Here is a 55,362-nt window from a genome sequence, read left to right on the forward strand (position 1 = left end):
GTACTGGACGCCGCCCGCGCCGGGCAGGCTGCGCTGCGCCTCACGCACCAGGAACCTCAGGGTGTCCGGTTCGAGCACGTTGACGACCTGCTTGCCGGTGGCGGACGTCCGGGTCCCGCCCCGGGGCAGGCGGTCGGTCTGGACGCCTCCGGACAGGCGGGACTTCTCCCCGAGGACGATCCGCCGCTGCGAGACCGCGGGCTCGCCCTCGCCGAGAAGCCGCGTCAGGATCTCGCGTCCCGCCACGGCGCCGGAGGACCCGGGGGAAGCGCTCCGCGTCTTCACCACGTTCGAGCCGCTCTCCGCGGCACCGAGCGAGACACGGTTGGTCTCGGTGATCTGGACGCCGTGTTCGGGGCGCAGCTGCCGTTCGAGCGCGCTCGCCGGGTCGGAGGACGTGGCCCGCGCCGAGGTGGTCTGCGCGGCGGCGGGGGATGCGGTGATCAGGGCGGGCGCGGCCAGTGCCGCCGTCACCAGGGCGATCCATTGCCTCATGGGTTCGCCGTCCTTTACAGGGAGATGCTTGGGATGAGGGGGAGAGGGCATCCTCTCAGATGCCGATCATGGTTGTGACACGGGCCGTGGTGTTCCGTCTCGTCCGGCGCCACGTCGCCGGCGGCACTCGCGTCGCCGGAGGCGCGGACGATGTGCTCCGGATGCCGTCCGGCGCTCCGGTTCCCGCCGCGCGACGGGCACCCGGCCCGCTGGGAGGGCCGGGCACCGGAGGGGGTCAGTCGTTCTTCGCGCGCTCGACGATGATGTTCAGGGGGCTTTCCGGCTCGAAGATGTCGTCGATGTCGTCGAGGTCATTGAAATCGACGACCTGGTCGGCGGGCGGGGCGGTGATGACGACCCGGGAGCCCCAGCCGGTGTAGCGGCTGTCGGTCGCCATCCTCACCGTGGTGTCCCTGGCGATGTCGATGTCGGCCTCGGTGGCCAGGCGGCTGGGCAGTCCCCTGCCGTCGAGCCAGAGCCGCCACGTGATCTTCCGCTGCGCCCACTCGTCCCCCGGCGGGAAGTCCCAGCCCCTGCGGTAGGCGGAGGACGCCCAGTACAGCTCCTTGCGGGTGTTCACGCCGGTGTACTGGACGCCGCTCGCGCCGGGAAGTCTGCGGTCCGCCTCACGCACCAGGAACCTCAGCGTGCCCGGGTCGAACACGTTGACGTACAGCTGGTAGGTGCCGCTTCCGATGGCCTTGAGGACGTTCTCGGTGCGAACCCAGCGCTTTCCCTCGGGAAGCTTGTCCATCCAGACGGGAGGACCGGAGGAGTACGTCTTCCCCCTGAGAGTGATCCTCCGCTCGGTCGAGGAGAGGTCCTCGTCCTTCTTCTTGGGGGGTGGCTGCGTGGTGAAGCGCGTGGTCAGGTCCGTGGCGGCGACTCCGGCGGGGCCGAACTCCAGGCTTCCTCCGACGCGGGCGATCATCTTCGCCGTCGGCTTCCCCTTCTGCTTCAGGGGGACGGTCGTGATCTCGGTGACCCGGACGCCGTGCCCGGGGCGTAGCTGGTGCTTGAGGGCCTTCACCGGGTCGGGGGCGGTCCGCGGCGCGGCCGTGGCGGGGGCGGTGACCAGGGCGGGGGCGAGCAGCGCCGCCACCACCGGGGCGATCCATCGCTTCATGGGTTCGCCGTCCTTCTGTGGAGGGATTGCGGGGGAGTGCCGGAGACGAGGAGAGGGCTCCTCGCGGAGGGTGATCGTGGACGTGCGGTGATCCGCGACGACCGCCGAGACTCCGGCGGGGTTCGTGCGATGCGTCGCCCGGCCCGGGGACGGGGCCGGGCGACGGAGGGGGTCAGTCGTTCTTCGCGCCCTCGACGAGGATGTTCAGGGGAGTCTCGGGCTCGAGTTCGGAGTCGAGGTCCTTGAAGTCGGCGACCTGGTCGGCGGGCGGGGCGGTGATGGCGACCTTGGAGCCCCAGCCGGTGTAGCGGGTGTCGACCGTCAGCTTCATGGCGCCCTGACCGAAGAATTCGGTGCTGCTCTCGGTCACCAGGCGGCTGGGCAGTCCCCTGCCGTCGAGCTGGAGCCGCCACTTGATCTTCGTCCGCTCCTCCCCGTCGGCCCCGCCTCCCGGCTGCCCGCGGAGGATCCGGGAGGCCTTGTACAGCTCGGCCCCGGTGGTCGCGCCGCGGTACTGGAAGCCGCCCGCGCCGGACGCCGTGCGGTTGGCCTCGCGGGTCAGGAGGCGGAGGATGTCCGGGTCGAAGACGTTGACGTACTGCTCGGTGCCGCCGCTGCCGATCGTCGCGAAGTTGCTGCGCACCCAGGTCTTGCCCTCGGGGAGCCGGTCGGCGTAGACGCCGCCCGAGGTGTACCCCTTGCCGTTGACGATGATGTCACGCTGGGAGAAGACGGCGACTCCGTCCTTGGGCGGCGGTTGCGTGGTCACGCGCTCCGTCAGGTCCGCGGCGACGACTCCCGAGCCGCCGAACTGCAGGACCCCCTTGCCGCGGAAGATCGCTCTCTGCTTCCCGAGCGAGGCGTGCCCGGAGTCGGTGATCCGTACTCCGTGCCCGGGACGGAACTGGTGCTTGACGGCCTTCACCGGGTCGGGGGCGGTCCGCGGCGCGGCCGTGGCGGGAGTGGTGACCAGGGCGGGGGCGAGTACCGCCGCCGCCACCAGGGCGATCCATCGCCTCATGGGGTTGGTTGTCCTTTGTGCGGGTTTGGTAGGGGAGGAGAGAACATCCTTCCAGACAATGATCATGGATGTGGTGTGATTCGCGGTGGTCCGTGAAACCCGGCGCAGCATGGCCGGTTACGCTGCGGACAGCTCTTCCGTTGCGCGTGGAGCGCGGACAAGGAGGTCTGCATGGATGCCGTGTCGAGAATTCGCGTCGTCATCGCCAAGCCGGGGCTGGACGGTCACGACCGAGGAGTGAAGATCGTGGCGAGGGCGCTGCGGGACGCCGGGATGGAGGTCGTCTACACAGGACTGCACCAGACTCCCGAGCAGATCGTGCGCACCGCCATCCAGGAGGACGCCGCCGCCGTCGGGCTGTCCGTCCTGTCGGGGGCGCACATGACGCTCTTCGCCAAGGTGATCGAGCTGCTGCGTGAGAACGACGCGAGCGACATCTTGGTGTTCGGCGGCGGGATCATTCCCGACGAGGACATGCCCGAGCTGGAGCGGATGGGCGTGGCCCGGATCTTCACGCCGGGGGCGACCACCCAGGAGATCGTCGAGTGGGCACAGACTGCCATTCCGTCCCGCGTATAAGGACATTCCATCCCGTCTACAAGGACCCGGTGACCTGGCCACGCCGCCTGGGCGGCTAGGCTTCATTGGCGCGAAAACGCCGGGCTCCCCCTGAGATCGTGGAGCCGGCCCGCTCACATCTGTACACCAGCCGCACAAGCAAGGACGGACCCTCGTGGACCTGTTCGAACATCAGGCGAAGGAGCTCTTCGCGGAGTACGGTATCCCGGTGCCGCGCGGTATCGTCGCCCACACCGTGGAGGAGGCACGCGCGGCAGCCGAGGAGCTGACCGGGCGCGTCGTCGTCAAGGCCCAGGTCAAGACCGGTGGTCGCGGCAAGGCGGGCGGCGTGAAGGTCGCCGACGACGCCGCCGACGCCGAGCAGAAGGCCACCCAGATCCTCGGCATGGACATCAAGGGCCACACGGTCCACAAGGTCCTGATCGAGGAGGCCAGCGCGATCGCGGAGGAGTACTACTTCTCCTTCCTGCTCGACCGCGCCAACCGCACGTTCCTCGCCATCTGCTCCGCCGCCGGCGGGATGGACATCGAAGAGGTCGCGCACAGCACCCCGGAGAAGGTCGCCAAGATCCCGGTCTCCCCGCTGGAGGGAGTGGACCGCGCCAAGGGTCGCGAGATCGCCGTCGCCGGTGGCCTGCCCGAGGTGGCCCTCGACGGCGCCGCCGAGCTCATCGAGAAGCTCTGGGCCGCCTTCGTCGACGAGGACGCCTCCCTGGTCGAGGTCAACCCGATGATCCTGTCCGCCGACGGCCAGGTGAAGGCCCTCGACGGCAAGGTCACCCTCGACGACAACGCCTCCTTCCGCCAGCCCGACCACGCGGTCTTCGAGGACAAGGCCGCCGAGGACCCCCTCGAGGCGGCCGCCAAGGCGAAGGACCTCAACTACGTCAAGCTCGACGGCAACGTCGGCATCATCGGCAACGGCGCGGGCCTGGTCATGTCGACCCTCGACGTCGTCGCCTACGCGGGCGAGGCCTTCCCCGGCCAGCCCAAGCCCGCCAACTTCCTCGACATCGGCGGTGGCGCCTCGGCCGAGGTCATGGCCGCCGGTCTGGAGATCATCATCTCCGACCCCGCCGTGAAGTCGATCTTCGTCAACGTCTTCGGCGGCATCACCGCCTGTGACGCGGTCGCCAACGGCATCGTCTCCGCCTTCCAGCTGCTGGAGAGCCGGGGCGAGGCCGTCAGCCGCCCGCTGGTCGTCCGCCTCGACGGCAACAACGCCGAACTCGGGCGGAAGATTCTCGCCGACGCCGGCCTCAAGGGCGTCGAACTGGTCGACACCATGGATGATGCGGCCAAGCGTGCCGCCGAGCTCGCCGCGGTAGGTGCGTAATGGCTATCTGGCTGACCGAGAACAGCAAGATCATTGTCCAGGGCATGACCGGCGGCGAGGGCACCAAGCACACCCGCCGCATGCTCGCCTCCGGCGCCCGCGTCGTCGGCGGTGTCAACGCCCGCAAGGCCGGCACCGTCCACGAGGGCCTGCCCGTCTTCGGCACCGTCGTCGAGGCCATGAAGGAGACCGGCGCCGACGTGTCGGTCGTGTTCGTGCCCCCGGCGTTCACCAAGGACGCCGTCAAGGAGGCCGTCGACGCCGAGATCCCGCTCTGCGTGGTGATCACCGAGGGCGTCCCGGTCCACGACACCACCGAGTTCTGGGCCTACGCGGTCGCCAAGGGCAACAAGACCCGCATCATCGGGCCGAACTGCCCCGGCATCGCCTCCCCCGGCGCCTCCAACGCGGGCATCATCCCCGCCGACATCACCACCGCGGGCCGCATCGGCCTGGTGTCGAAGTCCGGAACGCTGACCTACCAGCTCATGTACGAGCTGCGTGACTTCGGCTTCTCCACCGCCGTCGGCATCGGTGGCGACCCGGTCATCGGCACCACGCACATCGACGCCCTCCAGGCGTTCCAGGACGACCCGAACACCGACGCGATCGTGATGATCGGTGAGATCGGCGGAGACGCCGAGGAGCGCGCCGCCGCCTACATCGAGCAGCACGTGACCAAGCCGGTCGTCGCCTACGTCGCGGGCTTCACCGCCCCCGAGGGCAAGACGATGGGGCACGCGGGCGCGATCGTGTCCGGCTCGGCCGGTACCGCACAGGCGAAGAAGGAGGCTCTGGAGAAGGTCGGCGTCCGCGTCGGCAAGACCCCGAGCGAGACCGCCCGCCTGATGCGCGAGGTCATGCAGTCCCGCTGACACGGGGTCGACGCCTGCCCGCCGCATCTCGCGGCGGGGAGGGCGTCGGCGTTCTCCGCCCACGGGGCTCACAGCGAACAAAGGCGCCCGTCTTCCCACGGGCGCCTTTGTCGTGCCCGGCTTTCGCCCCGCCCGGTTTTCTCACGCCCGGCCTCGTACGGCATGCGACACGCGGGGCGAAGGAGTCACCTCCACCCGCAAGATCCTGAGACCATCGACTATTGTGACGGCCCTTCTCGACCAGCTCCGGACGGCTCCCCGTAACGTCCTCAGCCGTATCCCCCTGCCCGGCGTCACGGGTGACGACGACGACGTCCGCAGGCCGCTTCCCGTCTCCGGGATGCTCGCCGCGGCGTGGACGCTCGGAGTGGGGCTCGCGGTGCTCACCACGTTCACCCTGGTCGGCTGGATCGCCTCCCCCCAGGGCGCGCTCGGCACCGGCCTGCCCGGCGTGTTCCGCACCGCGGCGCAGCTGTGGCTGGTGGCCCACCACGCGGGGTTCGCGATCTCCGGCGGGTCGGTGGGGCTGCTCCCGCTGGGGCTGACGCTCCTTCCGGCCTTCCTGCTGTACCGCGCCGGGATCTGGATGGCCCGGGACGCCGACCTGCGGCTCCGACTGCCCGCCAGGCTGCCGAAGAACAGCCCCAAGGACGAGGCCAACGCCCGTCGCCGGGCTCAGCTGGTGCTGGTCGCCCAGGCGGGGATCTCGCTGGCCGCGCCGTACGCGCTGCTGGCCGGGGGCATCGCGCTGATCACCCGCAACGAGATCACCCAGCCGTTCCTCGGTGACGCGCTGCTCAGCCACCTGCTGCTCGCCTTCGCCGCGGGCTCGCTGGCCACCGCCAGGACGATCGGGCCGTGGCGGTCGATGCTGCGGCTGCTGCCCGAACGGCTGCGCTCGGTCCTGGTGAGCTCGGCCGCGGCACTGGGAATCATGATCGTCGCGGGTGCGATCCTGGTGCTCACCGCGATCGTGGTGAACTTCGAGCAGGTCAGGGCACTGTCGGAGATCCTGTCGCCGGGGTTCGTCGGCGGCCTGCTGCTCCTGCTGATCCAGGTGCTCTACCTGCTGAACGCGGTGATCTGGGGGATGGCCTACATCGCCGGTCCGGGCTTCGCCGTCGGCACCGGCACGCTGGTCGCGCCGACGGGGGTCCAGCTCAGCGGCGTGCCCACCCTGCCGATCCTGGGCGCCCTGCCCGAGCCGGGGCCGACTCCGGCCTGGGTGATGGCGGTGGTCGTGCTGCCGTTCGCGGCGGGGGCGGTGGCCGGTGTCCTGAGCGTCAGGATCGCCCCCTCGCCGTCCTACGAGGGCGCGCCGCTGTGGGGGTTCGTCTGCGGGCTGACGACCGGGGCGGCGGCCGGGGCACTGGCCGCGCTGTCCGGGGGATCGCTCGGCGGGGCACGGCTCGTCGCGGTCGGACCGGCGGCCTGGGAGGTCATGTTCTCGGTGACGCTGGAGGTGGGTGTCGCCGCGGGCATCTCGGCCGGGCTGGCCAACTGGTGGTTCATCTTCCGGGGGCACAACACCGCCGTCACCAAGGCCGCGGAGAAGGTCGGCACGGCCACCGCGCCGGTCCGCAAGGCGAGCGTCAAGATCGCCAAAGCGGCGGGATCGGTGGCCAGCAAGGTCGGTTTCGCCGAGTCGGACGAACTGCGCAGGCTCCCGGGACACTGGATGGACGCCACCGAGTGCGACACCCAGCCGATCCCGGTCATCAGGGACGACTGGCAGGACGAGCACACCCCCGCGGGAGACACCGTCCCGCCGAAGAAGAAGGCCGGGCACGAGCCCCCGCGCCCGCCCCGGCGGGACATCGTCGACGAGTCCGACGACAAGGGCGGTCACGTCATCTATCTCGACCCCTACGCCTGGGACCGCGACTGACCCCTCGCCCTCACCCCGGACGCGGGTTTCAGGCGGACCCGCGTGTCCCGCCCGGCTCCGAAACGATCTCGAACCATACCGGCCGCATGGGCGGTGGCTGGTATGGGACGGTTTTCCGCGCGCCGGGTGAAGATCGCCGCTCCGGGGTACCGATAGTGACGTACGGCCCGGGCCTCTCCGGTCCGGACCGGACGACGATGGCGCGGCGGCATGTGCTGGGGAAGTGAATGCCGCCGCGCCCGCTTCACGGGACCCGTCCGCCCCGGGTACGGCGGGCGTCGCCGGTCGGGAACCGCGCCGCGCTGGCGCCCTCCCGCGGGGGCTACCGTGTCCCTGGCCGATGAGGGGAGTCCGGCACGATCCGCTGAGGACGTCGCCGTTACGGACGGGAGCCCGAGTGTGAGTGATGCGGCCGACCAGGTGATCGAGCGGGTCTCCACGAAGGTCGCCTACGAGACGCGATACATGAGGCTGCGTGAGGACCGGATACGGCGTCCTGACGGGTCACCGGGGATCTACTCCTATGTGGAGAAGCCGGACTTCGCGCTCGTCGTCCCCATGGAGGACGATGGATTCCACCTGGTCGAGCAGTACCGTTACCCGATCGGCCGCCGCTCGTGGGAGTTCCCGCAGGGGACCATGCCCGGGATGGCCACGGCCGATCCCGAGAGCCTCGCCCGGGAGGAGCTCCGCCAGGAGACCGGCCTGTCCGCCGGTTCGATGCGGCACCTGGGGCGTCTCCACTGCGCCGTGGGCATGGCGAGCCAGGGCTTCGACGTGTTCCTGGCCACCGACCTCGTCCACGGCCGGGCGGAGCTGGAGATCGAGGAGCAGGACCTCCGCCATCGGTGGTTTCCCCGCCGGGAGGTGGAGGAGATGATCCGCACCGGTGTGATCACCGACGACTCCAGCCTGGCCGCCTACACCCTTCTGCTGCTCGGCGTGTGAGCGACGGACCCCGGGATCCTGTCAACGCGGGGAAGGCCGGAGTGGGGAGGGACGGGTTGAGTCGAGGGGACAGGGTTGAGGGGACAGGGCTGAGGGGACAGGGAGGGGACGGACGAAGGGGAAAGGTCAGGGCGGGAAGGGGAACTGGAGCTCGCCGGGCCGCATGAAGGGCATCTTCTTCTCCATCGCCCGTTCGAGCTGCTCCAGGCACTCGTTCTGGGCGGTGACGGTGCCGGCCCCTATACGGCAGTCGGCGTAGGCGGTCAGCTCGTCGCTGAAGTAGAACTGCGTCGCGGTCACCCCGGCGGAGACCAGCAGCGCCAGCGAGGCCAGGACGATGCCGACGACGGCGATTCCCACCGGCTTGGTCACCGAGCGCAGCAGGGGGATCGCGCGGACCGAGACGACAATGGCGAAGAGCGACATGACGAGCCCCGCCAGGGGGAGCATGAACGTCATCACCACCGAGGCGAGCGCGAGCCACAGGGCCCGGCGTCCCGCACTCTCCGCCGGCTGTGCCTGGACGGGTGTCGTCAACTGACCTCCTTGCGTCGTACGAGGACACAGGCCGATACCCTTGCAGCGGCGTGAGTCCCCGTCCGAATGGAGTGCGTCGGTGTCATCCCAGGCCGCTCGGCTTGTGGTCCTCGTATCCGGTTCTGGAACCAACCTACAGGCCCTGCTGGACGCTTCGGCAGACGAGGCTTACGGGGCCGCCGTCGTGGCGGTCGGAGCCGACCGCGACGGCATCGAAGGACTGGCACGCGCGGAGCGCGCGGGAGTGCCGACCTTCGTCGAGAAGCTGTCCGCCCACGAGAGCCGCGACGCCTGGGACGAGGCGACCGCCGCCCGGATCGCCGAGCACCGTCCCGACCTGGTCGTCTGCGCGGGGTTCATGAAGATCCTCGGCGCGCCGACGCTGACCGCCTTCACGGTGCTCAACACCCACCCCGCGCTGCTGCCGTCCTTTCCCGGCGCGCACGGCGTCCGCGACGCCCTGGCGTACGGCGTCCGCGTCACCGGCTGCACCGTGATGCTCGCCGACGCGGGAGTCGACACCGGGCCGATCGTCGCCCAGGAGGCGGTGCCCGTGCTCGACGGCGACGACGAGGAGACGCTGCACGAGCGCATCAAGACCGTCGAGCGGAACCTGCTCGTCGAGACCGTCGGCCGGATGGCCCGCGAGGGCTGGACGGTGACCGGACGTACCGTTCGTCTCGGACGACCCAGCGGATGAGCTGGGCGGCCGGAAAACCTGAACCAAACAGGAGGACCACGAAGTGACCCGCATCGCCATCCGGCGCGCGTTGATCGCGGTGTATGACAAGAGCGGGCTGGAGGAGCTGGCCCGCGGGCTCGACGCCGCAGGAGTGGAGATCGTCTCCACGGGCGGCACCGCCGCGAAGATCGCCTCGTTCGGTGTCCCCGTCACTCCGGTCGAGTCGCTGACCGGTTTCCCCGAGTGCCTGGACGGCCGCGTCAAGACCCTGCACCCGCGCGTCCACGCCGGTCTGCTCGCCGACAGCGGCAACCCGGCCCACCTCAAGCAGCTCGAAGAGCTGGAGATCGAGCCGTTCCAGCTCGTCGTGGTCAACCTGTACCCGTTCCAGGAGACCGTGGCCTCCGGCGCCTCCGACGACGAGTGCGTCGAGCAGATCGACATCGGCGGCCCGGCGATGATCCGCGCCGCGGCCAAGAACCACGGCACCGCCTCGGTCGTGGTCGACCCCGGCGCCTACGGTGACGTGCTCGCCGCGGTCGCGCTGGGCGGCTTCACCCTCACCGAGCGCCGCCGTCTGGCCGCCGCGGCCTACGCCCACACCGCCGCCTACGACACGGCGGTCGCCTCGTGGTTCGCCAACGTCTACGCCGCCGGGGAGGGCGCCTGGCCCGCCTACATGGGGGCCGCGTGGACGCTCAGGACTCCGCTGCGTTACGGCGAGAACCCGCACCAGGGCGCCGCCCTCTACTCGGGGCAGCGCGACGGCCTGGCCAACGCCGAGCAGCTGCACGGCAAGGAGATGTCCTACAACAACTATCTCGACGCCGACGCCGCGTGGCGGGCGGCCTGGGACTTCCCCGAGCCCGCGGTGGCGATCATCAAGCACCAGAACCCCTGCGGCGTCGCGATCGGAGCCGACGTCGCGGAGGCGCACCGCAGGGCCCACGCCTGCGACCCGGTCTCCGCCTACGGCGGTGTGATCGCGGTCAACGGCGAGGTCACCGAGCAGCTGGCCGGGCAGATCGCGGAGGTGTTCACCGAGGTCGTGGTGGCCCCGGCGTTCACCGCCGAGGCGCTGGCGCTGCTGACCGCGAAGAAGAACATCCGCCTGCTCGTCTGCCCGAAGGGGCCGGACAACCGGGCCGAGTTCCGCCGGATCGACGGAGGCCTGCTGGTGCAGACCACCGACAGGGTGGACGCCCCCGGCGACGACCCGTCCACCTGGGAGCTCAAGGCGGGTCCCGCGGCCTCCGCCGAGGTCCTCGCCGACCTGGCCTTCGCCTGGAAGGCCTGCCGTTCGGTGAAGTCCAACGCGATCCTGCTGGCCGCCGACGGCGCCAGCGTCGGCGTCGGCATGGGCCAGGTCAACCGGGTCGACTCGGCGCAGCTGGCGGTCAAGCGCGCCGGTGAGCGCGCCCGGGGCTCGGTCGCGGCCTCCGACGCGTTCTTCCCGTTCGCGGACGGCCCGCAGGTGCTCATCGACGCCGGGGTGAAGGCCATCGTGGAGCCGGGCGGTTCCATCCGCGACGGGGACGTGATCGCCGCCGCGGAGGCCGCCGGGATCACGCTCTACTTCACCGGGACCCGTCACTTCTTCCACTGATCTCCGGCCGGTCTCCATCCTGATCTCGCAGGTCGTACGGCTGCCGCACGCGTGGGGCAGCCGTACACGGGAGATGGAAGAGTGGCGAATCGGACATGATTTTCCGGCCGGAAGAGGTTTAAAGCCCGGTTAGGGTAAAGCATTCCTTTTGTCGCGCTCGGGGAGATCTTCCATGCCTTTGCTCGGTCCCGTCCTGAACGTTCTTGTGATCATGAACGGGTTCTGGGAGAGCCCCTGGCTGCTCGTCGTCTTCGCCCTCGGTGCCGCCTACATGGGGGCGAAGATCGTGGAGTACATCCCCTACACCCGCCGGATCATCGAGCGGAGGGAAGCGAGCCGCGGATGATCTCGTGGAAGGATTGACACCATGAGTGCGCAGATTCTGGACGGCAAGGCCACCGCGGCGAAGATCAAGGCAGACCTCACGGCCAGGGTGGCCGCGCTGAGGGAGCACGGTGTCACCCCCGGGCTGGGCACGGTCCTGGTCGGCGACGACCCGGGCAGCCAGATCTACGTGGCGGGAAAGCACCGTGACTGCGCGGAGGTCGGCATCGCCTCCATCCGGAGGGACCTGCCCGCGACCGCGACCCAGGCCGAGGCCGAGGCGGTCGTCGACGAGCTCAACGCCTCGGCGGAGTGCACCGGTTACATCGTCCAGCTTCCGCTGCCCCGGCACCTCGACACCATGGCGCTGATCGAGCGCATGGACCCGGCCAAGGACGCCGACGGCCTGCACCCGGTCAACCTGGGCCGCCTGGTCCACATGGTCGACGCGCCGCTGCCCTGTACCCCGCACGGCATCGTCCTGCTCCTGCAGGAGTACGGCGTGCCGATCAAGGGCGCCGAGGTCGTCGTGGTCGGGCGCGGCATCACCGTGGGCCGCTCGCTCGGCCTGCTGCTGACCCGCCGTTCCGAGAACGCGACCGTCACCCTCTGCCACACCGGCACCCAGGACCTGGCCGCCCACGTCCGGCGCGCGGACATCGTCGTCGCGGCGGCGGGCGTCCCTCACCTGATCACCGCCGACATGGTCAAGCCCGGCGCGGCCGTGCTGGACGTCGGCGTCTCCCGGGTCGACGGCAAGATCGCCGGTGACGTCGCCCCCGACGTCGCGGAGGTCGCGGGCTTCCTCACCCCCAACCCCGGCGGGGTGGGGCCGATGACCCGAGCCCTGCTGCTCACCAACGTCGTCGAGGCGGCCGAGAAGCAGGCCGCCCAGAAGTAGACCGCCGTACCGGCGCCGCCAGAAGTGGACCGCCGTACCGGCGCCGGGAGAGCGCGCACGAGCAGGCGAGGTCACCACGACGGCACGCCGAAGCCGGGCGCGCCCGCCGGACGATGTGCCGAGGCCGGGCGCGCCCGCCGGGCGGCATGCCGAAGGCCGGCACGCCGGAGATGGCGCGTGCCGTGACGCGGCCTGCCGCCCGGTGAGGGCGGGTCGCCCGGAGCCGGGCTTATGACGCCCGGCGGCTCGTCGTCGTCGCCGCAGGCTGGGCCTCAGGGGCGCCCGCGGCGCGTTGTGGCGGCACCACCGGGGTCGGTCGCACCAGACCGAGGGCGACCACCTCGTTGGCCAGCCTGGTGCGGCGGTTGGTGCCCTCCGGTATCCGGAACTTCTGGTACAGACGCAGCAGATGTTGCTTGACCGCCGCCTCCGTCACCACCAGGTCGTCGGCGATCTCCCGCGCGGTCGCGGGAGCGACGAACGCCTCGTCGGACAGTGCCGGACGGCACAGCGACGTCAGCACGTCCACCTCCCGCCGGGTCAGCTCCGGAGCCGCCGCGCGGCGCAGCTCGACCTCGGGGGCGAAGTCCTCACGCGGAACTCCGCCGATCCTGCCCCTCGCGGCACCGAAGGAGACGACGTCGCCGTCGTCGAGCACCCTCCGGGCGATGGGCCGGCCGTTCACCCGTGTGCCGTTGCGGGACAGGCCCAGATCAACGACGTACAGGTAGGGGCCGCGCCGTACGAATTCCGCGTGCAGCCGGGAAACACTTGGATCGTTGAGCCGGATGTCTACTCCCCGGCCACGCCCGATCGTCGTGATCTCGGGGCGCAACGGGACCACCTCGCCTGTGTCCTCGATGCGTATGAACGGCCCCTCCACGGCAGTTCCTCCCCAGGTAGCCCGCCGTAACTATTCCTACAGCTGCGGCTTACCCAAACGAGGGGATGGGGAATCGCCTTTGCCAGAAGGAGAATCCTTCGTGAAATTGGTCTGGACCTCTTGGGAAGGTTTGTCCTGCTCACGGGTAGACTGCGCTGCAAGATAAGCGGAGGAAACAGTCATGGCGGACAAACCCACAAAAGGTCTCGCCGATGTCGTGGCCGCGTCCACGGCGCTCAGCGACATCGACGGTCAGGCCGGTCGTCTCTTCTATCGCGGATATGACATCCACGACCTCGCCGGCCGCACCTCCTTCGAGGAGACCGCGCACCTTCTGCAGCATGGCAGGCTCCCGACGCGGGAACAACTGGCCGACTACGGGGCCGAGCTCGTCCGGGGACGTGAACTGGGCGCCCTCGCCGCGGCGAACATCCCTGAGATCGCCGAGAAGCAGGCTCCCATGGAGGCGCTCCGCACGCTGGTCTCACTGGCCTCCGGCGACGACCCCGACAAGGACTCCAACAGCCCCGAGGCCAACCTGCGCAAGGCCGCCAGGCTGACCGCCCAGCAGCCGATCCTCGTGGCCCGGTACCACGCCGCCCGCACCGGGACCGAGATCCCCGACCCCGACCCCGAGCTGAGCGTCGCGGCGAACTTCCTGCTCCAGATCACCGGCCGCGTGCCGGACCCCCACGCGGTCGAGGTCTTCGACACCTGCCTGGTCCTGCACGCCGACCACACCATGAACGCCTCGACCTTCGCCGCCCGCGTCTGCGCCGCGACCCTGTCCGACATGCACTCGGCCATCGTGGCGGCCATCGGCACCCTCAAGGGCCCGCTGCACGGCGGTGCGAACGAGCAGGTCATGCGTACCCTGGAGGCGCTCGACCCGGGTTCGGTCGCCCAGTCTGTGCGCGACAGGCTCGCCGCCCACGAGAAGATCATGGGCTTCGGGCACCGGGTCTACAAGACCGAGGACCCGCGCGCCACGCACCTGCGCAGGATGTCGCAGGAGCTCGCCGAGGCCTCCGGTGACGACACCTACTACCGGATGTCCAAGGAGATGGAGGAGGTCGTCTTCGAGACGAAGGGCCTCTATCCGAACGTGGACTTCTACGCCGCGACCGTCTACCACTACCTCGGCATCCCCACCGATCTGTTCACGCCCGTTTTCTCCGTCAGCCGTATGTCAGGATGGACCGCGCACGTCATCGAGCAGCACGCCGACAACCGTCTGATCCGCCCGGACAGCGAGTACGTCGGCGAGCGGGACCAGAAGTGGAAGCCGATCGACGAGCGATGAGCCGGGTGCGAGGAGTCAGCCGACGAGTGCCCGGACGGACGCGATCATGGATGCGAACGACGAACGGGATGCGCGTGAGCACGAATACGACGACGATCACCCTGAGGGCCGACGGTCACGGACGCGAGCGGTGAACGCGGCGAGCGCGCGGAGCGCGGCCGACGACCGCTGGGGGCCCTACCCCCTGGTGTTGGTCGGGGCGGTCCTCGCCGTGACCTTCGCCGTCCTGTTCGATCCCGAGTGGGGAGGGTTCTCCCTCGGTGTGGTGATGGCGGCCGGGGCACTGCTCCGGCTCGCCGGGGGCGGGCGGCTCGCCGTACGCCGGAAGACGACCGACACGATCACGCTCGCGCTCTTCGGCGTCGCGCTGATGGTCGGCTCGCTGCTCCTGCAGTACCCGTGGCTCATGCCGCGATGAGTCGGATGACGTCGGATGACAGGGTGCGTCGCAGAGCGGTCAAACCGGTCCGATAGCCTCAACGGCCAGTGAGCCTCAAGGACTGTCTGGCCAGTGTTAGTTCAGAAGGGGAACCACACGCATGCCCAAGATCAAGGTAGAAGGTCCCGTCGTCGAGCTTGACGGCGACGAGATGACCCGGATCATCTGGCAGTTCATTAAGGACCAGCTGATCCTGCCCTACCTCGACGTCGACCTGAAGTACTACGACCTCGGGATCGAGCACCGCGACGCCACCGACGACCAGGTGACGATCGACGCCGCCAACGCGATCAAGCAGTACGGCGTCGGCGTCAAGTGCGCCACGATCACCCCGGACGAGGCGCGGGTCGAGGAGTTCGGCCTGAAGAAGATGTGGAAGTCCCCCAACGGGACCATCCGCAACATCCTCGGCGGCGTCATCTTCCGCGAGCCGATCATCATGTCCAACGTGCCGAGGCTCGTCCCCGGCTGGACCAAGCCGATCGTCGTCGGCCGTCACGCCTTCGGCGACCAGTACCGCGCCACCGACCTGAAGGTCCCCGGCGAGGGCACCCTGACCCTCACCTTCACCCCGAAGGACGGCTCCGAGCCGATCGAGCTCGACGTCTACGACTTCCCGGGATCCGGCGTCGCGCTGGCCATGTACAACCTGGACGAGTCGATCCGCGACTTCGCGCGGGCCTCCATGCGGTACGGCCTGTCCCGCAACTACCCGGTCTACCTCTCCACGAAGAACACGATCCTGAAGGCCTACGACGGCCGCTTCAAGGACATCTTCGCGGAGGTCTACGAGACCGAGTTCAAGGCCGAGTTCGAGGCCGCCGGCATCACCTACGAGCACCGCCTGATCGACGACATGGTCGCCGCGGCGCTCAAGTGGGAGGGCGGCTACGTCTGGGCCTGCAAGAACTACGACGGTGACGTCCAGTCCGACACCGTCGCGCAGGGCTTCGGCTCGCTCGGCCTGATGACCTCGGTCCTGCTCACCCCCGACGGCCGGACCGTCGAGGCCGAGGCCGCCCACGGCACCGTGACCCGTCACTACCGTGAGCACCAGAAGGGCAACCCGACCTCCACCAACCCGATCGCCTCGATCTTCGCGTGGACCCGGGGCCTCGCCCACCGCGGCAAGCTCGACAACACCCCCGCGGTGATCGACTTCGCCGAGAAGCTGGAGCAGGTCTGCGTCGAGACCGTCGAGGGCGGTCAGATGACCAAGGACCTCGCCCTCCTCGTCGGCGGCGACGCCAAGTGGCTGACCACCCAGGACTTCCTGGCGGCCCTGGACGAGAACCTCAAGAAGAAGATGGCCTAGCCGTTCCCGCGGAAGGGGTCGCCTCCGGGCGGCCCCTTCTCGTTGCCGGACCGGGTTCTCGTCATGGCGTGGTCAGGGAGCCGAGCACGATCGAGTCCCCCTCCGGAAGCCCGGCCACCCGGTGCAGCCGCCCGGTGACCGCGTCGATCCTGAAGAAGCCGAGCAGGTCCCCCTCGGTCTTGTCCGTCAGCTTGACGACGACCTCCCGGAGGTTCAGCCAGCCGACGACCTCGGCGGAGGTCGGGTCTCCCAGCGAGGGAAGCGGCAGGTCACGGAAGAGCTCGCGGGTCCTGGCGTCGATGACGTGCAGGCTGTCGCTCTTGCCCTTCACGGGCTTGATCGCGGCCGAGTATCTGCCGCTGGGGGAGTCGCGCCAGACCCCGTAGTTCTGGCGCAGCCAGTCGGCCGCGCGCTCGACGGCCGTCGCGTGCCCGGCGGGCAGCGAGGTCACGGTCCCGGTGGCGAAGTCGGTCCGTAGCCGCCGATCGCTGAGATCCACGGTGAACAGGCGGCCGTCGGGGGAGACGCTCACCCGGGTGCCGGTCTCGGTGTCCGCGGGGACCAGCACGGGCGACAGGTACCGTTTCTCGCCGCTGCGCAGGTCGTGGGCGACGTATCTGCCCTCCGCCGCGCTGAGGTAGGCGACGCGCCGCCCGTCCCCGCTGACGGCGGGTGAGAGCCGCCAGTAGCTCCAGTCGTCGCCGTGCGCCAGGTGCTGCGTCGCGTCGGGGACGTTCACCGTGGACTCGCAGTGGCCGGGCCGGTCACACTCGACCGATTCGAGCGCGGGACGGCCCTCGTCGCCACCGGCGAGCTTCAGCGTCCAGCCCGCGCAGGTGACCTTCCCCGCCCGTGAGGGCGCGGGCTTGCCGTCGGTCGAGGCGCCGTCGTCGGGGCACTTTCCGGGTACGGCGTAGCGGATCGTGAACGAGGTGCGCGGAGTCTGCCACGGGCGGAAGCCGGAACCGGGTCCCGGGCTGGAGACCACCCGCATCGTGTCGGGTTCCGCCGAGCGGGGCTGGTTGCGCTCGCCCAGCGCCGAGTTCCACACCTGCCCCTGCTGGATCAGGGTGAAGGCGGCGATGAGGCCGACCGGGACGAGGGCCGCGACCGCCGTCAGGACGGTTCCCCGGCGCCGGCGGCGGCGCAGCGCGCGCACGGACCGGTCGGCGAGGTCGGGAACGGACGCCTCGGCCGCCGTGGTGGCCAGTCTCGCGGTCAGCCGCTCGGCGTTGCCCTTGCTGAGCGCGGCCACCGCCTCGGTGATCTCCGACTCCACGCTCTCCAGGGGCATGCCGAGGACGGTCGCCATCTCCTCGCGTGTCCTGCCGTCGTGCAGGCAGGCGACCACGAGCACCCGGCGCCGTGCCGGGAGCCGCAGCAGGGCGGTCGCCTCCGTCGAGACGGGCCTGCGCAGGTAGCGGCGGTACATCGTGATCTGGGCGTGGACGGTGGGGTTCTCCCAGAGGGTGGGAGGCCAGCTCAGCCCTACGGAGCGCAGGGACCACAGCACGAGACGGATGGCCTGCTCGTGACCGCCGGTGAGGAGCAGGGCCGTGCCGACGAGAGAACGCTGATCGCGCTGGATGAAATCGCGATAACTGGCATATCGGCGCATGGGGGCTTGGCTCCGGCTTGACTGAGGAAACGCTCAACGGTAGCGATCTAAGCGCGTGGCGCGCCATCTTGGGGTGATTTGTCGGCAATCGAGTGGGTCGGCGTGTCTGATGTTCCCGACGTCCGGGCCGTCGTTCGCGGGCCACCGGCCGTACGGGATGCGGGGGTGTCTGAGAGTAACGCGACGGGGGCGGGGGCAGGGCATCGTAAAGTTTGGCTCGTCGGGGAGTCACCGGATCGTGAGGACGATGATGCCGCAGATCGCGCCGCTGGAGGCGGGAGAGCCGCGACGGCTCGGGCAGTTCGGCATCGCCGGCCGGATCGGCGAGGGCGGTCAGGGGGTCGTCTACCTGGGCGAGAACGCCTCGGGAGAGCGGGCGGCGATCAAGCTGCTGCACGTGAAGTTCTCCGGTGACGCGATCGCCAGGTCCCGGTTCGCCAGGGAGGCGCGGGCGGCGCAGCGGGTCGCCTCCTTCTGCACGGCGGGTGTGATCGAGGTCGACCTCGAAGGCGACACCCCCTACATCGCGAGCGAGTACATCGAGGGGCGGTCGCTGCGGGAGGTCGTGGAGAGCGAGGGGCCGCTCCGCGGCACCGCGCTGCAGCGGCTGGCGATCGGCACGGCGACCGCGCTCACCGCCATCCACCACGCCGCGATCGTGCACCGAGACTTCAAACCGGACAACGTGCTCATCGCCGCCGACGGGCCGCGGGTCGTGGACTTCGGCATCGCCCGCATCATCGACTCGACCGGCACGATCACCAGCCGGGCCATCGGCACCCCCGCCTACATGGCGCCCGAGCAGATCTCCGGCGGTGACGTCGGCCCGCACTCCGACGTCTTCTCCTGGGGCGCGACCGTCGCGTTCGCCGCGACGGGGGAGACGGTGTTCGCGGGCGGCTCGATCGCGGTGGTGCTGAGCCGCATCCTCACCCACGAGGTGGACGTCGAGGCCATGCCGGAGCCGTTGCGCGGCGTGGTCCGCGCGGCGCTGGCCAAGGCGGCCGCCGAGCGTCCCTCGGCCGACCAGCTCCTGCTGCGGCTGCTCGGCCGCCCCGACGACCTGAGCGCCTCGTCCGCCGTGCTCAACGAGGGGGCGCAGATCGCGGGCCCCGACGACCCCACCAGCCCCATACGGATACCGGAGGCCTTCTCCGGCCGGTCCACGCGGAGCGGCCCGCCCGTGCCGTCCACCGGGGTCCGCGCGCCGCACCCGGGGCACGGCGAGCAGCCCCCCGCCCCGGGGTACGGCGAGCAGCCTCCCGCCCCGGAGGGCGCCGGGAGGCCACGGTCCCTCGCGGGCGAGTCGCCGAGCCCCTCCCCGGAGCGCGTGGAGCCGCCCTCCCTGGACCACGTCCAGTACGTCTCGATCCCGGGCCGCGGCGAGCGCCCGTCGTCTCCCGGGCGTACCCCGCACGCCCGGCCCCCGGTCCACGGGGAACGCCCGCCGTCCCCGGGCCGCGGCGACTCCTCGCCGTCCCAGGCCCACCGTGAGCGCCCGTCGTCCCCGGCGTACGGCGAGCGCCCCTCCTCCCCGGCCTACGGGGACCCCTCCCGGCCTCCGGCCTACGGAGAGCCCCCGTCGTCCTCCGCCTACGGTGGGTCCCCTGTGTCCCCGGCCGTGTCTCCGGCTGTGTCTCCTGCTGTGTCCCCGGCGTACGGGGAGTCGCCGCGCCTTCCGGCCTACGGCGAGAGCGCGCCGTCCCCGCACTACGGCGAGCCCGCGGCGGACATCCCGCCGCCGAACTGGCAGGCGACGTTTCCCAGCCGGAACGCGGACCCGGGCACGCCGAAACGCTCGCACCGGGGCCGCTGGATCGCGGTCGTCGTGGCACTCCTGCTGGTCGGCGGCGCGGGCGCGGCCCTGTACTTCACGGGCCGGCTGCCGGGGTTCGGCGCGCAGCCGCAGGTCGGCCCCACCCCCGGTGCCTCGGCCACGGGCGGCTTCTCCTCGGTCGTGGACAAGGCGAGCGGCACCCACAGGCTGACCATCGGCCTGCGCGACACCCTGCCGGGCGTCGCGTTGAACGACGGCGGCACGTGGAAGGGGTTCGAGGTCGCCCTGGCGACCGAGATCGCCAAGAAGCTGGGGGTGCCGGCCGGCGGGGTGACCTTCCGGGCCACGAGGCGGGAGGAGCGGCCGAAGCTGCTGGCGTCGGGCGACGTCGACCTGGTCGTCTCGACCTACTCGATCAACAAGACGGACGACGTCACGTTCGCCGGGCCGTACTACCTGGCCCACGTCGACGTGCTCGTCAAGAGCGGCTCCTCGATCACCTCCCTCGCCGACCTGGAGGGCAAGCGGGTCTGCCAGCCGTCGGCCAGCGCCTCGATCGCCGTCCTGCAGCAGCGGGTGAAGCGGTTCGAGCTGATCCCCGCCGGCAACTACGCCGAGTGCATGGACAAGATCCTGGCCGGTGATGTGGACGCGGTCCCCGGTGACGACCTGCTGCTGGCGGGCTTCGCCGACCGGGCGGCCATCCGCTACAGGGTGGTCGGGCTGAAGCTCACCGACGAGCGCTACGCGGTGGCGATCAGGAAGGGCGACAGCCGCACCTGCAAGGCCGTGCAGGGCGCGATCGTGAGCCTCTACCGCGACGGCACCGTGAACAGGCTGCTCGACACCTACTTCTCCAGGGTCGACTTCCCCACCAGGGAGAACGACGTTCCCGTCATGGCCGGTTGCGGCTAGCCTCCTCGATCCGGTCCGCGGTCTCCAGGGCCCAGTCGCGCATCATCCGCGTCTGGCGCAGGCCCAGATCCAGGGCGTACACCCCGAAGTCGGACTTCTTCTGCGACGACTTGGCCGCGTGGATGGTCTCCAGCTCGGCCAGCCTGGTCTCGTAGGCCGTCACCTCCGCGCGCAGCAGCGCCACCGCCTCGTCCGGCTCCAGCATGGGCAGCAGGAACGCGCGCAGCGCCCCCTCGCTGCGGTAGAGGCGGCTCGGCGCCTTGGTGAGCAGCCACGCGCGCAGCTCCCGTGAGCCCTCCTCGGTGATCGTGTAGGTCTTCCGGCCGCGAGGTCCCTCCTCCTCGACCGTGACCAGGCCGTCGGCGGCCATCTTGTTCAGCTCCGGATAGATCTGGCTGTGCCGCGCCTGCCAGGCGTTGCTGATCGAGCTCTCGAAGAGTTTCGTCAGGTCGTAGCCGCTGGCGGGGCCGGCCGCGGTCAGCAGGCCGAGAAGTGCGATCCGAAGTGACATCTCCCCATCATAGCTACGGATTGACATGTCAAAACTGACACGTCAATATCGACATGTGTCTACTGACGTATCAACCCCTCCCGTGGCGAATCGCCCCAAGAACGGGCTGCTCACGCTCGCCGTACTCGGTGGAATGTTTCTCGCGATGCTCGACCAGACGATCGTCGGCACCGCGCTGCCCCGGATCACCCAGGAGCTCGGCGGCGCCGGGCTGTACACCTGGGTCGTGACGGCGTACCTGCTGACCTCCACGATCACCGTCCCCCTGTACGGCAGGCTGTCGGACACCTACGGCCGCAAGCCGCTGCTGCTCACCGGCATCGTGCTGTTCCTGCTCGGCTCGGTCCTGTGCGGGGCGGCACAGGACATGGGCCAGCTCATCGCCTTCCGCGCGCTGCAGGGACTGGGCGCGGGGGCGCTGCTGCCGCTCTCCCTGGCCCTGGTCGCCGACCTGTTCCCGCCGGGCAAGAGCGGCCAGGTCCAGGGCGCGATGGGCGGGGTGATGGGCCTGAGCTACATCGCCGGCCCCTTCCTCGGCGGCGTCTTCACCGACCAGGCGAGCTGGCGCTGGGCCTTCCTGGTCAACCTCCCCATCGGCGCAGCCCTCATCGCGATCATCGTCGCCCGGCTGCCGCGCGTGGCGGGCCAGGGGCGCGGTGCCCGTCCCGACTACCTCGGCATCGCCGTCTTCAGCGTGGCGATCGGCGCGCTGCTGATCGGCCTGACCGAGAAGGGGCTGGACGGCCACACCTGGACCAGCGGGCCCGTGCTGTGGCCCATCGTGGCCTCGGTCCTGCTCCTGGCGCTGTTCGTCCTCGTCGAGCGCGGGGCGGAGCAGCCGATCATCCCCCTGGAGCTGTTCCGCAACCGGACCTACAGCCTGGCCAACGTGGCCTCGTTCTTCACCGCCTTCTGCCTGTACGCCGGGGTGGTGTTCCTGCCCCGCTACTTCCAGGAGGCCATCGGGCTCAGCGCCACCGAGTCGGGCCTGCGCATCTACCCGCTCATGCTCGCGATGGTCGTCGGCAGCGCGATCACCGGCATGCTCATGTCCAGGACCCAGCGCTACCGGCCGTGGCTGGTCTGCGGGGCGTTCGTCATGGCGGCCGGGGCCCTGCTGTGCGCCGGGATCACGCTCGGGACCTCGGGCCTCGCCCTGGCCGGGTGGATGGCGCTCCTCGGCCTCGGCATGGGGCCGATGCTGTCCGGCCTGACCGTGGCGATCCAGTCCGCCGTGCCGCCCCGCCTCATCGGCACCGCGAGCGCGAACCTGACCTTCTTCCGGCAGATCGGCGGCTCGGTCGCGCTGGCCCTCGCCGGAACCCTCTACGCCTCCGTCATGAGGGACGAGGCGCCCGTCCACGGGCTGCGCGCCGCGCACGCCGCCGCGACCGCCACCGTGGTCCCCTGGCTCGCCGTCAGCGGGGCGCTCGTCGCCCTCGTCGCGCTGATCGCACTGCCCGGAGGCCGGATCAAGGCACTCGCCGCAAGGCCGGTGACGGTGGACGGGTAACATCCGAGCGTCACAATTCATCCTTCGAGTGGGGGAAGGTCATGGCCCAGACTCCCGTAAAGGTCACCGTCACCGGCGCCGCCGGTCAGATCGGCTACGCGCTGCTGTTCCGCATCGCGTCGGGCCAGTTGCTGGGCGCGGACGTCCCGGTCAAGCTGAGCCTGCTGGAGATCCCGCAGGCGGTCAAGGCCGCCGAGGGCACCGCGATGGAGCTCGACGACTGCGCGTTCCCGCTCCTGAGCGGCATCGAGGTCACCGACGACGCCAACAAGGCGTTCGACGGTACCGGCGTCGCGCTGCTGGTCGGCGCCCGCCCGCGTACGGCCGGCATGGAGCGCGGCGACCTGCTGCAGGCCAACGGCGGCATCTTCGGCCCGCAGGGCAAGGCCATCAACGACAACGCGGCGGACGACATCCGCGTCCTGGTCGTCGGCAACCCGGCCAACACCAACGCGCTCATCGCCCAGCAGCACGCCCCGGACGTCCCGGCCGAGCGCTTCACCGCGATGACCCGCCTCGACCACAACCGCGCGCTGTCCCAGCTCGCCGCCAAGCTCCAGGTCCCGGTCACCGAGGTCAAGAAGATGACCATCTGGGGCAACCACTCCGCCACGCAGTACCCCGACCTGTTCCACGCCGAGGTCGGCGGCAAGATCGCCGCCGAGCAGGTGGACGACGCCTGGCTGCGCGACACCTTCATCCCGACCGTGGCCAAGCGCGGCGCCGCGATCATCGAGGCCAGGGGCGCCTCCTCCGCGGCCTCGGCCGCCAACGCCGCGATCGACCACGTCTTCGACTGGGTCAACGGCACCGAGTGGACCTCCGCCGCGATCCCCTCCGACGGCTCGTACGGCGTGCCCGAGGGCCTCATCTCCTCCTTCCCGGTCGCCTCGCGCGACGGTAAGTGGGAGATCATCCAGGGCCTGGAGATCGACGCCTTCTCCCGCGAGCGCATCGACGCCACCGTGCGCGAGCTGGAGGAGGAGCGCGCCGCCGTCCGCGAGCTCGGCCTCATCTGAGCCGGCGGGCGGTCCGCGCGACCGTCCGGCGAAGGGGTCCCGGTCCGCCGGGGCCCCTTTTCCCGTCCGGGAGGGTGAACCGGTTCAAGTCTTGGGAGGGTGAACCGGCGGCGTGTCACCATGCCCCGGGAGGGTGTCTCGGCGTTGAATGACCACTGATGTTCGGGGGATCGGTGTTCACAGCGCATGGTGCGGCGCGGCTCGTCGCGGGAATCGTCAGTCTTGTCCTTGTCTGGGGGCCGGAGGTCCGGGTGCCCGAGACGGCACGGGCGGGGACCGAAGGGGAGAGCAGGCGGGGGGCGGACCTGTCCGTGCGGCTGGAGACCTCGCCGGAGGTCGCGCAGCCGGGACAGCCGCTGACCTACCGGGTCGAGGTGCACAACGGCGGGCCCGAGGACGCCGTGCTTCCGCTGCTCGTCATCCGGCTGCCGGAGGGGGTCGACGTCCTGGGCGTCAACGTCGCCGAGTGCCTGCCCGGCAGGACGACCAGCGAGGTGGTCTGTGCCTCGCAGCAGGACGTCCTGGCGGGGACGGACGGCGGGGTGACCATCAACGGCATCGTCCGGGCGGGGGCGCGCGGCCCGCTCAGCGCGGTCGCGACGCTCTCCTCCGAGGTGGTGGACGGCGACGAGACGAACAACGAGGCCAGGCTCCTGACCCCGGTCGACGAGGGCGCGGACCTGGCGGTCCGGCTGTCGCGCAAGACGCGGGAGGGGCGGCTGGTGACGATGAACGCGGTGGTCCGCAACCGGGGGCCCCGGATCGTCCGGGACGCCTCGGTCTTCCTGCGCACCGTCAAGGCGCGCTTCCTGGCGGCCAGCGGGGCGCGGTGCCATTCCTACTCGGGTTACGTCGGCTGCGCGCTGGGCGCGGTCGGCTCCGGCCGCCGGGTCAGACTCACGCTCGCCTTCCGCGCCCGCTGCGCCCACTGTGCCCGCCGGCCCCACCGGCGGGTGCCGAGGGCCAGGGCGACGGTCTACTCGACCCAGGTGGGAGACCGCCGCCCGGCCAACAACATGGCCCGCATCAGCCTGCGTTGATGCGCAGGGCGGACCAGGCGTCGGCGACGATGTCGCGGAGGGAGGGGTGCTCGGGCTTCCAGCCGAGCTCGCGCTGGATCTTGTCGGAGGAGGCGACCAGCACCGCGGGGTCCCCGGGCCGGCGCTCGCTCAGGACCGCGGGGATCTCGTGCCCGGTGACCTCGCGGCAGACCGACAGGACCTCCCGGACCGAGAATCCGGTGCCGTTGCCCAGGTTGTAGATCTTGTGTTCGCCCGCCGAGCAGGCATCCAGCGCCAGCAGGTGCGCCCTGGCCAGATCGGCGACATGGATGTAGTCGCGCACGCATGTCCCGTCGGCCGTGGGGTAATCCGTACCGAACACGTTGACCGACTCGCGCCCGCCGAGCGCGACGGCGAGGACGTTAGGGATCAGGTGGGTCTCCACGGTGTGCCGCTCGCGGTAGAGCCGCCCGTCCGCGGCGGTGTGGGCGCCGCCCACGTTGAAGTAGCGCAGGCTCACCGCGGCCAGGCCGTACAGCCCGGCGAACGCGGTCAGCGCGGTGTCGACCGCGAGCTTGGAGGCGCCGTAGGGGTTGGTCGGCCGGGTGGGGTCGGTCTCCAGCACCGGGGAGCGCTCCGGCTCGCCGTAGGTGGCGGCGGTGGAGGAGAAGACGATCCTGCCGACCCCGGCGGCCCGCATGGCGTCGAGCAGGGCCAGGGTGCCGCCCAGGTTGTGCCTCCAGTAGAGGCCGGGCCGCTCCACGGACTCGCCGACCAGGGACTTCGCCGCGAAGTGCAGCACGCCGTCCATCTCGGCCAGGCCACCGGCCAGCGCGCCGGAGGCGTCGGTGATCGATCCCTCGACGAAACGCGCGCCCGCGGGAACGGCGTCCGCGTGCCCGGTGGACAGGTCGTCCAGCACGGTGACCTCGTGGCCCGCCTCGACGAGCTGCGCCGCGACGACGCTCCCGATGTATCCGGCACCACCGGTGACCAGCAACTTCACGGAGCCTCCCGTTTGAGGGTGTTTGAATATGTTTATTTTTGTACGGCCGCTGCCAGCATATGCTGGCACATCAAATATCGGCCACAGTCGGAACGGGCGACGGCCATGACGGAGACAATCTCGTGAACAGCGTCCCGGCGAACGCCGCCCTGGTCCTGGTCTTCATCCTGATCGGGGGGTTCTTCGCGGCCGCGGAGATGGCAATGGTCTCTCTCCGGGAGAGCCAGGTGCGCAGGCTCGCCACCCGGGGACGGAGAGGGGCGAGGGCGGCCAGGCTCGCCCACGACCCCAACCGCTTCCTGTCCGCCGTCCAGATCGGCGTGACCGTGGCGACCATGCTCTCGGCGGCGTTCGGCGCCGACACCCTCGCCAGGGAGCTGCTGCCCCTCGTGGTCGGCTGGGGAGTGCCGCGGGGGATCGCCGCCCCGCTCGCCCTGGTGCTGGTGACGCTGGTGATCTCATACTTCTCGCTGGTGCTGGGCGAGCTGGCGCCCAAGCGGATCGCCCGGCAGCGGGCCGAGGGGATCTCGCTGCTGGTCGCGCCGCTGCTCGACCGGCTGGCCTCGCTGTCGCGGCCGGTCATCTGGGCGCTGTCCAAGTCCACCGACGGCGTGGTCAAGCTGCTCGGCGGCGACCCCGAGACCGACCGGGAGGAGATCTCGACCGAGGAACTGCGCGACATGGTGGTCGGCCACCAGGAGCTCACCGCCGACGAGCGCCACCTGATCGCGGAGGTCTTCGCGGCGGGCAAGCGCCAGCTCCGCGAGGTGATGCTGCCGCGCACCGAGGTGGAGTTCATGGCCGCCGACACCCCGCTCGCCGAGGCCGCCGTCCTGGCCGCGGCGATGCCGCACTCCCGGTTCCCCGTCTACCGCGACTCCTACGACGACATCGTGGGGTTCATCCACATCAGGGACCTGCTCGACCCGGTGCTGACCGGGTCGATCGAGCCGATCAGCGAGCTGGTGCCGATCCGCCAGGTCAAGCTCGTCCCCGCCACCAAGAGGGTGCTCGCCACGCTGTCCGAGATGCGGGGAGAGGGGCACCACCTGGCGATCGTGGTCGACGAGTACGGCGGGACCGCCGGCATCGTCACCCTGGAGGACCTGGTCGAGGAGCTCATCGGCGACATCCGCGATGAGCACGACATCAAGGACAAGCAGGTCGTGCTGCCCGCCGGGGAGGTGGAGCTCGACGGGCTGGCCAACCTCGACGTCGTGGCGGCCGAGACCGGGATCAGGCTGGCCGAGGGGCCGTACGAGACCCTCGCCGGGTTCGTCATGGCGACGCTCGGCCACCTGCCGGCGATGGGGGAGCGGGTTGAGATCCCGGGATTCGAGCTGGTCGTCACCGGTATGGACGGCCGAAGGGTGTCAAGAGTCCGGATAAAACGCCGCGTGTCCGCGCCTGAGGCACCGAACACTCCCGACAGCTGACACAATTACGTGCTATGGCCAGTCCCCGTGTCTTCTCCGGAATCCAGCCCACCGCGGACTCCTTCCACCTGGGCAACTATCTCGGTGCCGTGCGGCAGTACGTCGCCATGCAGGAGGGGTTCGACGCCTTCTACTGCGTCGTCGACCTGCACGCGATCACGGTGGACTACCAGCCCGAGGCGCTGCGCAGGCGCTCCAGGATCGCCGCGGCCCAGCTCTTCGCCGCGGGCCTCGACCCCGAGCGGTCCACGGTCTTCGTGCAGAGCCACGTCCGCGAGCACAGCGAGCTGGCCTGGGTGCTGATCTGCCTCACCGGCATGGGCGAGGCCGGCCGGATGACCCAGTTCAAGGACAAGTCCGCCCGATACGGCGAGGGCTCGACCAGCGTCGGCCTGTTCACCTACCCGATCCTGCAGGCGGCCGACATCCTGCTCTACCAGGCCGACCAGGTCCCGGTCGGAGCCGACCAGAAGCAGCACCTGGAGCTCACCCGCGACCTCGCGCAGCGCTTCAACCACCGCTTCGGCGAGACCTTCACGCTGCCGAAGCCGCACATCGTCAAAGACGTCGAGAAGATCACCGACCTGCAGGATCCGACGGCGAAGATGTCCAAGTCGTCCTCCTCGCCCGCCGGCATCCTGGACCTGCTGGAGCAGCCCGGGCCGCTCCGCAAGAAGGTCATGCGCGCCGTCACCGACACCGGTTCCGAGGTCCGCGCCGACGACGACAACAAGCCCGGCGTCACCAACCTGCTGCGCATCCAGTCCGCGCTGACCGGCACGCCGATCCCCGAGCTGGAGGCCCGCTACGCCGGGCAGGGCTACGGCACCTTCAAGAAGGAGGTCGCCGAGGTCGTCGTGGACACCTTCACGCCGATCAGGGAGCGCACCGAGAAGCTGCTGGCCGACGAGGCCGAGCTCGACCGGATGCTCGCCGTCGGCGCGACGCGGGCCCGCGCGGTCGCCGCCGAGACCATGGCCAAGGTCCGCGACCGGGTGGGCTTCCTGCCCACCGTCTGATCCCCGTCCGCCCCCTGTCCGACCTGCCCGCCGCCGGGTCCGTCGCCTCCGCGCCGGCTCCACTTCACGTGTGGTTTCACGTACGGCCCGGCGGTATTTGGGTAGGTGACGCACGTGACAAGCGTGCAAGAGCGGATCGTCACGGTCCGTGAGTGGGGCAGAACGAAGGTCGCCGCGGAACGAGTCCGGTGGCCGTGGCTGGACCATCTGATCAGAACCGTGCAGCGCTACCAGCTCCAGGCCGGTGACCGGCTGGCCGGCGGGGTGACCTACTACGCCTTTCTGTCCTTCTTCCCGATCATCGCGCTGGCCTTCGCGATCTTCGGCTACTTCCTGTCGGTGCGACCCGACGCCATCAAGACACTGCAGAGCGCCATCAACCAGTACCTCCCCGGCCTCGCGGAGCAGCTCCCCATCCAGCAGATCGCCGACTCCCGGGCCAGCGCCGGGATCATCGGTCTGCTCGGCCTGCTCTACGCCGGGCTCGGCGCGATCGACGCCCTGCGCGGCGCGCTCGGCCAGATGTCCATGACCACGGAGCCGCCGCTCAACTTCTTCCTGGCCAAGCTCAGGGACCTGGCCGCCTTCGTCCTGATGGGCATCACGATGATCGCCTCCGTGCTGATCGGCGGCTTCGCCACCCAGGCGGGCGGGTTCGTCGCCGGCAAACTGGGCCTGGGGGGCTCGACCGCGGGAGGCTGGTCCATCTGGCTCCTGGGCCTGGTGGTCAGCCTGCTGGCCGACACCGTCCTGTTCTGGATCGTCCTGCACTGGCTGGGCCGTTCGAGACAGCCGGTCCGGGTGGTGCTGCGCGGTGCGCTGCTGGGCGCGATCGGTTTCGGAATCCTCAAGCAGCTGGCCGCGCTGATCCTGTCGAGGACGCTCAACAACCCCATCTACGGGGTGTTCGCGGTGGTGGTCGGCCTGCTGCTCTGGATGAACCTCTCCGCGAGGGTGATCCTCTACGCGGCGGCCTGGACGGAGACCGCCACGCTCGGGCCGCCGCCGGAGCCGACCCCCGTCCCCAAGGTGGGGCCCCCGCTTGAAGGGGCGTCCTGACGGCCCCGCCTCATTCCGTGTGACGCTCCGGGTCCGGGGCGCGGCAGATCGTCTCCGGACCCGAGAGAGGACACGGCGCGGTCTTCCCGGACGGGGCCGCCATGATGACCTGGACCCCCGGCGGGACGCCCAGCGTGTAGTCGGCCAGGCAGGACGGGGTCTCCGGGCACTCGAGCCTGATCCGCAGTGTCTTGCCGTTCTCCCACGTCTCGTTGATCTCGTGGGACACCCGGGGCACGGCGGCCTTCCTACTCACCGAGAGCCTGTCTGCCGTACCGGGAACGACCCGGACGCCGATCCGGCCGGTGACGTCCACGATGACCCACGGCGCCACGAATGAGCGGACGACGGTGACCTCGTCGTCCGACGTCCGCGTGCCGATGACGGAGGAGTCGTAGGAGCCGGGATAGGCGAAGTCGTAGCGGTGGGGCAGCCGCAGCTCGAACCACGCCGACAGGGCGACGGTGAGCACGGAGACCACACTGAGCACCCCGCCCGCGACGAGCCAGCCGGTCCTGATGCCGTTCCGCATTGCACGTCCTCTTTCAGATCTTCAGAAACCGCAGTACGGCGAGCACCCGGCGATGGTCCTTGTCCGCGCCCGACAGGTCGAGCTTGGCGAAGATGTTGTTGATGTGCTTGCCGACGGCGCTCTCGGAGACGACCAGCGCCTCGGCGATCCCGGTGTTGGAACGGCCCTCGGCGATCAGCGCGAGCACCTCGTACTCCCTGCGGGTCAGCCGGTCGAGCGGGTCGCTGCGCCCGCGCAGCAGGAGCTGGGCCACCACCTCGGGATCCAGGGCGGTGCCGCCGTCGGCGACCCGGCGCAGGGCGTCGACGAACTCGGCGACGTCGGCCACCCGGTCCTTCAGGAGATAGCCGACGCCGCCGGTCGCGGTGGACAGCAGCTGGGTGGCGTAGCGCTCCTCGACGTACTGCGACAGCACGAGGATCGGCAGCCTCGGCCGCTGCCTGCGGAGCACGAGCGCCGCGCGCAGGCCCTCGTCGGTGTGCGAGGGCGGCATGCGCACGTCGGTGACGACGAGGTCGGGATCGTGCTCCTCGACCGCGCGCAGCAGCCCCTCCGCGTCGGCCACCGCGGCGACGACATGCATGTCGGCGGTGGCGAGCAGCCGGACGAGCCCCTCTCTGAGCAGGACCGAGTCCTCGGCAAGGATCACTCGCACGGCAACTCCACGGTGATGGTGGTCGGACCGCCCGCCGGGCTGTCGATGTCCAGGGTTCCGTCGACGGACCCGACCCGCTGGGCCAGCCCGCGCAGCCCGGTGCCGCCGTTCAGGCGGGCACCGCCCCGGCCGTCGTCGTGGACGCTCAGGCGGAGCGACCCGTCACGGTGGCGGACGACGACCTCGGCCCTGGACGCCCGGGCGTGTTTGGCGATGTTGGTGAGCGCCTCGGAGACCACGAAGAAGGCCACGGCCTCGACGGTCGGGGAGGCGCGTTCGGGCACGTCGACGTTGAGCCTCACCGGGAAGGGGGCCCGCGCGGCGACGCCGGACAGCGCCGCGTCCAGGCCCTGGTCGTTGAGCACGGCCGGATGCAGGCCGCGCACGAGGTCGCGCAGCTCCTTGAGCGCCTGTTTGGCCTCCTCGTGCGCGTTGACGAGCACCTCGCGGGCCGGGTCGGGCAGGTCGGTGAGGGTGGCGCGGGCCATGCCCAGGTTCATCGCCAGCGACACCAGCCGCTGCTGGGCGCCGTCGTGCAGGTCCCTTTCGAGGCGGCGGCGCTCGGCGTCCGCCGCGTCGACCACCTCGGCGCGGCTCTCGCGCAGGGACTCGACCCGCTGGGCCAGCAGGTCGCTCGTGTTGGGGCCGAGCAGGGCCTCGGCGGCGATGACGTCCAGCGCCGTGATCCCGCGCGTCACCCACGGCACCGCGACGAGCAGCGCCAGCGCGACTCCCGCCGGCAGCGCGGCGTACCAGGCGCCGCCGACGCGCCACAGGTGCACGGCGGCGCCGATCGCGACCAGGCAGGCCGCCCAGGCGGTGACCACCCCGAGGAAACCGACCAGGCCGATCAGCGGTGCCAGCAGATGGTAGGCGAGCTGCCGCCAGGTGTTGCCGGTCCGCGCCGCGCGTACCAGCCGCCCCAGGGGGTTGCGGGTGCCCTGCGGCCGCGGCAGCCGGGGGATCTCCACGCCGAGGAAGGCCTGGAAGCGGGCCCGTTGCAGCCGGGTGAACAGCGGCACCGCCCAGGTGAGCAGTGACAGCGCCACCACCGGGACCACCAGCGTCCACACCAGCACCACCGAGGCCGCCACCAGGCCCAGGATCACGGCCAGGGCCGCCAGGGCGATCGGCACCCCGGTCACCACGTGGGCGGTGCGCAGCCAGGTCGGCGCCGACCAGTGGGCGCGGATCCGGTGCCAGGGGGTGAGCACCTCGACGTCGTTCATGGACCCCACGTTAGGGACTGCGGGCGTCGGCTGACATGGGCGAGGTATCCCGGAAAACGGTGAGGAGAACCCCACCCCCGTCCCTCCATCCCCCATCCCCCGTCCTCCGCTCCTCGCGGGCCGGGGAGCCGGGGAGCCGGGGAGCCGGGGAGCCGGGGCCGCCTCGCGGGGGCGGCTCGGAGACGGTGGACCGGAGGAGGTGGGCCGGAGACGGCGGCCCGCCTCGCGGGTGCCGGTTCAGGAGTCGGAGGCCGCCTCGCGGGAACGTCGGCGCAGGCCGTACACCAGCCAGGCGACGCCGCCGAGCAGGCCCGCGCCGAGCACGTAGAGGACGACGGGCGGACCCTGCTTCCCGTCCCGGGTGTTCTCGGCGGCGCGTGGGGCGGCGGCCGGGGGCGGCGCGGGCGGCGCGGCCTGGCCGGTCGGGGTGGGGGCGGCCTCGGGAAGCGGGTCGACCAGTTTGCCGACCGGGACGACCCTGCCCCGGGCGGCGAATCCCCAGTCGAGCAGGCCCGCGACCTCCTCCCAGAAGTAGCCCTCGTGCCGCATGATCACCACGATGACGGTGTGGCCGTTCCGCTTGGCCGCGCCGACGAAGCTGCCCAGGGCCTTGGACGTCCAGCCGTTCTTGACGCCGATCATGCCCTTGTAGCGCCAGAGCAGCTTGTTGTGGTTGCCGATCTCGTAGTAGCCCTTGGGTGCGGGGAACCGGCCGGTCCTCGTGCTGGTGTAGCGCTGGAAGTCGCTGTTGGCCAGCCCGGCCCGGGCGATCAGCGCCAGGTCGTAGGCGGAGCTGCTCTGGCCGGGCTTGTCCAGCCCGCTGGGCGTCTTGGCCACGGTGTCGTAGGCCTGCAACCGCTTGGCCTCGGCGTTCATGTCCCGCAGGGTCTTGGCCAGGCCGCCGTTCGCCTCGGCCAGCGCCATCGCGCAGTCGTTGCCCGAGACCAGCATCAGCGCCCTGAAGAGGTCGTCCACGGTGTACAGGGGCTTGGAGACCAGGCCGACGGCGCTGCCCTCCTCGTTCACCGCGCGACTGCTCGGCCTGACCTTCATCTTCTTGTCGAGCTTGGGGATGAGGGTGAGCGCGGTCAGCGTCTTGAGCGTGCTCGCCGGAAGATAGCGCCCGTGCGGGTCCTTGGCGGCGAGCACGTCCCCGGTCTCGGCGTCGGCGATCACATAGGCCTTCGCCGAGGTCTTGGGCGGTGCCTTCATCCCCGAGGGGGCGACGACGCCCCGTCCGCCGAGCGCGGTGCCGCCGATGGGCCCGTTGTCGGCGTGCGCCCCGTTGTCGGCGTGCGCGGTGCCGGCGACGGCCTCGCCACCGGCGTGTGCGGGAACCCCCAGCAGGACGTTCGCCGCCAGCAGCACCCCGACGGGCGCGACATGTCTCATCCCCATAGTGCTCTCAGGGTAGCTTCGTGCACATTCGCAACACGTGCACGACGCCCTGATCAGGGCGGAATGGTGGGACGGAATACTGAAGCCATGCAAATGTCGCGAAAGATCGCCGGACTCCTGGTCGGCGTGGCGGTTTTCATGATCTTCGAATGGATAAACCTCGGCTTCAACCTCGCCGACGGTCATCCGACGGCGTTCTACGTGGTGCACGGCATCCTGATCGGGGTCAACATCATCGTGGCGATCGTGCTCGGCGTGCTCGGCCTACGTGGGCTGGCAAAGCGTCCGCAGCGTCCTCCGGTGTAGCTCGGCGGCCTCCTCCGCCGAGTTCCCGATGCTGGTGAAGCCGAGCTTGCCGTGCTCGCGAAGCGCGCCGAGCAGGTGCAGCACGTTCCCCGTGCGGCTCTCGCGGTCGAAGCCGAGCCCGCCGGCGTCGACCAGCTTGACGATCTCGGCCGGGGTGCGGCCCAGCAGGTGCCCGGCGGCGCAGTTGTCGGTCGCCACGTAGTGCTTGGGGCGGCCGTCGCGCATCAGCGTGCCGGTCGCGGGGTCGTAGGAGGCGCCGGTGGTGAGCAGCGCGGCGCCGAACGGGTGGGTGGTGCCGCCGATGCGCAGGTTGATCTCGCACAGCAGTGCGCGGTACCCGGCGTCGGTCTTGACGGCGAAGAAGTCCACGCCGAACAGCCCGACCACCCCGCGGTCGGCCAGGGCCCCGGCGATCCGCCGGGCGCACTCCTCCACCTCGGCGCGGTACTCGGCCCTGGCGGGGAAGACGCAGCCCTTGTAGACGTCGTTGTTCCGGCCGCCGAGGACCTGTTCGTGCGTGGCGACCACGTGGTAGCCGCCGCCGGGGGTGATCCTGGCCAGGGCGCTCGGGGAGTGCAGCGGCCGCTCCTCGATGAACTCCTCCAGTACGGCGCCCCGTTCGGCGATCTTCTCGGCGAACGTCGCCCAGGTCTCGTCCGGGGCGGAGAAACTCGTCGGGCTCGCGGCGACGGGCTGGTCGCCCCTGGTCACGACGGCGTTGCCCAGACCCGAGTAGCTGTTGTTGAGCTTGACCATCAGCCTGGCCGCGGGGCTCAGGGCGCGGGCGGCGTGTTCGACCTCGGTCAGCGAGCGCAGGTCGGAGAAGCCCCTGGCCACCGGCACCCCGGCCGCCTCGGCGACCATCCGTCCGCCGCTCTTGGATCCCAGGTGGGCCAGCGAGGTGGCGGGGCCGTAGATCGGCAGGTTCAGGATCTCCGCGAGCCGTTCCTCGTCCTCGCTGACGACGAAGGGCACCATCCAGGCGTCGGGGGTTCCGCCGAGCGCCGCGCGGATCCTGGCGACGAGGTCCGGGCTGCGCAGGACCGAGGCGGTGAGGGGCTGCCGGCAGGGATCGTCCAAACTGATCATTTGTAGCCGGGAGCGGGCCTCGCCGGGGTCGTCGAGGAAGCTCAGGTAGTAGTCCACTATCGCGGTGTCCACCGGTGCCGAGGACAGGTACACCACCTTGACGCCCGGTTTCCTGAGGGTGAGCAGGAGGAAGAGCAGCCGTTCCTCGTAGCACAGGGCGCCCGTGATCCTGCGTAATTCGTCCTGGGGGAGTGACAGTGACGGGACGATCACTAAGGTGCCTTCGTCCGGTTCGAAGATGCTTAATTGTGAATGCTTCTTCGTGAACGGGATGTTAGTGATCATAAGCGGAGTTAAACACGCAGTCCTCCTATTTGCATCACTCCGTCTGGTTCGATGACCGGCACCTGAGGTCACGGAAGTTGCCAGGTCTCCGATGTTTCAACGGGGCCGTGCCCCGGCCGTCGCCGGACGGGAGCCCTCCGCCCACGGCTATCGCGCCGGTAGTCAATCCGGGTCATCACCCGTGGTTCAAGTGGGTCAGGAGGCGCCCAGGGAGAGGGTGGGACGGCAAAACATTTGGCGGAGATGACGGCGAGCTATGTCGGAGGAGGGATACAGTCGAAGGCATCGTCAACACGCCGGTGGCCACTGACCGGCCTGCCGCTCCCGTGCTGGCGGTTCATCGGCCCGCGCTGGCACGGCCCTGAGCACCCCCTCAGGCTCACCGGTGCGGCGATCGCTTTTTTCGGGGCTGCTTCATGGATCGCCTGATTCGGGGCAGTGGCACGGAGCGTCGAAGATCAAGGCTGCCGGCGCGGAATAGGACGGTGACCAATGCGGGGGCGTAATCTGCGGGGAGAACTCGACACGTTCCTCGCCGGGGCAGAGCAGGAGCTGATCGGCTTCCGTCGTGACCTGCACATGCATCCCGAGCTCGCTTTCGCCGAATACCGGACGACGCAGCGCATCGCCGACCGCCTGACGGCGGCCGGGCTCGCGCCCTCCGTGCTGCCGCGCGGCACCGGCCTGATCTGCGAGGTGGGCAGCGGCGACGGGCCGACCGTCGCGCTGCGCGCCGACATCGACGCGCTGCCCGTGCCGGACGAGAAGGACGTCGCCTACAGCTCGACGGTCCCCGGCGTGTGCCACGCCTGCGGCCACGACGTGCACACCACGATCCTGCTCGGCACCTCGCTCTTCCTCGCCCGCCAGGCCGAGGCGGGACTGCTGCCCGGCCGGGTCCGGCTGATCTTCCAGCCCGCCGAGGAACTGCCCGGCGGTGCCCTGGAGGTCATGGCCGCGGGCGGCATCAGCGGCGTCGACCGCATCTTCGGCCTGCACTGCGACCCCCGGGTCGACGTCGGCAAGGTCGGGCTCAAGACCGGGCCGATCACCTCGGCCTGCGACAAGGTCTTCGTCCGGGTGAGCGGTCCCGGCGGCCACACCGCCCGGCCGCACCTCACCGCGGACCTGGTCTTCGCCCTCGCCAAGATCCTCACCGAGCTGCCCGCCGCGCTCTCCCGCCGGGTGGACCCGCGCTCGTCGCTGAGCCTGGTCTGGGGCCGGGTCGAGGCCGGTTCGGTCGCGAACGCGATCCCGGACGAGGGTCTCGCCGAAGGCACCGTGCGCTGCCTGGACGAGCAGGCCTGGCACGCGGCCCCCGACATGATCAAGGCCCTGCTGGAGTCCGTCGCGGGCGCCTACGGTGTCGAGGCGAGCATGGACTACGTCCGGGGCGTGCCGCCGGTGGTCAACGACGAGGTCAGCGTGCAGATGCTGGCCGAGGCCGCCGGAGGCGTGCTGGGCGAGGGCTCGGTGGAGCCGACGCAGCAGAGCCTCGGGGGCGAGGACTTCGGCTGGTACCTCGAGTCCATCCCCGGCGCCTTCGCCCGGCTGGGCACCCGTACCCCGGGGTCGGCGCACCTCGGCGACATCCACCAGGGCACCTTCGACGTGGACGAGGCCTGCATCGCCAACGGCGTGCGCTTCATGGCGGCGACCGCGCTGACCGCGCTCTGGGAGGGACAGCGTCCCAGCGTGACCGAGCCGGTCGCGGGGATCGCGATCGTCTGAGCGGGTGCGGACCCTCCGGAAAGTGGAGGGCTATCACCGTACTGTGACGCTATCGTGACGACGGTCGATACTACCGGCGGGTAGGATCGGCCGTCCTCGCAGGTCACAAGGTGGCGTGGGGTGCATAACGGACCTGTTTCGGACCGGTGTGCTGGTTTGGTCAACCCTGTGTAAGCAATTATCTTCCGTGCAGGGTTGCCGTGCGTCTCTTCGCGCGTGCACTTCAGACGTGAAGGGAGTCCGTCTTGCTTCAGAACCGATTCGGCAGGCTGGCCGCCGCCGCACTGGCCGGCAGCATGCTCTTGGGGGCTGCCGCGTGCGGTGGAAGCGAGGAGCCGACCACGTCGGCCAAGCCCGAGGGGAGCGCGAGCGGCGCGGCCCCGGCGGCGAAGGGTCCGAAGGTGGGCCTCGCCTACGACATCGGCGGCCGCGGTGACCAGTCGTTCAACGACGCCGCCGCCGCGGGCCTCGACAAGGCCAAGACCGAGCTGGGCCTGGCCGAGACCAAGGAACTGGAGGCGGGCAACGGCGAGACCGAGGCGGCCAAGGAGGAGCGGCTCAGGCTGCTCGCCCAGGGCGGCTACAACCCGGTCATCGCCATCGGCTTCGCCTACTCGGGGTCGGTGAAGAAGGTCGCCGCCGAGTTCCCCGACGTCAAGTTCGCGATCGTCGACGACGCGGCGGCCACCGGCCCCAACATCTCCAGCCTGCTCTTCGCCGAGCACGAGGGCTCCTTCCTCGTCGGCGCCGCGGCGGCGCTGAAGTCGAAGAAGGACCACGTCGGCTTCGTCGGCGGCGTGCAGGTCCCGCTGATCCAGAAGTTCGAGGCCGGATTCGTCGCCGGAGCCAAGAAGGTCAAGCCCGGCATCAAGGTCGACGTCAAGTACCTCACCCAGCCGCCGGACTTCGCCGGCTTCAACGACCCGGCCAAGGGCAAGACCGCGGCCCAGGGCATGTTCGACGCGGGCGCCGACGTGGTTTACCACGCCGCGGGCGGCTCGGGCGGCGGCGTGTTCGAGGCGGCCAAGGCCGCCAAGGGCCTGGCCATCGGCGTCGACTCCGACCAGGCCAAGACCGCGGCCGCCGACGTGCAGAGCGTCATCATGACCTCCATGATCAAGAAGGTCGACGTCGCCGTCTTCGACTTCCTCAAGAGCTTCACCACCAACTCGGTGAAGGCCGGCACCACGGTGTACGACCTCAAGGCGGGCGGCGTCGACTACTCCACCACCGGTGGCCAGGTCGACGACATCAAGGCCAAGCTCGACGAGTACAAGCAGCAGATCATCTCCGGCGCGATCACCGTTCCGGACAAGAACTCCTGACCCCATGCCCGAAGGGCCCGGCGGACATGTCCCCGGGCCCTTCGGGCAGCTTTCGGTTTCACGTAACGTAGTCATGGCCATCCGCACGGAGGGGGCCGTCATCAGCACCTCGACACCGGCCGTCGAGCTTGAGGGGATCACCAAACGGTTCCCCGGCGTCGTGGCCAACCGCGACATCTCCCTGTCCGTTCAGCAAGGTCACGTGCATGCCATCGTCGGCGAGAACGGCGCGGGCAAGTCCACCCTCATGAAGATCCTGTACGGCATGCAGCGCCCCGACGAGGGCGAGATCCGCGTCAACGGCAAGGCCACCACCTTCCGTTCCCCCGCGGACGCCATCACCGCCGGCATCGGCATGGTCCACCAGCACTTCATGCTCGCCGACAACCTGACCGTGCTGGAGAACGTGATCCTCGGCAGCGAGCCCCGCACCGGCGGGATCGCCATCGACTTCGGCGCCGCGCGCAGGCGGATCAGGCAGATCTCCGACTCCTACGGCCTGGACATCGACCCCGACACCCCGGTCGAGGACCTGGGCGTCGGCGCCCGGCAGCGGGTGGAGATCCTCAAGGTCCTCTACCGCGGCGCCCGGATCCTCATCCTGGACGAGCCGACCGCCGTGCTCGTCCCGCACGAGGTCGACGAGCTCTTCGAGAACCTGCGCGGGCTGGTCCGCGAGGGCCTGACGATCATCTTCATCTCCCACAAGCTGGACGAGGTGCTCTCGGTCGCCGACGCCATCACCGTCGTCCGGCGCGGCACCACGGTCGCCGAGGTGAGCCCGAAGGACGTGACCGCCCGGCAACTGGCCGAGCTGATGGTCGGCAGCGAGCTGCCCAGCCCGGAGACGCGAGAGTCGACCGTCACCGACGTGGTGGCGCTGTCGGTGCGGAGCCTGACGGTCCGCTCGAAGGACGGCAGGCCCCTCGTCGAGGACGTCGGCTTCGACATCCGCAAGGGCGAGGTGCTCGGCATCGCCGGTGTCGAGGGCAACGGCCAGGCCGAGCTCGTCGAGGCCATCATGGGCATGCGCCCCGCCGAGGGCGAGATCCACCTCGGCGCCGAGGACATCTCCGCCTGGCCGACGCTGCGCCGCCGCGAGGCGGGCATCGGCTACATCCCCGAGGACCGGCACCGGCACGGCCTGCTGCTGGAGGCGCCGCTCTGGGAGAACCGGATCCTCGGCCACCAGACACGGCGCCCCAACGTCAAGGGCCCCTGGATCGACCGTTCCGGGGCCCGCAGGGACACCGAGCGCATCGTCGAGGAGTACGACGTCCGCACGCCGGGCATCGACGTGGACGCCGCGGCCCTGTCCGGCGGCAATCAGCAGAAACTGATCGTCGGCAGGGAGATGAGCGGCGATCCGGTCCTGCTGATCGCCTCCCATCCGACGCGGGGCGTGGACGTCGGGGCGCAGGCCGCGATCTGGGACCATCTGCGCGCCGCGCGCGCCGCGGGCCTGGCCGTACTCCTGATCTCGGCCGACCTGGACGAGCTCATCGGCCTGTCCGACACGCTGAAGGTGATCCTGCGCGGGCGCGTCGTCGCCGACGTCGACCCGCTCACCGTGACGCCCGAACAGCTCGGATCGGCCATGACGGGTGCTGGAGAGGCGGCATGAACATCCACACGGCGCGCGTGCGGGGCACCGCGCCCGGGAGGGCGGCATGAGTCCCGCGAACTCGACCTTCGCCGACCGGCTCCTCGGCCGGGCCAGGCTCGGCGGCCTGCTCTCGCTCGCCGCGCCGATCCTCGCCATCGTCTTCGCCGGCCTGATCACCTCGATCGTCCTGCTGATCACCGGTGACCCGCCGCTGGAGACGCTGGGCGTCATGGCCGACTACGGCGTGCAGCCGAGGTCGATCGTGCTGACGCTGAACTATGCGACGACCTACTACCTCTCGGCGCTGGCGGTGGCGGTCGGGTTCCGGATGAACCTGTTCAACATCGGCGTCGACGGGCAGTACCGCCTGGCCGCGCTCGTCGCGGCGGCGGTGGGCGGCGCGATCACGCTGCCCGGCCCGCTGCACGTCGCCGCCATCATCCTCGTCGCCATGCTGGTCGGCGCGGGCTGGGCGTCGATCGCCGGTCTGCTCAAGGTCAGGCGCGGGGTCAGCGAGGTCATCTCCACGATCATGCTGAACGCCATCGCGACCGCCCTCGGCTTCTGGCTGCTCAACAAGGACCGCTTCGCGGTCGAGGTCGCCGGCAGCAACAACATCGGTACCAAACCGCTCGGGCCGTCCGCCCAGGTGCCGGGGCTGGAGATCGTTCCGGGAACCCCGCTCAAGGTGTTCGGCCTGATCATCCTGGCGGTCGTCATGGGCGTGCTGTACCACGTGGTGCTCAACCGGACCCGCTTCGGCTTCGACCTGCGCGCCACCGGGCGCTCGGAGTCGGCGGCCGTGGCCAGCGGGGTCAACGTCAAGCGGATGGTCCTCGCCGCCATGGTCCTGTCGGGCGCGGTCGCGGGCCTGGTCGGCATGCCGCAGCTGCTCGGCGCCTCCTACAGCTACAGCCTCGACTTCCCCACCGGGCTCGGCTTCACCGGCATCGCGATCGCGCTGCTCGGCCGTAACAACCCCGTCGGCATCGCCCTCGGCGCCCTGCTGTGGGCCTTCCTCGACACCTCGTCGAACATCCTGCAGCTGCACGAGATCTCCCCGGAGATCGTCCGGATCATGCAGGGCACGATCGTGCTCTCGGTCATCGTCGCCTACGAGCTGGTCCACCGTTACCAGGTCTCCGCGGGACAGCGCCGGGTGAGCAGGGAGCTGGCGGGCGGGGAGCCCGTCCCAGCGGAAAGAACGGCCGTCCCCGCCGGAGAGACGTCCGCCCCGGCCGGTGGGACGTCCGCCCAGGCCGAAGGAGCGTCCGTCCGGGCCGAAGGAGCGTCGGAATGAGCGAGGGCAACCTCACCCTGACCAAGGCCCCGGCGGCCGAGCCGCCCAAGCCCCGCAGGTTCCGGATCACCTGGCAGATCCTGCTGTCCGCCTTCGGCGGCCTGGTCCTGCTGCTGTCGATCACCCGGGTCGTCACCGGCGCCGTCGACCTCACCTCGGCCGGGGCGATCAACGCCGCCGTCGCGCTGGCGGTCCCGATCGGGCTGGCCGGTCTGGGCGGCCTGTGGTCGGAGCGGGCCGGCGTGGTCAACATCGGCCTTGAGGGCATGATGGTCCTGGGCACCTGGTGCGGGGCCTGGGGGGCGATCCACTTCGCCAACCCCTGGGCCGGTGTCGTCGCGGGCGCGATCGGCGGAGCCCTCGGCGGCCTGCTGCACGCGATCGCGACCGTGACGTTCGGGGTCGACCACATCATCTCCGGTGTCGCGATCAACATCCTGGGCCTGGGCGTCACCGAGTTCCTCTCCAAGATCACTTTCGCCGAGATGCCGGGCGGCGGCGACTCCCAGTCGCCCCCGGTGCCCAAGCCGGGCATCGTGAGCGTGCCGGGGATCGAGGGCCCGCTGACCACGCTGGAGTCCAACCACTGGTTCCTCGTCTCCGACGTGGCGGGCATCCTGCGGGGCCTGCTGACGAACGTCTCGCTCTTCACCATCCTGGCGATCGTGCTGGTCCCGCTGACCTACTACCTGCTCTGGCGCACGGCGTTCGGCCTGCGCCTGCGCTCCTGCGGCGAGCGCCCGGTGGCGGCCGAGTCGCTGGGCGTCAACGTCTACTCGTACAAGTACGCCGCGGTGCTCGTCTCCGGCGCCCTGGCGGGTCTGGGCGGCGCGTTCCTGTCGCTGGTGGCCGCCAGCGCCTACCGTGAGGGACAGACCGGCGGCCGCGGCTTCATCGGTCTGGCCGCCATGATCTTCGGCAACTGGCGTCCGGGCGGCCTGGCCGCCGGCGCGATGCTGTTCGGCTACACCGACGGGCTCCAGCTGCGCAGGGGCGGGGAGTCGGTGCACGCGCTGCTGCTGGTGGTCGCGGTGCTCATCGCCGCCGCCGCGGTCTACCAGCTCGTCGCGCAGAAGCGCACCAGGGCCGCCCTGATCAGTGGGATCGCGGCGGTCGCCGTCTTCGTGGTGTTCGTGCTGACCGACACCATCCCGGCGGAGTTCACCTCGGTCACCCCGCACATCACCACGCTGCTGGTGCTGTCGCTGGCCGCCCAGCGGCTCCGGCCGCCCGCGGCCGACGGCGTGCCGTACCGCAGGGGACAGGCGAAGTGATCACGTCGATCGAGGTGGGGGCGACCGCCTGTCCCGTTCCGGAAGATGATGGGGGGAGGGCGGTCGTCCGTCCCGCCTCGGGACGCGGGGCGCGGGCGATCGTCCGGGCACGAGGGAGGCGAGCCGGATGAGCATCGACTGGAACGCGCTGAGGGCGGCGGCCGTACGGATCATGGAGCACGCCTACGCCCCCTACTCCGGATTTCCCGTCGGCGCCGCCGCGCTGGTCGACGACGGGCGGATCGTCTCCGGCTGCAACGTGGAGAACGCCTCCTACGGCATCGGCCTGTGCGCCGAGTGCGGGCTGGTCTCGGCGCTCCAGGCCACGGGCGGCGGCAGGCTGGTCGCGTTCACCTGCGTCAACGGGCGGGGAGAGCTGCTGATGCCGTGCGGCCGGTGCCGCCAGCTGCTGTTCGAGTTCGGCGGCCCCGACCTGCTAGTGGAGACCGTGGACGGCCCCAGGCCGATGACGGAGATCCTGCCGTACGCCTTCGGGCCGCACGACCTGAACCGGGGAGACTGAACGTGGACGTCATCGACGTCATCGTCACCAAGCGCGACGGCCGTGAGCTGTCCGCCGAGCAGATCGACTGGGTGGTCGACGCCTACACCAGGGGTGTCGTCGCCGACGAGCAGATGTCCTCGCTCGCGATGGCGATCCTGCTCAACGGCATGAACCGGCGGGAGATCGCCGGCTGGACCCGGGCCATGATCAGGTCGGGGGCCCGGATGGACTGGTCGGCGCTGCCGGGCCGTACCACGGACAAGCACTCGACCGGCGGCGTCGGTGACAAGATCACGCTGCCGCTCGCCCCGCTGGTCGCGGCGTGCGGCGGCTACGTTCCCCAGCTCTCCGGGCGGGGCCTGGGACACACCGGGGGCACGCTGGACAAGCTGGAGTCCATCCCCGGCTGGCGCGCCTCGCTGTCCGGCGACGAGATGCTCGACGTGCTCGGCAGGACGGGCGCGGTCATCTGCGCGGCCGGGGACGGGCTGGCCCCGGCGGACAAGAAGCTGTACGCGCTGCGCGACGTCACCGGCACCGTCGAGTCGATCCCGCTGATCGCCTCCTCGATCATGTCGAAGAAGATCGCCGAGGGCACCGGCGCGCTGGTGCTGGACGTGAAGGTCGGCTCGGGCGCCTTCATGAAGAGCGTGGAGCGCGCCCGTGAGCTGGCCACGACGATGGTCGGCCTGGGCACGGAGGCCGGGGTCCGCACCGTCGCGCTGCTCACCGCGATGGACCGGCCGCTGGGCCGGGCGGTGGGCAACGCGCTGGAGGTCGCCGAGTCCGTCGAGGTGCTCGCGGGCGGCGGCCCCGCCGACGTGGTCGAGCTGACCGTACGGCTGGCGCACGAGATGCTGGAGGCCGCCGGGCTGTCCGGCAAGGATCCGGAGCGGGCGCTGAAGGACGGCTCGGCGATGGACGTCTGGCGCCGGATGATCGCCGCCCAGGGTGGCGACCCGGACGCGCCGCTGCCCAGGGCCGCCGAGACCCTGGAGCTGACCGCGCCCTCGTCCGGCGTGCTGACCAGGCTCGACGCGTACGGCGTGGGCCTGGCCGCCTGGCGGCTCGGCGCGGGCCGGGAACGCAAGGAGGACCCGGTCTCCTTCGGCGCGGGCATCGTCCTGCACGCGGGCCCCGGCGACCACGTCCGCGAGGGACAGCCGCTGATGACCCTGCACACCGACGAGGCCTCCCGGTTCGACCGGGCGCTCGCCGCCCTGGAGGGCGCCTACGGCCTCGGCGAGGCCCCCGACCCGGACCTGCTGCCCCTGGTGATCGACCGCATCACCGCCTGAGGCCCGGCCGGCCGTGTCCCTACCGGGGCGAGCAGACGGGGCGAGCAGACGGGGCGGGCAGACGGGGCGGGCAGGGGCCAACGTCAGGTTCATCGGATACCGGTCGGCGTATCCGGCCACGCACGGGTTCTTCGCCCGCAGGTAGACGGCGTGCACGGGCCGTCGTAGCGGACGGCGACCGAGCCGGGGATCCTGTTCACCGGGAGCTCGGTGACCGGAAGGTCACGGTTGTCCGCGCGGAGCCGGGCGCGCCGGTGTCCGTGCGGAGCCGGGCGCGAGCGGGCGCCCGGTTCAGATCGCGGCCGGTTGGCCCTCGGGGGCGAAGAAGTCCGCCAGCACGGCGCGGTGGGTGGCCAGCGCCTCCGCGTGACGCGCGCGGCCCTCGTCGGTGATGAGGACGAAGACGCCCCGCCGGTCGTCCTCGCACATGCCCCGGCAGACCAGGCCCGCCTTCTCCAGGCGCGCGATGAGCCGCGAGCACGCGCTCTGGCTGAGGTGGACCGCGTCGGCCACCTCCTGGACCCGGTACTTCTCCTGGCCGCCCTCGACCATGCGCTCCAGGACCTCGAACTCGCTCATGCCCAGCCGATGTCGCTCAGAGAGCTCGCGTTCCAGCGCGCAGGAGGTGGCGGCGTGCTTGGCGAGCACATCACGCCACGCGCGGACTACGGACTCCTCGCTCATGATGCGGATCGTACCATGCGTGAACATCTAATGCATGCGAATTAAATTCCTTTGCATAAGATGCAGGCGCATGTATGGTTGCCCCCATGATCTCCTCCCCAAACGAAGAGCGCTGGGACGTGCGCCTGTGGGCCGCGCTCGCGGTCCTGTGCGCCGTCATCTTCCTCGACGCTCTTGACGTCTCGATGGTGGGAGTCGCCCTGCCTTCCATCCAGGCCGACCTCGGCCTGTCCACCTCCTCCCTGCAGTGGGTGGTCAGCGGCTACGTGCTCGGTTACGGTGGGCTGCTGCTGCTCGGCGGCCGCACCGCCGACCTGCTCGGGCGACGCAAGGTCTTCCTGGTCGCACTCGCCGTCTTCGTGGTCGCCTCGCTCCTCGGCGGCCTGGTCAACGACGGCACGACGCTGATCGCCGCCCGCTTCCTCAAGGGTGTGAGCGCCGCCTTCACCGCGCCCGCCGCGCTGTCCATCATCACCACGACCTTCGCCGAGGGCCCGGCCCGCAACAGGGCTCTCAGCATCTTCACCGCCTCCGGGGCCAGCGGCTTCTCCCTGGGCCTGGTCATCTCCGGCTTCCTGACCGAGCTCGGCTGGCGCTGGACGTTCCTCATGCCGGTGCCCGTCGCGATCATCGCGCTGCTGTCGGCGCTGAAGGTCCTGCCCAAGCGTCACGAGGAGAGGGCCGAGAGCGGCCACGACCTCGTCGGCGCGGTGACCATCACCGCCTCGATGCTGCTGCTCGTCTTCACCGTCGTCGAGGCTCCCGCCGCGGGCTGGCTCTCGCTCCGCACCATCGGCTCCCTGCTGGGCGCCGCCGTACTGCTGGCCGTGTTCGTAATGACCGAGCGGCGGGTCAGGCACCCCCTGGTACGGCTCGGCATCCTGCGGTCGGGGGCGATCGTCCGCGCCAACCTCGGCCTGGTGATCCTGTTCGGCTCCTACGTCGGCTTCCAGTTCGTGGCCATGCAGTACTTCCAGAACTTCCTGCACTGGTCGGCCCTGGAGACGGCGCTGGCCTTCCTGCCCGCCGGGCTGCTGGTGGCCGTGACGTCGACCAAGATGGGCAGCCTGGCCGACCGGTTCGGCACCGGCAAGCTGATCGCGGTCGGCTCGGCCGCGCTGGCGGGCGCGTTCGCCCTGTTCCTGCGCCTGGACGAGAACCCCAGCCTGGCCACGCTGATCATCCCCGGCATGGTCCTGGTGGGCATCGCCTTCGCCCTGTCCTTCCCCTCGCTCAACATCCAGGCCACCAACGGCGTCGCGGACGACGAGCAGGGACTGGCCTCGGGACTGCTCAACACCTCGGGACAGGTCGGCGGGGCGATCGTGCTGGCCGTCGTGACGGCCGTGCTCACCTCCACCGGCGGCGCCAACCCGCTGGACGCGTTCCACGCGGCGATCACGGTCTCCGCGATCCTCGCGGTGGTCGGCCTGCTGGTCGCCCTCACCGGTCTGCGCCGCCCCGCCGCGACTCCGGCCGTCGTGGAGGAGAGGGAGTTGGAGACCGTCTGAGAACGCTCGCGTGCCGTACGGGGAACACGGGCCCGTACGGCACGCGAGCAGGCCGCCGACGGGCACGGGGGTCCCGCCGGCGGCCTTAGTATCAGCCGTCCCGCGCCCACGGCCGCAGCTTCTCCGGATTGCGGACCGCCCAGATCCGGGTGACGCGGCCGTCGGCGACATCGAACGAGGCCACGGTCATGACGACGCCGGCATGCCGGGCCACCAGGCCCGGCACACCGTTGACCGACCGCTCCAGGAGTTCGAGCCCCGGAGCCTTGCCGGCGATGGCGACCATGTACCGGGCGATGCGCGCGCCGCCTTCGATCGGACGCAGGACGGTACCGACCATGCCGCCACCGTCGGCGATCATCACGGCTGCCGGGTCGAGGAGGTCGACGAGGGCCGCGATGTCCTTCGTCTCCCATGCCTCCTTGACATGCCGCACCGTGTCGGCCCGCCCGGCCGTGGTCACCGGAGCGCGCGCGACGCCCACCCGCCGCCGGGCGGAGGCCGCCAACTGCTTGCAGGCCGCGGGGGTCCGGCCGAGGACGCCGGCGATCTGGGCGAAGGGGTAACGGAAGACGTCGTGCAGGACGAACGCCACCCGCTCGGCGGGCGTCATCGACTCCAGGACGACGAGGAAGGCCATGGTCACCGATTCGTCCAGGACCATCTGGTCGGCGGGGTCGGTGCCATGGCCCCGGTCCCACTCGGCGCGGTCGGGCAGCGGCTCGGGCAGCCACGCGCCGACATAGCGTTCACGCCGGGCCCGCGCCGAGCCGAGCACGTCCAGGCAGACGCGGCCGGTCACCGTCGTCAACCACGCGCCGGGGGACACGATCTCCTCCTGCCGGCTTCGCGGCAGCGCGTACCAGCGCGCGTAGGCCTCCTGCACGGCGTCCTCGGCCTCGGCCAGTGAACCGAGCAACCGGTAGGCGACGTTGATCAGTTGGCGCCGCTCACCGGCTATCTCATCGGTGCTCGTCCCAGCCATCCCCATACTCCCGACCGCCTCCTCACCTTACCTTTCGCGGGCTCGCGTCGTCGGGCTGGTGAGACCTTGTCGATCTACTGCCCCCCGCGGCGGAATAGGGGACCTTGACATGACCACCCAGGCGACGGCGCAGCGCGGCCTCTCGTTTCTGCGGATCGCGATCACCCTGCAGACCCTGACCATCTTCCTTCAGGCGATCTCCGCCGGACTGCTGCTGACCTCGTCCTACGGAGAGACGCTGCACAGTGCCGGAGCCCGGGTGATGTACGGGGCGTCGATGCTCTACGTGCTCGCGGCGGTGCTGGCGTGGAAGCCGGGCGGCGGCTCGCCCCGGCCCGTCTGGCACGCGTCCGGTTTCCTTGTCCTCGCCTCCGTCCAGGTCGCGCTCGGCATCGCGCACGTACCGTCGGTCCATCTCCCCCTGGGCGTCCTGATGTTCGGGCTGAGCGTGCTGGCGCTGGCGCGGCGCGGGCTCGCCGCCGGTCAGGAAGCGGTCAAGGTGGATCTTCCCAAGTGGTGAACCTCTTCGGAGAGCTGGGCATCTAACGGGGCAGGAGGCTTACCATGAAGCGCACCCGCGTCGCCCTCGCCCTCGCCCTTGCTCCGTTCGTCCTGCTGACCGGCTGCGGAAACACGACCGCACCGGCCGCGCCGTCCGCGGCCCCGCCCGCCGCCGCCACGACAGACTCGTCCACGGCCGCGCCCACCCCGTCGACGGCCGTGCCCACGGGCTCGCCGTCCACCCCTCCGAGGGACGGGCTCAAGCCTCCGACGAGCACCAAGGAGGTCGAGGTCAAGCGGACCGCCGACGGTTCGGCGCTCGTCACCGGGGCGAGGTTCGCCGAGCACGAGGGGTTCGACCGGGTGGTGATCGACCTCAAGGGAAACGCGCCGGGATACAGCGTGCGCTGGGTGCCCGAGCTGGTCCAGGACGGTTCCGGCGATCCGATCGACGTCAAGGGCGGCGCCTACCTCCAGGTGACGATCACCCCGGCGAACGCGCACAGCGACTCCGGCTCCACGACCTGGTCCGGCGGCCCGGTCTTCCAGGCCGAGCTGGGCAACGTGCAGAACGTCGTCAAGACGGGCGACTTCGAGGGCATGGTGGGCGTGGGCATCGTCCTCGACCACAAGGCGGCCTTCCGGGTGCTGGAGCAGAAGAACCCGCAGCGCCTGATCGTCGACGTCGCGCACTGAACGCGGACGTTCGGAGATCGTGGTGTACGGCACGCGATGGCAAACTGGCCTGATGGTACGCAAAATCGACAATGCGACGCGCATCCCCGTCCCGGGTGGCAAGACCATCGACGAGTACGTCGGCAGGGTCAACAGCGGTGACGCCCAGATCTCGATCGCGCACATGACGGCTCCGCCGGGGTGGGACGAGCCCGCCCAGACGCCGGAGTTCACCGAGTACACCGTGGTGCTCAGGGGAACGGTCGTCGTGGAGCACGCCGAGGGCACCACCGAGGTCAACGCCGGACAGGCGTTCGTGAGCGAGCCGGGAGAGAAGATCCGCTACAGCTGCGGTCCCGACGGCGCCGAATACGTCGCCGTCTGCCTGCCCGCCTTCTCCCCGGAGATCGTCAACCGCGACGAGTGATCCGGGCTTGACCTGGAGCGCGCTCCACGTCCCAGACTCCTCTGCGGGGGCTCGGAGACAGCGGGCCGGAACAGAGGGGACGCCATGAAGTACCGCACCATCGGCACCGGCCCGGAGACCCGCCGCGAGGTGAGCGTGCTCGCGCTCGGCGCGATGCTCTTCGGGTCGGTGACCGACGAGAAGACCTCCTTCGCCATCCTGGACCGCTATGTCGAGGCGGGCGGGACGTTCATCGACACCTCCGACAACTACGCCTTCTGGGTCGACGGCGGTCAGGGCGGGCAGAGCGAGGAACTGCTCGGACGGTGGCGGCGCAGCCGTGGCGTCGGCGACGAGATCGTCATCGCCACCAAGCTGGGGGCACGGCCGCTCGCGCCCGGCACCGGCTACGTCGACAACGCTGAGGGACTGTCCGCGAAGGTGATCCGCGAATCCGCCGAACGCAGCCGGGAACGGCTCGGAGTGGACCGGATCGACCTGCTCTACGCGCACATCGAGGACCGGACGGTCCCGCTGCGCGAGACCGTCGAGGGCTTCGCCGAGCTGGTCGCGGAGGGAAGCGTCGGGCTGCTCGGGGCGAGCAACCACGCGATCTGGCGGGTCGAGCGGGCCCGCGCCATCGCCGCCGCGGCCGGACTGCCCGGCTACGAGGTCCTGCAGTACCAGCACAGCCACCTGCGCCCGCGCTTCGACGTGCCCGACCCGTTCTTCGAGGACGGCAGCCTCGGCCACGCCGGAGCCGAGTTGCTGAGTTACCTGCGGGCCGAGCCGGGCCTGACCCTGGTCGCCTACTCCCCGTTGCTCGGCGGGGCCTACGTCCGCGAGGACAAGCCGGTACCGGCTGACTACGACCACCCGGGCACGCCCGCCCGGCTGGCGGCGCTGCGCGAGGTTGCCCAGGAGACCGGGGCCACCGTGAACCAGGTGGTGCTGGCCTGGCAGATCGGCGGCCCGCTGCCGGTGATCCCGCTGGCGGGGGCGTCCTCGGTCGCGCAGCTGGAGGAGAACCTGGCCGCGGTCGACCTGGAACTGACCGAGGACCAGCGCACCCGCCTGGACGCCGTGCACTAGGCACGTCCGGGGGCCGGCCGGGAGGATGACTGCGCCGGATGGGCCACGTCCGGCCCACCCGTGGTGCACGTGCTTCGCTGGTGCGCCCGTCGCCCATTCCGCCTCATGCCCGTCCTGTTGCGTGGGGGGAGGGCGGTGGCCGTCCCGTGCTGGGGATGTGTGGTGGGAGTTCCGGAGCCGTGCCGGGTGTGGCTTCTCCGGGATGGCGGGAACCGCGTTGGAGTGCGATCCGGGCCCCTCCTCCCGGACCGCACGCGGGGTGGTACGGCGGCACACGCCGGGGAAGGGCGCCGCCGTACCGGTCTTCAGGGGATGCCCCCGGCCTTCGGACCTTTCAGGGTGACCTGCGGTCTTTCGCGAGAACCGCCGGGAGGCTCTCACGGGGAGGTGCCGGAGGGCTTGCGAAGGAATGTCAGAGGGCGATCGGCTCGCGTGGGGTGGGTACGGGCGCGACGATCCGGCGCTGACGGTCCAGGGGAGCCGGGAACAGGTCGGTGGAGTCGGTCAAGAACAGGGCGGCGGTGGCATGGATGGTCTCCGCCTCGCGTATCCGCTCCTCCAGCCCTTCCGGGGTGAGGTCGTGAAGCATCAGGGGTTCGGAGGCGGGCCAGGCGGCGAAGGCGTGGAAGTGTCGGCTGCCGGTGCCGTACAGCACCACCCATCCCGGCCACGCCGCCCCCAGCAGTTCGGCCTCGGCACGGGCCCGGCCGTCCCACACACGCCGATGCACCGGAACGTGCTCCTGCCCGGCACGGTGCCGTCCGGGAGGGCGGGACCGCCTGATCACGGAGTCACCTGGCCGTTGGCCCGCGTGGCCTTCTCCTCCTGCTGGGCCACCTTGGCGAGCAGCTCGTCGAGGGTGTCGCCGTCCACGGTACGTTCGGCTCCCGCGCCGAGTTCGGCATCGGTGAACGGCACGGCCCGCGAGGCCCACAGCCGTCTCTTGTCGCTGTGGATCACCCGCCAGCCCGGAATCACGGGTTCTGGGGGAGCGGTTTCGGGATTCTCCATGGTGCACCTCCTTTGCGATCATGAACCTGGCTGGGGAAGCTTCCCTCCGGCCAGGTCCGCCTGTCGGAGCGCGGTCAAGCGAGTTAGCTGTGGTGAAACCATGTCCATGCGTGCCTATACCTGCCTATGCCTGCCTAGGCGTGTCTAGGCATGCCTCATATCGCCTGAGCATGCCTGAACGGAATACGGTCACGAACATGATCGATTTCGAGCCCGGGCGTCCCAAGTGGGAGCAGGTCGCGGAGCTGTTCGAGCAGCGCATTCACAGCGGTGAATGGCCACCCGGATACAAGGTTCCGAGCATCGTGGCGATCATGGGCGAGTACGCCGTCGGGAACAACACCGCCCGCCATGTGCTCCAGCACCTGCGTGACCTGCGACTCGTCAAGCTCGTGCCCAGTCTCGGTACCTTCGTGCTGCCGCCGGAGCGTTCCGGACAGAAAGCCTCCGAAGGGACGCGCAAGGCGCCGTGACGAAGCCCGAACGATCCCTGGTCGGCGGGATCCGCAAGGCGGAGGGCGACTCCCTTGTGTCATCGTTTCATCGCTGACTGTAGTGGTGCGTGGGCTCATCATGGGCCTGAACTGTGCACGGCCGCAAGTGCTGTTCTTGTAGAAATCCCGCCGAGGCCCCAGCACACTGAGCGCCATGACGAAGAGCCCCACGGTCCGGCACCGTCGCCTGGGCCGTGAACTGCGCCGACTCCGTGAAGCCGCCGGTCTCATGCCGGAGGCGGCGGCTCGCCAGCTCGGCTGGAGCCGGCCGAAGGTCAACCGGATCGAGAACGCCAAGCTTCTGCCCAGCGTCGTGGACGTCGGTCACGCCTGTGACCTGTTCGGCGCCGACTCGGCCACCAAGGCCGGGCTGATCCAGCTCTGCAAGGACGCAGCCGTGCGCGGCTGGTGGACGGCCTACTCGGACGTGCTCTCCAGCTCGTACGTGGTCCTGGAGTCCGAGGCGATCGCCATCCGCACCTGGGAACCGCTCCTGATCCCCGGTCTGCTCCAGAACGAGGAGTACGCTCGCGCGATCATCCAGGCCGGACGGCCGGGGCTTGACGACACCGAGCTCAAGCGGCGGGTCGACGCCAGGATGACGCGCAAGATCACCTTGCTGGGCTCGAACGCACCGGCCTTCCATGCCTTGCTGGACGAGGGTGCTCTGCGCCGACCTGTTGAGCCGCCGAGCGTCATGGCCGATCAGCTCGGTGACATCCTCCAGGTCGTCGACCGGCCGAACGTCACCATCCAGGTCCTTCCACTGCGTGCGGGCGTGCACAGCGGGCTCGAAGGTGCCTTCAGCGTGCTGTCGTTCGGCGCGGAGGATCCGGACGTGGGCTACACCGGCTCACCCGGCGGTGTCGTGTACGTGGAGGCGGCGGACCAGGTTCGTGACCTTACGCTGACCTTCGAGCGCCTCGCCTCGATGGCGCTGTCCCCCGAGAAGTCCGCGGACCTCATTGCCGCAGCAAGGAGTGATCATGAGTGAGCTTCCCGACCTGACTGGTGCCCGCTACCGCAAGTCCAGCCTCAGCGGCAGCGACGACAACTGCGTGGAGGTGGCCACGAACCTCCCGGGCGTCGTCGCCGTGCGTGACAGCAAGGATCCCTCCGGCCCGGCGCTGGCCTTCACCCCGGCCGCCTGGAACCACTTCCTGACGGGCGTTCGCGGGGGAGACATCTGATCCCGAACCGGCCCTGAGCCGTACGGCGGGCGAGGACCGCTCGCCGTACGGCGACGGGCCACGCGGACGAACCTCGTCACCGGCATCACGCTTCCGGTCGGCAACGGACGGCCTTTCGCCTCGTTCGACGCGATGGACGGCATCCGCTCGGGCCATACCCGGTAGACCACGGCCTATCTGGCCAAAGCCGCCTGACCGATTGCGCATGACGCGGGGGCGATCACATGAGACTTTTCATGAGAACGTGCATTCCGGCTCGTCACGGACGCGAAATGGCGCGGAAGCGAAGGAAGCCATGACGGAGAAGTCATTCCAGGTCGAGCCGCTCGCCTACGTGGTCGGTGGACGTGTTGAACCGACGGACGATTACTGGGGCGGTACCCCTTCCATCGTTCGCATCGACGAATCCCGATTCGGCACCTACGTCCTCAGGGCTTTGAGATGTTCCGTGTCATGAGACGGCGCCGGTGCTTTCGGCGGACGGGCGGAGCCGGTTCAGTGAGACCAGGGCCAGTGGGCGCCAGTGTTCGGCACACGCCACCGGGACGGCCACCCAGTCTTTCATCGGGCGGTGTTTGCCCGATGGGTCGAACAGCTCCGCGCCGGGCAGGGCCAGTGCCTCGGTGTGCTCGGCGGTACCGGCCATGAGCTTGAACGCCAGCGTGCCGCCCAGAAGACAGGCGAAGGCCTTCGACTCGTGCTTCAGGGCACGCTTACCGAACATCTGGGAAGTCACAGCGCCATGGCGGCCCAGATCCTCGGCCAGATCGTCGAACGCGGCCCGTGCCTCCGATTCGCTCATGCCGTCACGCTAGCCGTGTTCCCCCATGGGGGTCTCATCGTCGGTGAGACGTTATGCAAGATTCGCCGTACGGCGAAGCCTCCCGGAGACCCGGCCGGGTGCGGGCTGCGCCGGGTGGGCCACGTCCGGCCCACCCGTGGAACACGTGCTTCGGTGATGCGGCCGATGCCCACCCCATCCTCCCCCCTCCCACAGGGATCGGGACGCCCATCGGGGTTCTCGGGGTTCCGGGGGTATCCGCAGGGGGCGGGACGCCCACCGGGGCCCGGGGCTCCGGGGAGGGGGCGTGGAAATCAGCGGTGGAGGCAAACATCTGCGGTTTTCCCGGTACCGGACCTGACCTGTCATTCCGTCGGGTCCAGGCCGGTGCCGACGCGTCCGAGCCGCTGAAGCGGCAATGGCTTCCGCCCTGCCGCCGAATCCGCGCCGATCCTCCTCGGAGGCCCTTTCACATGCCTACCAGTGGGGTCAGGTCATCTGGACGCACGTGTTGTAGGTGGCCGCCGCCCGCTCGGCGGCGACGTTCTCGCTCATGCCGGAGGAGCGCCAGAGGTGGTAGGCGTAGTTGGCCGCCTGCACGCAGTCGGCGCTGGCGTTGGCCGGTGCGGCGGAGATCGCGAACGTGGCCGTGGTGGACGCGGCGACCACGGTCGCTGCGATCAGGGTGCGGATACGCATGGTGAAGTTCCTTTCAAGGGGGGTGTCACGGGTAACGACGCTCGGAGCCGATTCGAGGCCGGGCCGGGAGCGGTACGGTCCTGCTCCTCGGGGACGTCGGCCACGCCTGGGCGGCGCGGACGGGGGAAGCCACCGTGAGCGATCACGACAGAGCACCCCGGTCCGACCCCGAACACGGTTCCTCCGGGTGCCCACCACCGAGGCCCTCGAAGCCGGTGATTCTTGGAGGGCTTCGTGGTTTCGGCTGTGGATCCGGCGAAGCGGTGTCTGACCCGTGTTCGCGGGAAACCCGTGCTTATGGAAGAACGGCCGATCCGCTCGGCTCCGCTCTGGAGACGTCGCAGGCCGGAGGCCGTTTCGTGGATTTACGGCCGGTACCGCCGGGCTTTTTGCTCGCGGTCGGAGCCGGTTACTTGCGGTCGGCGCCGGGCGGACGGCAGGCGGGACCGTTCGGGCCGGTGGTGCAGGGCTGCGGAGGTTGGCCCTGTGCCTCGGCCGGAAGGGACAGTGTCCCCACGAAGGCCGCGGCCGACAGCGCGACGGCGACAAGGGTGAACGCGGGACGGAGAGGGGTCACATGGGCTCCTGTGGGAGTGCGGCGGACGCGAGATCCGAATTCTGTGTCTACGGTCACCGGATGCCCCGATGATCTCCGGTGCCGTACTGCCGATTTTTGGCCAGCGACCGCGCCCCGGGTTCCTCCCGCCGAATGATCTTCTGTCTCCCCTGTGAGGGGGAGGGCCTACATAGGCGTCGCACCACGGGTGGACTGGAACCGTCCCGTCCGGCGCAGCGGGCTGTCAGCACCGAAACATCTCCACATACCGGCCGGGGCCCGGAGGTCGTCGCGGTCGCGGCGATGGGTTCGCACGGGCCGCTCGGCGCGGCCGTTTCACGGATCGACGTGGGGCGGCCGCGGCGGCGTTGCCGTCACTTCCGGACCACCCGTCTAGGATGATGAGATGAGTCAGCCACTCGCCCTTGAGGAGATCCGCCAGGCTCCCAAGGTGTTGCTCCACGACCACCTCGACGGTGGTCTACGGCCGGAGACGATCATCGAGCTGGCGCGCGAGACGGGATACGACAGGCTCCCCACGACCGATGTGGACGGCCTGCGGGACTGGTTCCGGGAGTCCTCCGACTCCGGTTCGCTGGAGCGCTACCTCGAGACCTTCGACCACACGGTCGGCGTCATGCAGACGCGTGACGCCCTGGTCCGCGTCGCCGCCGAGTGCGCGGAGGACCTGGCGGCCGACGGCGTGGTCTACGCCGAGGTACGGTACGCACCCGAGCAGCACACCTCGGCGGGCCTGAGCCTCGAAGAGGTGATCGAGGCCGTGCTCGAGGGGTTCAGGATCGGTTCGCGGGGACGCGGCATCAAGGTGGGCACCCTGCTCACCGCCATGCGTCACCAGGCCAGGTCCATGGAGATCGCCGAGCTGGCCGTACGGTACCGCGACGTCGGCGTGGCGGGTTTCGACATCGCCGGGGCCGAGGCCGGCTACCCGCCCACCCGCCATCTGGACGCCTTCGAGTACCTCCAGCGGGAGAACTCCCACTTCACCATTCACGCCGGTGAGGCCTTCGGGCTGCCGTCGATCTGGCAGGCGATCCAGTGGTGCGGCGCCGACCGGCTCGGTCACGGCGTCCGGATCATCGACGACATCA

56 protein-coding genes (2 of these 56 only partly in view) are annotated in these 55,362 nt (G+C 70.4%); 36 read left to right on the forward strand and 20 right to left on the reverse strand.

Translation table 11 applies throughout. The features are described 5' to 3' along the window. The 3 genes from AB0N02_RS03865 to AB0N02_RS03875 all read right to left on the reverse strand — a co-directional run. Positions 1 to 495, reverse strand: the 5' portion of a protein-coding gene (locus tag AB0N02_RS03865) for a hypothetical protein (RefSeq protein ID WP_363942313.1). The gene continues 330 nt to the left of window position 1, outside the view; 495 of the gene's 825 nt are visible here — the first part of the coding sequence; it begins with the start codon at positions 493 to 495; its stop codon lies beyond the left edge, outside the window. A 235-nt stretch (positions 496 to 730) separates the two neighbouring features. Beyond that, positions 731 to 1,621, reverse strand: coding sequence for a hypothetical protein (locus AB0N02_RS03870; protein ID WP_363942316.1), 891 nt, complete (start codon positions 1,619 to 1,621; stop codon positions 731 to 733). 172 nt (positions 1,622 to 1,793) lie between these two features. Further along, positions 1,794 to 2,642 (reverse strand): hypothetical protein, encoded by an 849-nt coding sequence (locus tag AB0N02_RS03875; RefSeq protein ID WP_363942319.1) that lies wholly within the window; start codon positions 2,640 to 2,642, stop codon positions 1,794 to 1,796. A gap of 171 nt (positions 2,643 to 2,813) precedes the next feature. Between AB0N02_RS03875 and AB0N02_RS03880 the strand changes: the two genes are divergently transcribed. From AB0N02_RS03880 to AB0N02_RS03900, 5 genes are all read left to right on the forward strand, one after another. Next, complete coding sequence (locus AB0N02_RS03880) at positions 2,814 to 3,221, forward strand: cobalamin B12-binding domain-containing protein (RefSeq protein ID WP_363942321.1); 408 nt, start codon at positions 2,814 to 2,816, stop codon at positions 3,219 to 3,221. A gap of 154 nt (positions 3,222 to 3,375) precedes the next feature. Then, on the forward strand, positions 3,376 to 4,557 hold the full coding sequence (gene sucC, locus AB0N02_RS03885; RefSeq protein WP_363942324.1) for an ADP-forming succinate--CoA ligase subunit beta: 1,182 nt from the start codon (positions 3,376 to 3,378) through the stop codon (positions 4,555 to 4,557). Beyond that, positions 4,557 to 5,432: a succinate--CoA ligase subunit alpha gene (gene sucD / locus AB0N02_RS03890; RefSeq protein WP_363942327.1), complete on the forward strand. Its 876-nt coding sequence runs from the start codon at positions 4,557 to 4,559 to the stop codon at positions 5,430 to 5,432. The genes sucC and sucD overlap by 1 nt, the downstream gene beginning before the upstream one ends. A gap of 223 nt (positions 5,433 to 5,655) precedes the next feature. Next, positions 5,656 to 7,320 carry a DUF6350 family protein gene (locus AB0N02_RS03895; RefSeq protein ID WP_363942329.1) on the forward strand — a complete coding sequence of 555 codons (1,665 nt, stop codon included), beginning with the start codon at positions 5,656 to 5,658 and terminating at the stop codon, positions 7,318 to 7,320. Between the two features lie 399 nt (positions 7,321 to 7,719). After that, positions 7,720 to 8,268 (forward strand): NUDIX hydrolase, encoded by a 549-nt coding sequence (locus AB0N02_RS03900; protein ID WP_363942332.1) that lies wholly within the window; start codon positions 7,720 to 7,722, stop codon positions 8,266 to 8,268. A gap of 126 nt (positions 8,269 to 8,394) precedes the next feature. On the opposite strand, the gene AB0N02_RS03905 is transcribed toward AB0N02_RS03900, so the two are convergent. Further along, positions 8,395 to 8,805, reverse strand: a complete 411-nt coding sequence (locus AB0N02_RS03905) for a hypothetical protein (RefSeq protein ID WP_363942335.1) — start codon at positions 8,803 to 8,805, stop codon at positions 8,395 to 8,397. Positions 8,806 to 8,884: 79 nt separating this feature from the next. On the opposite strand from AB0N02_RS03905, the gene purN reads away from it, so the two are divergent. From purN to AB0N02_RS03925, 4 genes are all read left to right on the forward strand, one after another. Next, positions 8,885 to 9,505: a phosphoribosylglycinamide formyltransferase gene (gene purN / locus AB0N02_RS03910; protein WP_363942338.1), complete on the forward strand. Its 621-nt coding sequence runs from the start codon at positions 8,885 to 8,887 to the stop codon at positions 9,503 to 9,505. Positions 9,506 to 9,548: 43 nt separating this feature from the next. Further along, the gene (gene purH, locus AB0N02_RS03915) at positions 9,549 to 11,093 is read left to right on the forward strand and encodes a bifunctional phosphoribosylaminoimidazolecarboxamide formyltransferase/IMP cyclohydrolase (protein WP_363942340.1); all 1,545 of its coding nucleotides are present in this window, start codon (positions 9,549 to 9,551) and stop codon (positions 11,091 to 11,093) included. A gap of 172 nt (positions 11,094 to 11,265) precedes the next feature. Then, complete coding sequence (locus AB0N02_RS03920; protein WP_363942342.1) at positions 11,266 to 11,439, forward strand: hypothetical protein; 174 nt, start codon at positions 11,266 to 11,268, stop codon at positions 11,437 to 11,439. A 21-nt stretch (positions 11,440 to 11,460) separates the two neighbouring features. Continuing rightward, a complete protein-coding gene (locus AB0N02_RS03925) occupies positions 11,461 to 12,318 on the forward strand; it encodes a bifunctional methylenetetrahydrofolate dehydrogenase/methenyltetrahydrofolate cyclohydrolase (RefSeq protein WP_363942345.1) in 858 nt (285 codons plus the stop codon). A gap of 229 nt (positions 12,319 to 12,547) precedes the next feature. On the opposite strand, the gene AB0N02_RS03930 is transcribed toward AB0N02_RS03925, so the two are convergent. Continuing rightward, positions 12,548 to 13,201, reverse strand: coding sequence for an FHA domain-containing protein (locus AB0N02_RS03930; RefSeq protein ID WP_363942346.1), 654 nt, complete (start codon positions 13,199 to 13,201; stop codon positions 12,548 to 12,550). 181 nt (positions 13,202 to 13,382) lie between these two features. On the opposite strand from AB0N02_RS03930, the gene AB0N02_RS03935 reads away from it, so the two are divergent. From AB0N02_RS03935 to AB0N02_RS03945, 3 genes are all read left to right on the forward strand, one after another. Then, positions 13,383 to 14,504 (forward strand): citrate/2-methylcitrate synthase, encoded by a 1,122-nt coding sequence (locus tag AB0N02_RS03935; protein WP_363942348.1) that lies wholly within the window; start codon positions 13,383 to 13,385, stop codon positions 14,502 to 14,504. Between the two features lie 130 nt (positions 14,505 to 14,634). After that, complete coding sequence (locus AB0N02_RS03940) at positions 14,635 to 14,922, forward strand: DUF3017 domain-containing protein (RefSeq protein WP_363942350.1); 288 nt, start codon at positions 14,635 to 14,637, stop codon at positions 14,920 to 14,922. 121 nt (positions 14,923 to 15,043) lie between these two features. Beyond that, the gene (locus tag AB0N02_RS03945) at positions 15,044 to 16,258 is read left to right on the forward strand and encodes an NADP-dependent isocitrate dehydrogenase (RefSeq protein WP_363942352.1); all 1,215 of its coding nucleotides are present in this window, start codon (positions 15,044 to 15,046) and stop codon (positions 16,256 to 16,258) included. Positions 16,259 to 16,319: 61 nt separating this feature from the next. On the opposite strand, the gene AB0N02_RS03950 is transcribed toward AB0N02_RS03945, so the two are convergent. Further along, positions 16,320 to 17,876, reverse strand: coding sequence for a sigma-70 region 4 domain-containing protein (locus AB0N02_RS03950; RefSeq protein WP_363942354.1), 1,557 nt, complete (start codon positions 17,874 to 17,876; stop codon positions 16,320 to 16,322). Between the two features lie 247 nt (positions 17,877 to 18,123). Between AB0N02_RS03950 and AB0N02_RS03955 the strand changes: the two genes are divergently transcribed. Further along, positions 18,124 to 20,568 (forward strand): transporter substrate-binding domain-containing protein, encoded by a 2,445-nt coding sequence (locus AB0N02_RS03955; protein ID WP_363942520.1) that lies wholly within the window; start codon positions 18,124 to 18,126, stop codon positions 20,566 to 20,568. Here AB0N02_RS03955 and AB0N02_RS03960 read toward each other — a convergent pair. After that, entirely contained in the window at positions 20,549 to 21,079 is a 531-nt protein-coding gene (locus tag AB0N02_RS03960; RefSeq protein WP_363942356.1) for a PadR family transcriptional regulator, read from the reverse strand. The genes AB0N02_RS03955 and AB0N02_RS03960 overlap by 20 nt on opposite strands. Positions 21,080 to 21,161: 82 nt before the next feature. Between AB0N02_RS03960 and AB0N02_RS03965 the strand changes: the two genes are divergently transcribed. The 3 genes from AB0N02_RS03965 to AB0N02_RS03975 all read left to right on the forward strand — a co-directional run bounded on the left by AB0N02_RS03965 (position 21,162) and on the right by AB0N02_RS03975 (position 24,651). After that, positions 21,162 to 22,592 carry an MDR family MFS transporter gene (locus AB0N02_RS03965; RefSeq protein ID WP_363942358.1) on the forward strand — a complete coding sequence of 477 codons (1,431 nt, stop codon included), beginning with the start codon at positions 21,162 to 21,164 and terminating at the stop codon, positions 22,590 to 22,592. A 41-nt stretch (positions 22,593 to 22,633) separates the two neighbouring features. Then, positions 22,634 to 23,611: a malate dehydrogenase gene (locus tag AB0N02_RS03970; protein WP_363942360.1), complete on the forward strand. Its 978-nt coding sequence runs from the start codon at positions 22,634 to 22,636 to the stop codon at positions 23,609 to 23,611. A 173-nt stretch (positions 23,612 to 23,784) separates the two neighbouring features. Further along, complete coding sequence (locus tag AB0N02_RS03975; RefSeq protein WP_363942362.1) at positions 23,785 to 24,651, forward strand: hypothetical protein; 867 nt, start codon at positions 23,785 to 23,787, stop codon at positions 24,649 to 24,651. Here the strand turns inward: AB0N02_RS03975 and galE are convergent. Next, positions 24,638 to 25,618, reverse strand: a complete 981-nt coding sequence (gene galE, locus AB0N02_RS03980) for a UDP-glucose 4-epimerase GalE (protein WP_363942364.1) — start codon at positions 25,616 to 25,618, stop codon at positions 24,638 to 24,640. The genes AB0N02_RS03975 and galE overlap by 14 nt on opposite strands. 122 nt (positions 25,619 to 25,740) lie before the next feature. Between galE and AB0N02_RS03985 the strand changes: the two genes are divergently transcribed. The 3 genes from AB0N02_RS03985 (at position 25,741) to AB0N02_RS03995 (ending at position 29,132) form a co-directional block, all read left to right on the forward strand. After that, entirely contained in the window at positions 25,741 to 27,054 is a 1,314-nt protein-coding gene (locus AB0N02_RS03985; protein ID WP_363942366.1) for a hemolysin family protein, read from the forward strand. Positions 27,055 to 27,068: 14 nt separating this feature from the next. Beyond that, the gene (trpS, locus tag AB0N02_RS03990; RefSeq protein WP_363942368.1) at positions 27,069 to 28,073 is read left to right on the forward strand and encodes a tryptophan--tRNA ligase; all 1,005 of its coding nucleotides are present in this window, start codon (positions 27,069 to 27,071) and stop codon (positions 28,071 to 28,073) included. Positions 28,074 to 28,187: 114 nt separating this feature from the next. Continuing rightward, positions 28,188 to 29,132: a YihY/virulence factor BrkB family protein gene (locus AB0N02_RS03995; protein ID WP_363942370.1), complete on the forward strand. Its 945-nt coding sequence runs from the start codon at positions 28,188 to 28,190 to the stop codon at positions 29,130 to 29,132. Between the two features lie 10 nt (positions 29,133 to 29,142). Here AB0N02_RS03995 and AB0N02_RS04000 read toward each other — a convergent pair whose 3' ends face one another. The 4 genes from AB0N02_RS04000 to AB0N02_RS04015 all read right to left on the reverse strand — a co-directional run bounded on the left by AB0N02_RS04000 (position 29,143) and on the right by AB0N02_RS04015 (position 32,940). Then, a complete protein-coding gene (locus tag AB0N02_RS04000) occupies positions 29,143 to 29,664 on the reverse strand; it encodes a hypothetical protein (protein ID WP_363942373.1) in 522 nt (173 codons plus the stop codon). A gap of 13 nt (positions 29,665 to 29,677) precedes the next feature. After that, positions 29,678 to 30,319 (reverse strand): response regulator transcription factor, encoded by a 642-nt coding sequence (locus AB0N02_RS04005; RefSeq protein WP_363942376.1) that lies wholly within the window; start codon positions 30,317 to 30,319, stop codon positions 29,678 to 29,680. Further along, a complete protein-coding gene (locus AB0N02_RS04010) occupies positions 30,310 to 31,548 on the reverse strand; it encodes a sensor histidine kinase (protein ID WP_363942378.1) in 1,239 nt (412 codons plus the stop codon). The genes AB0N02_RS04005 and AB0N02_RS04010 overlap by 10 nt, the downstream gene beginning before the upstream one ends. A 237-nt stretch (positions 31,549 to 31,785) precedes the next feature. Next, a complete protein-coding gene (locus tag AB0N02_RS04015) occupies positions 31,786 to 32,940 on the reverse strand; it encodes a D-alanyl-D-alanine carboxypeptidase (protein ID WP_363942380.1) in 1,155 nt (384 codons plus the stop codon). A 93-nt stretch (positions 32,941 to 33,033) separates the two neighbouring features. On the opposite strand from AB0N02_RS04015, the gene AB0N02_RS04020 reads away from it, so the two are divergent. Then, positions 33,034 to 33,252: a hypothetical protein gene (locus tag AB0N02_RS04020; protein WP_363942383.1), complete on the forward strand. Its 219-nt coding sequence runs from the start codon at positions 33,034 to 33,036 to the stop codon at positions 33,250 to 33,252. On the opposite strand, the gene AB0N02_RS04025 is transcribed toward AB0N02_RS04020, so the two are convergent. Next, positions 33,211 to 34,554, reverse strand: a complete 1,344-nt coding sequence (locus AB0N02_RS04025; RefSeq protein ID WP_363942384.1) for a peptide ligase PGM1-related protein — start codon at positions 34,552 to 34,554, stop codon at positions 33,211 to 33,213. The two genes, AB0N02_RS04020 and AB0N02_RS04025, sit on opposite strands and share 42 nt — an antisense overlap. 564 nt (positions 34,555 to 35,118) lie before the next feature. Between AB0N02_RS04025 and AB0N02_RS04030 the strand changes: the two genes are divergently transcribed. The 7 genes from AB0N02_RS04030 to AB0N02_RS04060 all read left to right on the forward strand — a co-directional run bounded on the left by AB0N02_RS04030 (position 35,119) and on the right by AB0N02_RS04060 (position 43,665). Beyond that, entirely contained in the window at positions 35,119 to 36,357 is a 1,239-nt protein-coding gene (locus AB0N02_RS04030) for an amidohydrolase (RefSeq protein WP_363942386.1), read from the forward strand. A gap of 245 nt (positions 36,358 to 36,602) precedes the next feature. Continuing rightward, on the forward strand, positions 36,603 to 37,682 hold the full coding sequence (locus AB0N02_RS04035) for a BMP family ABC transporter substrate-binding protein (RefSeq protein ID WP_363942389.1): 1,080 nt from the start codon (positions 36,603 to 36,605) through the stop codon (positions 37,680 to 37,682). 160 nt (positions 37,683 to 37,842) lie between these two features. Then, entirely contained in the window at positions 37,843 to 39,306 is a 1,464-nt protein-coding gene (locus AB0N02_RS04040; RefSeq protein ID WP_363942391.1) for an ABC transporter ATP-binding protein, read from the forward strand. Between the two features lie 46 nt (positions 39,307 to 39,352). Beyond that, a complete protein-coding gene (locus AB0N02_RS04045) occupies positions 39,353 to 40,588 on the forward strand; it encodes an ABC transporter permease (protein WP_363942393.1) in 1,236 nt (411 codons plus the stop codon). Beyond that, complete coding sequence (locus tag AB0N02_RS04050; protein ID WP_363942395.1) at positions 40,585 to 41,862, forward strand: ABC transporter permease; 1,278 nt, start codon at positions 40,585 to 40,587, stop codon at positions 41,860 to 41,862. Before AB0N02_RS04045 ends, AB0N02_RS04050 begins: the two co-directional genes overlap by 4 nt. A 127-nt stretch (positions 41,863 to 41,989) precedes the next feature. Then, positions 41,990 to 42,385, forward strand: a complete 396-nt coding sequence (locus tag AB0N02_RS04055) for a cytidine deaminase (RefSeq protein WP_363942397.1) — start codon at positions 41,990 to 41,992, stop codon at positions 42,383 to 42,385. Between the two features lie 2 nt (positions 42,386 to 42,387). Further along, entirely contained in the window at positions 42,388 to 43,665 is a 1,278-nt protein-coding gene (locus AB0N02_RS04060) for a thymidine phosphorylase (protein ID WP_363942399.1), read from the forward strand. A 291-nt stretch (positions 43,666 to 43,956) separates the two neighbouring features. Here AB0N02_RS04060 and AB0N02_RS04065 read toward each other — a convergent pair whose 3' ends face one another. After that, positions 43,957 to 44,349 carry a MarR family transcriptional regulator gene (locus AB0N02_RS04065; RefSeq protein ID WP_363942401.1) on the reverse strand — a complete coding sequence of 131 codons (393 nt, stop codon included), beginning with the start codon at positions 44,347 to 44,349 and terminating at the stop codon, positions 43,957 to 43,959. Positions 44,350 to 44,435: 86 nt separating this feature from the next. Between AB0N02_RS04065 and AB0N02_RS04070 the strand changes: the two genes are divergently transcribed. Further along, positions 44,436 to 45,860 carry an MFS transporter gene (locus AB0N02_RS04070; protein WP_363942404.1) on the forward strand — a complete coding sequence of 475 codons (1,425 nt, stop codon included), beginning with the start codon at positions 44,436 to 44,438 and terminating at the stop codon, positions 45,858 to 45,860. A 91-nt stretch (positions 45,861 to 45,951) separates the two neighbouring features. Here the strand turns inward: AB0N02_RS04070 and sigJ are convergent, their stop codons facing one another. Further along, on the reverse strand, positions 45,952 to 46,845 hold the full coding sequence (sigJ, locus tag AB0N02_RS04075; RefSeq protein WP_363942407.1) for an RNA polymerase sigma factor SigJ: 894 nt from the start codon (positions 46,843 to 46,845) through the stop codon (positions 45,952 to 45,954). Between the two features lie 109 nt (positions 46,846 to 46,954). Between sigJ and AB0N02_RS04080 the strand changes: the two genes are divergently transcribed. The 4 genes from AB0N02_RS04080 (at position 46,955) to AB0N02_RS04095 (ending at position 49,519) form a co-directional block, all read left to right on the forward strand. Then, a complete protein-coding gene (locus AB0N02_RS04080; protein ID WP_363942409.1) occupies positions 46,955 to 47,365 on the forward strand; it encodes a hypothetical protein in 411 nt (136 codons plus the stop codon). A gap of 44 nt (positions 47,366 to 47,409) precedes the next feature. Next, positions 47,410 to 48,042: a hypothetical protein gene (locus tag AB0N02_RS04085; protein ID WP_363942412.1), complete on the forward strand. Its 633-nt coding sequence runs from the start codon at positions 47,410 to 47,412 to the stop codon at positions 48,040 to 48,042. 52 nt (positions 48,043 to 48,094) lie between these two features. Further along, positions 48,095 to 48,448: a cupin gene (locus AB0N02_RS04090; RefSeq protein ID WP_363942414.1), complete on the forward strand. Its 354-nt coding sequence runs from the start codon at positions 48,095 to 48,097 to the stop codon at positions 48,446 to 48,448. An 84-nt stretch (positions 48,449 to 48,532) separates the two neighbouring features. After that, positions 48,533 to 49,519, forward strand: coding sequence for an aldo/keto reductase (locus tag AB0N02_RS04095; protein WP_363942416.1), 987 nt, complete (start codon positions 48,533 to 48,535; stop codon positions 49,517 to 49,519). Positions 49,520 to 49,931: 412 nt separating this feature from the next. Here AB0N02_RS04095 and AB0N02_RS04100 read toward each other — a convergent pair whose 3' ends face one another. Further along, the gene (locus tag AB0N02_RS04100; protein WP_363942419.1) at positions 49,932 to 50,249 is read right to left on the reverse strand and encodes a hypothetical protein; all 318 of its coding nucleotides are present in this window, start codon (positions 50,247 to 50,249) and stop codon (positions 49,932 to 49,934) included. A 53-nt stretch (positions 50,250 to 50,302) separates the two neighbouring features. Continuing rightward, positions 50,303 to 50,530, reverse strand: coding sequence for a hypothetical protein (locus AB0N02_RS04105; protein ID WP_363942420.1), 228 nt, complete (start codon positions 50,528 to 50,530; stop codon positions 50,303 to 50,305). A gap of 197 nt (positions 50,531 to 50,727) precedes the next feature. Between AB0N02_RS04105 and AB0N02_RS04110 the strand changes: the two genes are divergently transcribed. The 3 genes from AB0N02_RS04110 (at position 50,728) to AB0N02_RS04120 (ending at position 52,214) form a co-directional block, all read left to right on the forward strand. Beyond that, a complete protein-coding gene (locus AB0N02_RS04110; protein ID WP_363942423.1) occupies positions 50,728 to 51,003 on the forward strand; it encodes a winged helix-turn-helix domain-containing protein in 276 nt (91 codons plus the stop codon). A 175-nt stretch (positions 51,004 to 51,178) separates the two neighbouring features. After that, a complete protein-coding gene (locus AB0N02_RS04115) occupies positions 51,179 to 52,018 on the forward strand; it encodes a helix-turn-helix transcriptional regulator (RefSeq protein WP_363942425.1) in 840 nt (279 codons plus the stop codon). After that, positions 52,011 to 52,214: a DUF397 domain-containing protein gene (locus AB0N02_RS04120; RefSeq protein WP_363942428.1), complete on the forward strand. Its 204-nt coding sequence runs from the start codon at positions 52,011 to 52,013 to the stop codon at positions 52,212 to 52,214. The genes AB0N02_RS04115 and AB0N02_RS04120 overlap by 8 nt, the downstream gene beginning before the upstream one ends. A 451-nt stretch (positions 52,215 to 52,665) precedes the next feature. On the opposite strand, the gene AB0N02_RS04125 is transcribed toward AB0N02_RS04120, so the two are convergent. From AB0N02_RS04125 to AB0N02_RS04135, 3 genes are all read right to left on the reverse strand, one after another. Further along, the gene (locus AB0N02_RS04125) at positions 52,666 to 53,016 is read right to left on the reverse strand and encodes a hypothetical protein (RefSeq protein WP_363942431.1); all 351 of its coding nucleotides are present in this window, start codon (positions 53,014 to 53,016) and stop codon (positions 52,666 to 52,668) included. Positions 53,017 to 53,484: 468 nt separating this feature from the next. Beyond that, a complete protein-coding gene (locus AB0N02_RS04130; RefSeq protein ID WP_363942434.1) occupies positions 53,485 to 53,694 on the reverse strand; it encodes a hypothetical protein in 210 nt (69 codons plus the stop codon). Positions 53,695 to 54,103: 409 nt separating this feature from the next. After that, a complete protein-coding gene (locus AB0N02_RS04135) occupies positions 54,104 to 54,271 on the reverse strand; it encodes a hypothetical protein (protein WP_363942436.1) in 168 nt (55 codons plus the stop codon). 385 nt (positions 54,272 to 54,656) lie between these two features. On the opposite strand from AB0N02_RS04135, the gene AB0N02_RS04140 reads away from it, so the two are divergent. Then, a protein-coding gene (locus AB0N02_RS04140; protein ID WP_363942439.1) for an adenosine deaminase crosses the window boundary here: on the forward strand, positions 54,657 to 55,362 show its 5' portion. Its footprint extends 374 nt past the window's final position; only the first 706 of its 1,080 coding nucleotides appear in the window; the start codon lies at positions 54,657 to 54,659; its stop codon lies beyond the right edge, outside the window.

The organism is Streptosporangium sp. NPDC051022 (assembly GCF_040683035.1).
In the GTDB taxonomy this organism is placed as follows: domain Bacteria; phylum Actinomycetota; class Actinomycetes; order Streptosporangiales; family Streptosporangiaceae; genus Streptosporangium.

What these genes read in the sequence shown, in the direction of transcription:
- AB0N02_RS03870 (WP_363942316.1), bottom strand. Translation starts at nt 1,621, where the DNA reads ATGAAGCGATGGATCGCCCCGGTGGTGGCGGCGCTGCTCGCCCCCGCC.
- AB0N02_RS03875 (WP_363942319.1), bottom strand. Translation starts at nt 2,642, where the DNA reads ATGAGGCGATGGATCGCCCTGGTGGCGGCGGCGGTACTCGCCCCCGCC.
- AB0N02_RS03880 (WP_363942321.1), top strand. Translation starts at nt 2,814, where the DNA reads ATGGATGCCGTGTCGAGAATTCGCGTCGTCATCGCCAAGCCGGGGCTG.
- sucD (WP_363942327.1), top strand. Translation starts at nt 4,557, where the DNA reads ATGGCTATCTGGCTGACCGAGAACAGCAAGATCATTGTCCAGGGCATG.
- AB0N02_RS03920 (WP_363942342.1), top strand. Translation starts at nt 11,266, where the DNA reads ATGCCTTTGCTCGGTCCCGTCCTGAACGTTCTTGTGATCATGAACGGG.
- AB0N02_RS03925 (WP_363942345.1), top strand. Translation starts at nt 11,461, where the DNA reads ATGAGTGCGCAGATTCTGGACGGCAAGGCCACCGCGGCGAAGATCAAG.
- AB0N02_RS03935 (WP_363942348.1), top strand. Translation starts at nt 13,383, where the DNA reads ATGGCGGACAAACCCACAAAAGGTCTCGCCGATGTCGTGGCCGCGTCC.
- AB0N02_RS03945 (WP_363942352.1), top strand. Translation starts at nt 15,044, where the DNA reads ATGCCCAAGATCAAGGTAGAAGGTCCCGTCGTCGAGCTTGACGGCGAC.
- AB0N02_RS03950 (WP_363942354.1), bottom strand. Translation starts at nt 17,876, where the DNA reads ATGCGCCGATATGCCAGTTATCGCGATTTCATCCAGCGCGATCAGCGT.
- AB0N02_RS03955 (WP_363942520.1), top strand. Translation starts at nt 18,124, where the DNA reads ATGATGCCGCAGATCGCGCCGCTGGAGGCGGGAGAGCCGCGACGGCTC.
- AB0N02_RS03960 (WP_363942356.1), bottom strand. Translation starts at nt 21,079, where the DNA reads ATGTCACTTCGGATCGCACTTCTCGGCCTGCTGACCGCGGCCGGCCCC.
- AB0N02_RS03970 (WP_363942360.1), top strand. Translation starts at nt 22,634, where the DNA reads ATGGCCCAGACTCCCGTAAAGGTCACCGTCACCGGCGCCGCCGGTCAG.
- trpS (WP_363942368.1), top strand. Translation starts at nt 27,069, where the DNA reads ATGGCCAGTCCCCGTGTCTTCTCCGGAATCCAGCCCACCGCGGACTCC.
- AB0N02_RS04000 (WP_363942373.1), bottom strand. Translation starts at nt 29,664, where the DNA reads ATGCGGAACGGCATCAGGACCGGCTGGCTCGTCGCGGGCGGGGTGCTC.
- AB0N02_RS04010 (WP_363942378.1), bottom strand. Translation starts at nt 31,548, where the DNA reads ATGAACGACGTCGAGGTGCTCACCCCCTGGCACCGGATCCGCGCCCAC.
- AB0N02_RS04015 (WP_363942380.1), bottom strand. Translation starts at nt 32,940, where the DNA reads ATGAGACATGTCGCGCCCGTCGGGGTGCTGCTGGCGGCGAACGTCCTG.
- AB0N02_RS04020 (WP_363942383.1), top strand. Translation starts at nt 33,034, where the DNA reads ATGCAAATGTCGCGAAAGATCGCCGGACTCCTGGTCGGCGTGGCGGTT.
- AB0N02_RS04030 (WP_363942386.1), top strand. Translation starts at nt 35,119, where the DNA reads ATGCGGGGGCGTAATCTGCGGGGAGAACTCGACACGTTCCTCGCCGGG.
- AB0N02_RS04045 (WP_363942393.1), top strand. Translation starts at nt 39,353, where the DNA reads ATGAGTCCCGCGAACTCGACCTTCGCCGACCGGCTCCTCGGCCGGGCC.
- AB0N02_RS04050 (WP_363942395.1), top strand. Translation starts at nt 40,585, where the DNA reads ATGAGCGAGGGCAACCTCACCCTGACCAAGGCCCCGGCGGCCGAGCCG.
- AB0N02_RS04055 (WP_363942397.1), top strand. Translation starts at nt 41,990, where the DNA reads ATGAGCATCGACTGGAACGCGCTGAGGGCGGCGGCCGTACGGATCATG.
- AB0N02_RS04065 (WP_363942401.1), bottom strand. Translation starts at nt 44,349, where the DNA reads ATGAGCGAGGAGTCCGTAGTCCGCGCGTGGCGTGATGTGCTCGCCAAG.
- AB0N02_RS04070 (WP_363942404.1), top strand. Translation starts at nt 44,436, where the DNA reads ATGATCTCCTCCCCAAACGAAGAGCGCTGGGACGTGCGCCTGTGGGCC.
- sigJ (WP_363942407.1), bottom strand. Translation starts at nt 46,845, where the DNA reads ATGGCTGGGACGAGCACCGATGAGATAGCCGGTGAGCGGCGCCAACTG.
- AB0N02_RS04080 (WP_363942409.1), top strand. Translation starts at nt 46,955, where the DNA reads ATGACCACCCAGGCGACGGCGCAGCGCGGCCTCTCGTTTCTGCGGATC.
- AB0N02_RS04085 (WP_363942412.1), top strand. Translation starts at nt 47,410, where the DNA reads ATGAAGCGCACCCGCGTCGCCCTCGCCCTCGCCCTTGCTCCGTTCGTC.
- AB0N02_RS04090 (WP_363942414.1), top strand. Translation starts at nt 48,095, where the DNA reads ATGGTACGCAAAATCGACAATGCGACGCGCATCCCCGTCCCGGGTGGC.
- AB0N02_RS04095 (WP_363942416.1), top strand. Translation starts at nt 48,533, where the DNA reads ATGAAGTACCGCACCATCGGCACCGGCCCGGAGACCCGCCGCGAGGTG.
- AB0N02_RS04105 (WP_363942420.1), bottom strand. Translation starts at nt 50,530, where the DNA reads ATGGAGAATCCCGAAACCGCTCCCCCAGAACCCGTGATTCCGGGCTGG.
- AB0N02_RS04110 (WP_363942423.1), top strand. Translation starts at nt 50,728, where the DNA reads ATGATCGATTTCGAGCCCGGGCGTCCCAAGTGGGAGCAGGTCGCGGAG.
- AB0N02_RS04115 (WP_363942425.1), top strand. Translation starts at nt 51,179, where the DNA reads ATGACGAAGAGCCCCACGGTCCGGCACCGTCGCCTGGGCCGTGAACTG.
- AB0N02_RS04120 (WP_363942428.1), top strand. Translation starts at nt 52,011, where the DNA reads ATGAGTGAGCTTCCCGACCTGACTGGTGCCCGCTACCGCAAGTCCAGC.
- AB0N02_RS04125 (WP_363942431.1), bottom strand. Translation starts at nt 53,016, where the DNA reads ATGAGCGAATCGGAGGCACGGGCCGCGTTCGACGATCTGGCCGAGGAT.
- AB0N02_RS04130 (WP_363942434.1), bottom strand. Translation starts at nt 53,694, where the DNA reads ATGCGTATCCGCACCCTGATCGCAGCGACCGTGGTCGCCGCGTCCACC.